At 44.7% G+C, this 57671-nt stretch carries 46 protein-coding genes (1 of these 46 cut by a window edge); 25 read left to right on the top strand and 21 right to left on the bottom strand.

Annotated elements, in window-relative coordinates:
- Nucleotides 1–242 precede the first annotated feature (242 nt).
- The 3 genes from R1T43_RS00760 to R1T43_RS00770 all read left to right on the top strand — a co-directional run bounded on the left by R1T43_RS00760 (nt 243) and on the right by R1T43_RS00770 (nt 6471).
- Nucleotides 243–3179 carry a TonB-dependent receptor gene (locus R1T43_RS00760; RefSeq protein ID WP_410548988.1) on the top strand — a complete coding sequence of 979 codons (2937 nt, stop codon included), beginning with the start codon at nt 243–245 and terminating at the stop codon, nt 3177–3179.
- 147 nt (nt 3180–3326) lie between these two features.
- On the top strand, nt 3327–4970 hold the full coding sequence (locus R1T43_RS00765; protein ID WP_317351794.1) for a tryptophan halogenase family protein: 1644 nt from the start codon (nt 3327–3329) through the stop codon (nt 4968–4970).
- Nucleotides 4948–6471: a tryptophan halogenase family protein gene (locus tag R1T43_RS00770; protein ID WP_317351797.1), complete on the top strand. Its 1524-nt coding sequence runs from the start codon at nt 4948–4950 to the stop codon at nt 6469–6471. Before R1T43_RS00765 ends, R1T43_RS00770 begins: the two co-directional genes overlap by 23 nt.
- Before the next feature lie 40 nt (nt 6472–6511).
- Here R1T43_RS00770 and R1T43_RS00775 read toward each other — a convergent pair whose 3' ends face one another.
- Nucleotides 6512–6955 (bottom strand): SRPBCC family protein, encoded by a 444-nt coding sequence (locus tag R1T43_RS00775; protein WP_317351800.1) that lies wholly within the window; start codon nt 6953–6955, stop codon nt 6512–6514.
- A gap of 294 nt (nt 6956–7249) precedes the next feature.
- Between R1T43_RS00775 and R1T43_RS00780 the strand changes: the two genes are divergently transcribed.
- A complete protein-coding gene (locus tag R1T43_RS00780) occupies nt 7250–7684 on the top strand; it encodes a hypothetical protein (RefSeq protein ID WP_317351802.1) in 435 nt (144 codons plus the stop codon).
- Nucleotides 7685–7803: 119 nt separating this feature from the next.
- On the opposite strand, the gene R1T43_RS00785 is transcribed toward R1T43_RS00780, so the two are convergent.
- Entirely contained in the window at nt 7804–8667 is an 864-nt protein-coding gene (locus tag R1T43_RS00785) for a YicC/YloC family endoribonuclease (protein ID WP_317351804.1), read from the bottom strand.
- 288 nt (nt 8668–8955) lie between these two features.
- On the opposite strand from R1T43_RS00785, the gene rph reads away from it, so the two are divergent.
- From rph to tusA, 3 genes are read left to right on the top strand one after another with little or no spacing between them, the layout of a single operon-like run.
- Nucleotides 8956–9669, top strand: a complete 714-nt coding sequence (gene rph / locus R1T43_RS00790; protein WP_013786776.1) for a ribonuclease PH — start codon at nt 8956–8958, stop codon at nt 9667–9669.
- A 9-nt stretch (nt 9670–9678) separates the two neighbouring features.
- Complete coding sequence (gene pyrE, locus R1T43_RS00795) at nt 9679–10320, top strand: orotate phosphoribosyltransferase (RefSeq protein ID WP_211070316.1); 642 nt, start codon at nt 9679–9681, stop codon at nt 10318–10320.
- A 2-nt stretch (nt 10321–10322) separates the two neighbouring features.
- Nucleotides 10323–10580, top strand: coding sequence for a sulfurtransferase TusA (gene tusA / locus R1T43_RS00800; protein WP_317351811.1), 258 nt, complete (start codon nt 10323–10325; stop codon nt 10578–10580).
- 15 nt (nt 10581–10595) lie between these two features.
- Here tusA and R1T43_RS00805 read toward each other — a convergent pair whose 3' ends face one another.
- From R1T43_RS00805 to R1T43_RS00835, 7 genes are all read right to left on the bottom strand, one after another.
- Nucleotides 10596–11408, bottom strand: a complete 813-nt coding sequence (locus R1T43_RS00805) for a DUF1206 domain-containing protein (protein WP_317351813.1) — start codon at nt 11406–11408, stop codon at nt 10596–10598.
- Nucleotides 11409–11545: 137 nt separating this feature from the next.
- A complete protein-coding gene (locus R1T43_RS00810) occupies nt 11546–11728 on the bottom strand; it encodes a hypothetical protein (protein ID WP_211070314.1) in 183 nt (60 codons plus the stop codon).
- A gap of 54 nt (nt 11729–11782) precedes the next feature.
- Nucleotides 11783–12244, bottom strand: coding sequence for a hypothetical protein (locus R1T43_RS00815; protein ID WP_317351817.1), 462 nt, complete (start codon nt 12242–12244; stop codon nt 11783–11785).
- 134 nt (nt 12245–12378) lie between these two features.
- A complete protein-coding gene (locus R1T43_RS00820; protein WP_211070312.1) occupies nt 12379–12969 on the bottom strand; it encodes a YqaA family protein in 591 nt (196 codons plus the stop codon).
- 56 nt (nt 12970–13025) lie between these two features.
- Nucleotides 13026–14333 (bottom strand): amidohydrolase family protein, encoded by a 1308-nt coding sequence (locus R1T43_RS00825; protein WP_317351819.1) that lies wholly within the window; start codon nt 14331–14333, stop codon nt 13026–13028.
- A gap of 143 nt (nt 14334–14476) precedes the next feature.
- Nucleotides 14477–15043: a DUF1285 domain-containing protein gene (locus R1T43_RS00830; protein ID WP_317351822.1), complete on the bottom strand. Its 567-nt coding sequence runs from the start codon at nt 15041–15043 to the stop codon at nt 14477–14479.
- Nucleotides 15030–15890, bottom strand: a complete 861-nt coding sequence (locus R1T43_RS00835) for a DUF3014 domain-containing protein (protein WP_211070309.1) — start codon at nt 15888–15890, stop codon at nt 15030–15032. Before R1T43_RS00835 ends, R1T43_RS00830 begins: the two co-directional genes overlap by 14 nt.
- Before the next feature lie 319 nt (nt 15891–16209).
- Here R1T43_RS00835 and R1T43_RS00840 point away from each other — a divergent pair, with 319 nt between their 5' ends.
- Nucleotides 16210–17472, top strand: coding sequence for a sterol desaturase family protein (locus tag R1T43_RS00840; protein WP_317351827.1), 1263 nt, complete (start codon nt 16210–16212; stop codon nt 17470–17472).
- 88 nt (nt 17473–17560) lie between these two features.
- Entirely contained in the window at nt 17561–17869 is a 309-nt protein-coding gene (locus R1T43_RS00845) for a DUF6482 family protein (protein WP_317351829.1), read from the top strand.
- Nucleotides 17870–18062: 193 nt separating this feature from the next.
- On the opposite strand, the gene R1T43_RS00850 is transcribed toward R1T43_RS00845, so the two are convergent.
- The 4 genes from R1T43_RS00850 to R1T43_RS00865 all read right to left on the bottom strand — a co-directional run bounded on the left by R1T43_RS00850 (nt 18063) and on the right by R1T43_RS00865 (nt 23196).
- Nucleotides 18063–19409 (bottom strand): AarF/ABC1/UbiB kinase family protein, encoded by a 1347-nt coding sequence (locus R1T43_RS00850; RefSeq protein WP_317351832.1) that lies wholly within the window; start codon nt 19407–19409, stop codon nt 18063–18065.
- A gap of 276 nt (nt 19410–19685) precedes the next feature.
- Nucleotides 19686–19958, bottom strand: a complete 273-nt coding sequence (locus R1T43_RS00855; protein WP_211070305.1) for a hypothetical protein — start codon at nt 19956–19958, stop codon at nt 19686–19688.
- Between the two features lie 264 nt (nt 19959–20222).
- On the bottom strand, nt 20223–20786 hold the full coding sequence (locus R1T43_RS00860) for a DUF6702 family protein (protein WP_317351835.1): 564 nt from the start codon (nt 20784–20786) through the stop codon (nt 20223–20225).
- Entirely contained in the window at nt 20776–23196 is a 2421-nt protein-coding gene (locus tag R1T43_RS00865) for a M1 family metallopeptidase (RefSeq protein WP_410549007.1), read from the bottom strand. Before R1T43_RS00865 ends, R1T43_RS00860 begins: the two co-directional genes overlap by 11 nt.
- Nucleotides 23197–23423: 227 nt before the next feature.
- On the opposite strand from R1T43_RS00865, the gene proB reads away from it, so the two are divergent.
- The 4 genes from proB to R1T43_RS00885 are packed head-to-tail and all read left to right on the top strand — an operon-like array spanning nt 23424 to nt 26960.
- The gene (gene proB / locus R1T43_RS00870) at nt 23424–24521 is read left to right on the top strand and encodes a glutamate 5-kinase (protein ID WP_317351838.1); all 1098 of its coding nucleotides are present in this window, start codon (nt 23424–23426) and stop codon (nt 24519–24521) included.
- Nucleotides 24522–24557: 36 nt separating this feature from the next.
- A complete protein-coding gene (locus R1T43_RS00875; RefSeq protein ID WP_317351840.1) occupies nt 24558–25031 on the top strand; it encodes a thioesterase family protein in 474 nt (157 codons plus the stop codon).
- Nucleotides 25021–26061, top strand: a complete 1041-nt coding sequence (locus R1T43_RS00880; RefSeq protein ID WP_317351842.1) for a D-2-hydroxyacid dehydrogenase — start codon at nt 25021–25023, stop codon at nt 26059–26061. Before R1T43_RS00875 ends, R1T43_RS00880 begins: the two co-directional genes overlap by 11 nt.
- Complete coding sequence (locus tag R1T43_RS00885) at nt 26058–26960, top strand: DMT family transporter (RefSeq protein WP_317351845.1); 903 nt, start codon at nt 26058–26060, stop codon at nt 26958–26960. The genes R1T43_RS00880 and R1T43_RS00885 overlap by 4 nt, the downstream gene beginning before the upstream one ends.
- A 49-nt stretch (nt 26961–27009) precedes the next feature.
- On the opposite strand, the gene R1T43_RS00890 is transcribed toward R1T43_RS00885, so the two are convergent.
- Complete coding sequence (locus R1T43_RS00890; RefSeq protein WP_317351848.1) at nt 27010–27282, bottom strand: hypothetical protein; 273 nt, start codon at nt 27280–27282, stop codon at nt 27010–27012.
- A gap of 272 nt (nt 27283–27554) precedes the next feature.
- Here R1T43_RS00890 and R1T43_RS00895 point away from each other — a divergent pair, with 272 nt between their 5' ends.
- On the top strand, nt 27555–28052 hold the full coding sequence (locus R1T43_RS00895) for an RNA polymerase sigma factor (protein ID WP_211070297.1): 498 nt from the start codon (nt 27555–27557) through the stop codon (nt 28050–28052).
- On the top strand, nt 28045–28647 hold the full coding sequence (locus R1T43_RS00900; protein WP_317351851.1) for a hypothetical protein: 603 nt from the start codon (nt 28045–28047) through the stop codon (nt 28645–28647). Before R1T43_RS00895 ends, R1T43_RS00900 begins: the two co-directional genes overlap by 8 nt.
- A 39-nt stretch (nt 28648–28686) precedes the next feature.
- Here the strand turns inward: R1T43_RS00900 and R1T43_RS00905 are convergent, their stop codons facing one another.
- Both R1T43_RS00905 and R1T43_RS00910 read right to left on the bottom strand, forming a co-directional pair.
- Entirely contained in the window at nt 28687–32541 is a 3855-nt protein-coding gene (locus R1T43_RS00905; RefSeq protein WP_317351854.1) for a translocation/assembly module TamB domain-containing protein, read from the bottom strand.
- Nucleotides 32538–34352, bottom strand: a complete 1815-nt coding sequence (locus R1T43_RS00910) for an autotransporter assembly complex family protein (protein ID WP_317351857.1) — start codon at nt 34350–34352, stop codon at nt 32538–32540. Before R1T43_RS00910 ends, R1T43_RS00905 begins: the two co-directional genes overlap by 4 nt.
- Before the next feature lie 333 nt (nt 34353–34685).
- On the opposite strand from R1T43_RS00910, the gene R1T43_RS00915 reads away from it, so the two are divergent.
- Entirely contained in the window at nt 34686–36671 is a 1986-nt protein-coding gene (locus R1T43_RS00915; RefSeq protein WP_317351859.1) for an alpha/beta hydrolase family protein, read from the top strand.
- Nucleotides 36672–36866: 195 nt separating this feature from the next.
- Complete coding sequence (locus tag R1T43_RS00920; RefSeq protein WP_317351861.1) at nt 36867–38114, top strand: multidrug effflux MFS transporter; 1248 nt, start codon at nt 36867–36869, stop codon at nt 38112–38114.
- A 97-nt stretch (nt 38115–38211) separates the two neighbouring features.
- Here the strand turns inward: R1T43_RS00920 and ilvC are convergent, their stop codons facing one another.
- Nucleotides 38212–39690, bottom strand: a complete 1479-nt coding sequence (gene ilvC / locus R1T43_RS00925) for a ketol-acid reductoisomerase (protein WP_211070291.1) — start codon at nt 39688–39690, stop codon at nt 38212–38214.
- Between the two features lie 154 nt (nt 39691–39844).
- Between ilvC and ilvY the strand changes: the two genes are divergently transcribed.
- Nucleotides 39845–40711: an HTH-type transcriptional activator IlvY gene (gene ilvY, locus R1T43_RS00930; protein ID WP_317351866.1), complete on the top strand. Its 867-nt coding sequence runs from the start codon at nt 39845–39847 to the stop codon at nt 40709–40711.
- A gap of 212 nt (nt 40712–40923) precedes the next feature.
- On the opposite strand, the gene R1T43_RS00935 is transcribed toward ilvY, so the two are convergent.
- Nucleotides 40924–42438, bottom strand: coding sequence for a YifB family Mg chelatase-like AAA ATPase (locus R1T43_RS00935; RefSeq protein ID WP_317351868.1), 1515 nt, complete (start codon nt 42436–42438; stop codon nt 40924–40926).
- 90 nt (nt 42439–42528) lie between these two features.
- On the bottom strand, nt 42529–43143 hold the full coding sequence (locus tag R1T43_RS00940) for a trimeric intracellular cation channel family protein (RefSeq protein ID WP_211070288.1): 615 nt from the start codon (nt 43141–43143) through the stop codon (nt 42529–42531).
- A gap of 447 nt (nt 43144–43590) precedes the next feature.
- Here R1T43_RS00940 and R1T43_RS00945 point away from each other — a divergent pair, with 447 nt between their 5' ends.
- From R1T43_RS00945 to ilvA, 3 genes are read left to right on the top strand one after another with little or no spacing between them, the layout of a single operon-like run.
- Nucleotides 43591–44523, top strand: coding sequence for a branched-chain amino acid transaminase (locus tag R1T43_RS00945; protein ID WP_211070287.1), 933 nt, complete (start codon nt 43591–43593; stop codon nt 44521–44523).
- Between the two features lie 34 nt (nt 44524–44557).
- On the top strand, nt 44558–46408 hold the full coding sequence (gene ilvD / locus R1T43_RS00950) for a dihydroxy-acid dehydratase (protein ID WP_317351872.1): 1851 nt from the start codon (nt 44558–44560) through the stop codon (nt 46406–46408).
- Nucleotides 46405–47946, top strand: coding sequence for a threonine ammonia-lyase, biosynthetic (ilvA, locus tag R1T43_RS00955; protein ID WP_317351874.1), 1542 nt, complete (start codon nt 46405–46407; stop codon nt 47944–47946). The genes ilvD and ilvA overlap by 4 nt, the downstream gene beginning before the upstream one ends.
- 210 nt (nt 47947–48156) lie before the next feature.
- Here the strand turns inward: ilvA and plsB are convergent, their stop codons facing one another.
- The gene (plsB, locus tag R1T43_RS00960) at nt 48157–50604 is read right to left on the bottom strand and encodes a glycerol-3-phosphate 1-O-acyltransferase PlsB (RefSeq protein WP_317351877.1); all 2448 of its coding nucleotides are present in this window, start codon (nt 50602–50604) and stop codon (nt 48157–48159) included.
- A 145-nt stretch (nt 50605–50749) separates the two neighbouring features.
- Nucleotides 50750–51232 carry a GNAT family N-acetyltransferase gene (locus R1T43_RS00965; protein ID WP_247670645.1) on the bottom strand — a complete coding sequence of 161 codons (483 nt, stop codon included), beginning with the start codon at nt 51230–51232 and terminating at the stop codon, nt 50750–50752.
- A 281-nt stretch (nt 51233–51513) separates the two neighbouring features.
- Here R1T43_RS00965 and R1T43_RS00970 point away from each other — a divergent pair, with 281 nt between their 5' ends.
- The 4 genes from R1T43_RS00970 to ctaD all read left to right on the top strand — a co-directional run.
- Nucleotides 51514–53628 carry a TonB-dependent siderophore receptor gene (locus tag R1T43_RS00970; protein WP_317351881.1) on the top strand — a complete coding sequence of 705 codons (2115 nt, stop codon included), beginning with the start codon at nt 51514–51516 and terminating at the stop codon, nt 53626–53628.
- Nucleotides 53629–53785: 157 nt separating this feature from the next.
- Complete coding sequence (gene lexA / locus R1T43_RS00975) at nt 53786–54412, top strand: transcriptional repressor LexA (protein WP_057795164.1); 627 nt, start codon at nt 53786–53788, stop codon at nt 54410–54412.
- A gap of 634 nt (nt 54413–55046) precedes the next feature.
- Entirely contained in the window at nt 55047–56159 is a 1113-nt protein-coding gene (gene coxB, locus R1T43_RS00980; RefSeq protein WP_247670666.1) for a cytochrome c oxidase subunit II, read from the top strand.
- 9 nt (nt 56160–56168) lie between these two features.
- On the top strand, nt 56169–57671 hold the 5' portion of the coding sequence (gene ctaD, locus R1T43_RS00985) for a cytochrome c oxidase subunit I (protein WP_211070281.1). The gene runs 111 nt beyond the window's last position; 1503 of the gene's 1614 nt are visible here — the first part of the coding sequence; its start codon is at nt 56169–56171; its stop codon lies beyond the right edge, outside the window.

Raw genomic sequence — 57671 nt, forward strand, 5'->3', positions numbered from 1 at the left:
ATTTGAAGGTGATTTTTCATTGTGAACTTTGTGTGAAAAAAATGTTGATCTTTAGTCTAGGATGACTTAGTTTTGAGAAAGCGCTTTCTCTTGCGGGTGTTTCGTTGATAAACCTGAGAAAGCCCTTTCTTGGGAAGCGCTCATCACTCAGCACAACATAAGAGAGAAAGACAGTGACACATAACAAGCTATACAAATCTAAAATCGCTACTAGTCTGTCTTTAATATTGGGAACAGGCCTGATGTTCCCAGTACAAGCACAGGAAGCTAGCGAAAATGACAATATAGAAGTCATTCAAGTATCTGGAATTCGAAGCAGTGTTCAAGAATCGATGGGCATTAAGCGTGATTCGGCGGGTGTTGTTGATGCTATTTCCGCTGAAGACATTGGCAAGTTTCCTGATACAAACTTGGCTGAATCCCTTCAACGTATTACCGGTATATCGATAAGCCGAAATAACGGTGAAGGTAGCCAAATTACGGCACGTGGATTCGGCCCTGATTTCAATATGGTGACGTTAAATGGTAGAACGATGCCAGGCGCAGCGTTACCTAATGGTGGCAGTGTCGCAAACTCTCGCGCATTTAACTTTTCTGATTTAGCCTCTGAAAGCGTACGTGCTGTTGAGGTTTACAAAACCGGCCGCGCGAGTATAGCCACTGGTGGTATTGGTGCCTCGGTAAATATTCGTACTGCAAGACCATTTGATGCCTCTGAAACAGGCATCATGGCGAGTGTTGGCGCCAAGGCATTGCATGACACCACAAATCGCGTGGGTGACGATGTTACTCCAGAGTTGTCTGGCTTTATTAATTATCTAGATGATGACAGAACATTTGGCGTGACCTTTACAGGTTCTTATCAACAGCGCGACAGTGCAGCTCAGGGGGCATTCGTAAACGAATGGCGCGTGAAACCATTCGATGGCACTGTGCCACAATCACCCGATCCAGCTAACCCTGATAGTGGCGACCCTATCGTTTTAAACAATGCACCAGCGATGGGGCAATTATTTGGTATCCCCTCAGATTTACGTTATTACATGGCAGATAGAGAGCGTGAGCGTACCAACGCCCAGCTTACTTTTCAGTATGCGCCAAGCGATAACTTAGTGGCTACTCTTGACTATACGTATTCAAAGCAAGACTTATATGAAGCTCGTGCGGAACAGTCAATTTGGATGGACGACCGCTACTTTACGAACTTAACTTTCGATGATAATACGGTTAAAACCCCCGTACTTATCACGCAAGAGCGAAGAGATTTATTGCCTCGAGATTTAGGCCTAGCGTTACAAGAGCTTAATCAGGTTAACGAAAATAAATCAGTAGGCTTCAACGTTAAATACTTCGCTACCGATGATCTAACGCTGCATTTCGACTTACATAACTCTACAGCAGAAGGTCGCCCAGATTCGCCCTATGGTACATGGACAAACCTTGGTCTTGGCGCCAACGTTGCCCGCGGTCAAGGTGTCGATTTCTCCGGTGACTTCCCTATCATGATGCTAGATTTTGACGATGTTTCTCGTACAAATCTAAACGGAAATGGCGTACTGGACCAAGACGATGTAGGTACATCCATTCTTGATATGAACTTTGCTTCACAAGAAACCGAAATCACCCAAGCTCGCATTGACGGTAGCTACGCTATGGATACCGGAAGTATTAACTTCGGTATTGAATCTCGTGCGATGGAAAGTACATCGCTGCAATCACTTACACGGCATACCATGGGTAACTGGGGTATTGAAAATCCGGGTGAATTACCAGCTGGTTCACTAACGCCGCTCGATTTAGCTAGTGAATTTAGTGATTTCAATACTACGGGGATGTTTTCACAAGGTTTCACCGGAAGTGTGGCTGAAATTGGTGCTTTCGCCGCTGACGAGTATGGTTTCGATTTACTTGCCAACAATCCATTTGCAACAAACCGTACCATTGAAGAAGATATTACTTCGGTTTATTTCGAGTTCGATTTATCCGGTGAGCTCAATGGTATGGAATACAACCTATTGACCGGTATTCGTTACGAAAATACGGATGTTACTTCTATTGCGAATATCAGTTTGCCCAGCGGGATCGCATGGGAAGGTAACAACGACTTTAACGTTCGTTTCGGTAGCGACATGGAAGATGTAGAAGTTGATTCAAGCTACGATCACTTCCTTCCTGCATTAGATTTCGATATTGAAGTAATGGAAAATGTGATTGCACGTTTCTCATATAGCAAAACCATCGCCAGACCGACTTATAACAACTTAAGTGCGGCTTCTACCGTTGGTACGCCAAGTAGCCCAACCCTTCTTAGCGATGGCCCAACGGCAACAGCAAGTTCTGGTAACCCTGCTCTTATACCCCTTGAGTCAGACAACGTAGATTTGTCATTAGAATACTACTTTGATGAAACCAGTTACGTATCGGTAGGTTTTTACGATAAACGCGTTAAAAACTTTATTGGTAACGAGCAGGTTGAAGAAAATATTTTTGGTTTGACGGATGCTACCGCCGGCCCTCGAGCACAAGCCGCTATGGATGAGCTTGAAGCGCGCGGTATTCCTATCAGCGATACCTCGTTATTTAACATGGTCGCGGCAATGGAAAATGGCGTCGACTACGACTCTATGACCGATGAACAGTTTGAAGCAGAATATGACATTATTCCAAATGGTGACGATCCATTGATGACTTTCATCAATTCGAAGCCTGTGAATAACAAAAATGCCAATATTTACGGATTTGAGCTAGCTGCTCAGCATTTCTTCGGCGATACCGGTTTTGGTATTCAAGCGAACTATACAACGGTGACTGGCGACATCGGGTTTGATAATAATGCTAACCCAAGTATTACCCAGTTTGCGCTAGTCGGCTTGAGTGATACCGCCAACCTGATTTTCATGTATGAAATGGACGCACTGCAAGCTCGTATTGCGTACAACTGGCGTGATAAATTCCTAGATACTACATCTCAATATGTGAATGAACCTGGCTATACCGAAGCATACTCACAGATTGATTTTAGTATGTCGTACGAGGTGTCTGACGCATTGACGGTATCGTTTGAAGGAATAAACATTACCGATGAAAACATTCGTCGACACGGAAGAACCAGCGCTATGCTGTGGCAAATAGATGAATTAGGTGCGCGTTATGCAGTAGGTGCTCGTTACACCTTCTAAGTAAATCGTAAGCTAATTTGATAAATGGCCTATTGGGGTGGCATGCGTTGCACCCCAATGGGCTTTTTTGTCATAGTGGATACTGATATAAACACTACGCTTAGTAATAAAGAAACAAACCCTACAAAGAATAAAAAGGGATAAATAGTGTCGAAGCAACCGATTAAGCAGGTAGTCATTGTTGGGGGCGGAACCGCAGGTTGGCTATGTGCTGGCGTATTGGCCGCTAGGCTGGGTCATCGCATCGGTAACAGTGACGAAAGCGCAATTAATATAACGCTAGTGGAGTCGCCTAATATACCGAGTATCGGCGTGGGAGAAGGTTCTTGGCCCTCATTACGAGATACGCTTCAAGAGATAGGCATTAAAGAAGCGGAGTTTCTTACTTGCTGTCACGCATCCTTCAAGCAGGGTTCTACCTTTGCTGGCTGGAGAAACGGCCAACAAGATGATAAATACCAACACCCTTTCACTACACCCACAGGCTATACTGAGCTAGATATTCACCGTTGCTGGCAACATTTTTTCCATAATGAATCGTTTGAGCAAAGTTTCTGCTTACAACCCGATATTTGTCATGCTGGGCTAGCACCAAAGCAAAGCTCCACGCCTGAATATGCTTACGTACTGAATTATGGCTACCACTTTGATGCAACTGCTCTGGCAACCTTGCTCACAAACCATTGTAAAACCTCCCTAGGTGTAAAGCACACGCAAGCGCATATTGCGAAGGTGGTTGCACAGGATAGTGGCGATATTGAAGCGCTGGTAACAGAAAACGGCGATACGATAAAAGGTGATTTGTTTATTGATTGTAGCGGTCAACAAGGGCTATTAATTGACAAACATTACCATGTACCTTGGCTATCTGTGTCATCAGTGCTGCTAAATAACCGGGCAGTCGCAGTACAAGTGCCTTATGGCAGTAATGAGATAGAAGCATCAGCTAATAAAATTGCCTCAACGACAATCGCCACCGCTCAAACCTGCGGATGGACGTGGGATATTGGCTTACAACACCGCCGAGGTGTTGGGTTAGTCTATGCCAGTGACTATGCAAGCGAGAAGAATGCAGAATCTATTTTGCGCGAGTACGTAGCAAAGGGAATACCTAACCGTGAGATAGAAAACCTTAAATTTAGACATTTACAGTTCGACCCAGGCTATCGAAAGCAGTTTTGGGTGAATAACTGTATTGGTATAGGCATGTCTGCAGGCTTTATCGAGCCATTAGAAGCCTCTGCGATTGCGATGGTTGAATTAGGTATTCGCATGCTGTGCGATCAGTTTCCGCAGAACCGACATCATATGAGTCACGTGGCCACGCGTTACAATCAGCGTTTTACCTATCGCTGGGAAAGAGTTATCGACTTTTTAAAACTACACTACGCGTTAAGCGAAAGAACAGAGCCATATTGGTTAGCACAGCGACACGAAACAAGCATTCCTGACTCGTTGAATGCGCTACTGGATTTGTGGCAGTATCAACCCCCTTCTCGCTATGACCTAATTGAAAACGAAGAAATATTCCCTTCGGCAAGTTATCAGTACGTCTTATACGGAATGGGTTTCCACACTAATAGCAGGCTGCTTGATAAAAACAGTGACATGGTTAGTAAGGCGTTCGCGTTAAAGCAGCGCTTACAAGAAGGCAAAAGCCAGCTACTGGCTGGTTTACCAACTAATCGCGATTTACTCACCGCTATCTCTCAGCGTGTAGAGAAAGAAAAAATAACCACTAATAACGAAAAGAAAGAAGGATCTCGCCATGATGTCATTGGATTCCGATAATTCAAACACTTCGGGTACGGGAGCGAAAGCCAGCCCAGTAAAGCGTGTCGTGATCGCTGGTGGTGGCACCGCCGGCTGGATGGCGGCGACAGCGCTTTCAAAATTACTCGGTAAATCACTCTCTATTACGTTGGTGGAGTCAAAAGATATCGGCATTATTGGTGTTGGCGAGGCGACAATTCCCCCTATACGTACGTTCCACAAGCTCCTCGGTATAGACGAAAAAGCCTTCATGCGTGCCACCAATGCCACCTTCAAATTGGGCATAGAGTTCGAAAACTGGCGAGAGCAAAATCATAGTTACATCCATTCATTTGGCGTAACAGGCCGAGAGTGCTGGGCAGGCGAATTTCATCACTTTTGGTTACGAGCAAAAGCCCTTGGCTTTGGTGGTGACTTCGGTGATTACTGCTCCGAATTAAAAGCCGCGAAAGAGGGCAAGTTTGCCTATGGCGAACGTATGCCAATGAACTTCGCCTATCATTTTGACGCTGTGGCCTACGGTCGCTTTTTAAAAGGGCTGGCAGTAAAGGCGGGAGTGACCCATATCGAAGGTGATATTCAGCATGTAAGTAAATGCTCACAAACGGGGTGTATAACAAGTATAAAGTTATCGGATGATAAAGAAATTGCCGGCGACTTATTTATCGATTGTACGGGATTTAAGGGGCTTTTGATAGAAAAGGCGCTTCATACTGGGTATGAAAACTGGAGCCATTGGCTTCCCTGCGACAGTGCTCTAGCAGTCCAAACAGAACCAACCTCCGACCCCGTTCCTTATACAAAAAGTGTTGCACATACTGCGGGCTGGCGCTGGAAAATTCCGCTTCAAAATCGGGTGGGTAATGGTTTAGTGTATTGCAGCAATTATATGAGCGATGACGAAGCTAAAGACACCTTATTGAGTGCTATAGAAGGCGATACCCTTAACGAACCAAGAACTATAAGATTTACACCAGGCAAGCGCCGATTAGGATGGAACAAAAACTGTGTGGCATTGGGGTTAGCCAGCGGTTTTATCGAACCATTGGAGTCCACCAGCATTCACTTGATCATGACCGGCATTGTTCGCTTAATGCGCTTGTTTCCATTTGATGGAATAACCCAATCAACGGTAGATGAATATAACAACAAGTACAACAGTGAAATGGCAGCTATTCTCGATTTTATTGTAATGCACTATAAGGTGACTAACCGAGAAGACAGCCCATTTTGGGAACACTGCAAAAATATGGACATCCCCCCTTCTCTCACCCACAAAATAAACTTATTTAAACAAACCGGAAGAGTGTTTCTAGATGATGGGGATATCTTCCGGGTCGATTCATGGACACAAGTAATGATGGGGCAAGGCTTAGTGCCACAACAGTATCATCGGGTAGCCGATGAAATGTCTGAAACCGAACTTGAGCGCTTTCTAGCAGGCCTGAAGCAGCAAGTGGACAACCAAGTATCAGCATTACCTAGCCATGAGCAATTTTTGAGGCAATATTTAGGATAGCATTGGTCTTTTTAGATACGGGATTAGGTTAAACGAGTCGCTAATTTTTCATATTCCCAATCTGCTTAAGAATACTGCCGAAGGCTTTGCCTCCATTCTTTTGGATTTGCTTATCGAAATACAAGCTACCTAGAATAAACGTTGTAATATGGCCTATCGAGCGCCAAGTAACATGGGTTTTCCCATCTATTTCTTTCAACGTGATTTCACCTAGCTTGTGATCATACGGGAGGGGCTTTGATTTCACTACCTTATAGCCGAGTTTATAGGGAGGGTCGTAAGCAACAATTTCTTCATGCAGATTGGCTCCACCCGCAATAATCTCTCGAACAGCACCTAGCCCATTTTTTTCAAGCTTACCTTCAACAATAAGGTTAGATGCTTCCACACCTTTAAACTGCGCATAGTTTGCATGATCACTTAACTTGGCAAAAACAAAGTCTATCGGTTTGTCGATAACGCGCTCTACATGAATAGAAAACATTCACTGCCCTTTTTATTTAATACATGGCTATATATTTATATGTGTTCTTATTTTTAAATTCGAATATAAAGTAATGCGCGAGTATCACAAATAAACATAATCTATCTTTATCTATAGGTATAAAAATTAAGCTGCCAGATGCTATCTATTTTAAGGGGTTAAAAGAGTTAGCAGTATTGATTTGAAGGTGTAATAAAGACTGATTTAAGATCTTCAGCTTATAGGCCTTGTGTTCAAAGGAATATTATTTAACACTCATTTCTCAATAAAAATAAAAATTAGAAGGATATACAGATGAAATTATTAATTAAATGGAGTTTTATCGTACTGCTTTCTGCTATAGCGGGGATCATCGGTGCTTTGCTAGATGGAGATATTACAAGTGAATTGATAATTGGGATGTTGCTAGGGATCGCTACCTTTGTCTTAATTTATTACCGTATTGATATATTTTTAATGAAACGACAATTAGAGGCTCAAAGAAAGTCCCTCATGCTGGCAGTTAAAATTAAAATGGCACTGCAACTAGTACCAGCTATTGATGCTATGGCCGGCGCGGCATCCTTAAATATAGTTGGTCTATTTGTGAAAAAGTCTGACAATAGTTTGCTTTTCACATACTTATGCACGCTAACTACGGGTCTTGCACTTTCGTTTGTAGTTGGCATGATATTCTTTATTATTAAGCGTAATCTTCAAAACTTCTCGCCTGCGGTAGCCGCAGGCTAATAGTACTTCCTAATTTAATTTAAAGTGAATAGATGACCAGAGCGTAATAGTTGAGTTTACCAATTTTAACTATTGCGCTTCTATCAAAGCTGACCGTTATATAAAGTTAAACGTAATTTCTACTCAATATTCTGGATCTGCTCGCGCATCTGCTCAATCAACACCTTAAGTTCAACAGCCGATTGGGTGATGTCGGTATTAATTGATTTTGACCCTAGTGTGTTCGATTCGCGGTTAAATTCCTGCATCATAAAATCGAGACGTCGACCAACTGCCCCGCCCTTTTTAAGAATATTGCGGGTTTCTATAACATGAGCATTCAAGCGGTCGAGCTCTTCGGCAACATCGACTTTTTGCGCTAGCATAATCATTTCTTGTTCAAAGCGGCCTGCATCTAGCTCAATTTTGGCTTCTTCGAAGCGTGCTTGTACTTTTTCTCGCTGCCACACCATAATTTCAGGCATACGGGCGATTACTTTCTCGGCTTCTACTTCAATGGCGTCTAAACGTTGGGTAATCATGCCTTTTAATGCTTCGCCTTCAGTGGCGCGGGCGCTTATAAAGTCGGTAAGTGCTTGGTCGAACGCGGCCATAACATCACCATGAATAGTGTCCATGTCGGCTTCTTCGGCAGCAATAACACCCGGCCAGCGCAATACGTCTAGCGGGTTTACGCCGGTAGATTGCCCATGAGCCTGTACCCAGTCGGCGGCATTAAGTACTTGTTTAGCCAATTCTTCATTAAGGCTAAGTTTGGTTACAGCAGCATCGTTAGCGGTGAAACGTAAAGCGCACTCTACTTTTCCGCGCGCTAGTTTCTTTCTGAAACGTTCACGAAGCACCGGCTCTAAAGAGCGGAATTGCTCGGGTAAGCGGAAGTAGGTTTCTAGGAAACGTTGGTTAACGGAGCGTATTTCCCATACGGCCGAGCCCCAGTCTTTTTTCGTTTCTACCCGCGCGAATGCGGTCATGCTGTAAATCATAAATGGTCCTTTTATTGCACTTTTTTGCAAATGAAAGCCTGCAAAAACAACCCGCTGTCGCGCATTGTGTCATCATTATCTTAAGGCAGGCTTTCTTGTATTCACTATAGTAGCCTACATTGATAAGACTTCGATATGTTAAAAGGGCGAAAGTTCGTTTTTAACAGCCGCTATTAGTGCGTTATACTTACGCCCCAAACTTAGGCTTGTCTTAACACTTACTCATTATTAAGTGCGTTACTTGCCAGAATTATTTCTTTTATAAGCATTCATCTCGTGGAGAACTCTATGCGTCCAAGCGGCAGAACCGCCAATCAAATTCGCCCAGTTACTATTACTCGTCAGTACACTTGTCACGCTGAAGGCTCAGTGCTGGTGGAGTTCGGCAACACTAAGGTGTTGTGTAACGCTACGGTTGAAGAAGGCGTGCCTCGTTTCATGAAGGGCCAAGGTAAAGGCTGGATCACGGCGGAATACAGCATGCTCCCTCGCGCCACTCACACCCGTAGTGGTCGTGAAGCTGCACGTGGTAAGCAAGGTGGCCGTACGCTAGAAATTCAACGTCTTATTGCTCGCTCGCTTCGTGCGGCCGTAGATTTAAAACTATTGGGCGAGAACACTATTACGCTTGATTGTGATGTTATTCAAGCTGACGGCGGAACACGTACTGCCTCTATTACAGGTGCATGTGTGGCGTTGGTTGATGCGTTAACGTATATGCGCAGTAAAGGTATTTTGAAAGCGAACCCACTGAAGCACATGATTGCGGCATTGTCGGTAGGTATTTACAAAGGTACGCCTATCGCTGACCTTGAGTATACCGAAGATTCAGTTGCTGAAACTGACATGAATATCGTCATGACAGAAACAGGTAAGCTTATTGAAGTACAAGGTACTGCAGAAGGCGAACCGTTTGCGTTTGAAGAGCTTGACGAAATGCTAACTATTGCTAAGCATGGCTTGCGTGAATTGTTCGACATTCAAAAAGCAGCACTGGCGTAAGGGGTTACCATGAAAGCGTTTCAGCGCAGTTTTATTGAATTTGCCATTGAACGTGGTGTACTTAAATTTGGTGAGTTCACCTTAAAGTCTGGCCGTGTAAGCCCATACTTTTTTAACGCGGGGTTATTTAACTCTGGCGGCGACTTAGCAAAGTTGGGGCGCTTTTATGCCGATGCATTAGTGGATGCTGGGGTTGAATTCGACGTACTGTTCGGCCCTGCTTACAAAGGCATTCCTATTGCTACAACGACTGCGGTAGCCTTAGCCGATAGACATCATCGTGATGTGCCTTATTGCTTTAACCGCAAAGAGGCGAAAACTCACGGAGAAGGCGGCAATTTAGTAGGTAGTCCGCTGGAAGGTCGCATTATGTTAGTTGATGATGTGATTACAGCAGGTACGGCTATTCGTGAGTCTATGACTTTGATAGAGCAGCACAAAGCGAGCTTATCTGGTGTGCTTATTGCTCTAGATAGGCAAGAGCGCGGTAAAGGTAAGCTGTCTGCTATTCAAGAAGTAGAACGCGATTTTGGAACTACCGTGATTGCTATTGTTACGTTAGCCGATGTAGTGACTTACTTAACCGAGCAAGACAACATGGCGAGTGAAATTAAGGCGATAAATACGTACCGTGAAACCTATGGTATTTAAGTATGGCATCTGAATTTCAACAAGCTTTTGATGAAGCTACAACGCATTTAGATGCGTTGGGGCTTCGTTGCCCAGAACCCGTGATGATGGTGCGTTTGCAAATACGCAAGTTGGAAGACGGTCAAACGTTGTCGGTTACGGCAGATGACCCTTCAACGGCACGTGATGTACCGAGCTTTTGTCGATTTATGGATCATACTCTGGTGGCATCACAAACCGATGTAATGCCTTATCAATACGTGATCAAAAAGGGGTTGTAGGCTTATAGACCTCGGCTAGGTTCGACGATACCTAGCTTCAAACCCACAATAAATACCAAACATGATAAACCCCACGCCCACGGCAGCTAACATATAAAGCCCAAACGTTTGCTGGGTAAGAGTTTGTAGTGCTTGTTGCAGCCCTCCCGCTTCAGAAGGGTCATTTTTTATCGCCGATATAACAAAGAAACTGCCCACCAGAAGATACACCACACCTCGGGAAAAATAGCCTAGTCTGCCAACCACTTTGGTAGTTTTTCGTTTATGACCCGTTAGCTTTGCTTGTTCAAACTTTTTGAGAAAATCTGTTTTGTAAGCGTGTTTGAACTGCATAAAAGCAAATATAAGTACACCTGCACCAATAGCCGCAACCAAATAGGTTCCCCATTGATACTGCAGAAGTTGATGGCTTACCTGTTCCCCTTTGGAGCCACCGCTACCACTTGAACTACTGCCAGAGTTGCTACCAATAAGCACTTTTGCACCTAAAAATGCAGCACCAAAATAGAATATACCCGATACAAACAAAAACACGCGCATGATAACGTCTTTGGCTTTTGTCATATCTAGCGATTCGGTGTTTAAAATACTTTGAAGCCATCGCCACAAGGCGTAGCTCACTAACCCTGCGATTAAAATACCTAGAAGTACTTGCCCAAATGGCTGGGATTTGAGTGTGACAAACACGTTTTCTTGTGTCGCTTTTTCACGGTCTGCGGCAGTAATTACCGATGAAAGGATAAAGAGACCAAGCATGGAGTACATGATGGTTTTGGCGCTGTAACCTGCGCTAGCAATGGCTGAAAGCCAGTTTGATGTATCGCGCACGTTGCGCTCCTCGTTCGTATAATTGAAAATTGTCTCGAGAGACTTTCAAGAATCGAACCATTAATAGAAGCGACAATAATCTAATCGAGCAGTTTATAGCCGGCGCTCAATACGTATTGTTATTTTTCTGCAATTACCTACTCGTCGTTACCACTAACCGCTTGTAACAGTAGCTGCTGCAATTGCTGTTTGCTACGGGAGCAGTCGCAATGAATATCGGACACATGCAAGTTTTGACCACTTAACATTTTTCGAAGCACCGACGCTTTTACGTTTAACGATATGAAGTCGTTGTTATCCTGAAACGGTTCTACTGTCATGCTGATTTCCCTCGTTTTGAATGGGGTATCTTAACGTTGATAATTGCTGTTGCGCTAATGCAATGCCAGCGTTTGCTGATGCGCAATGGGCATGGCGCCACTTCCTTTTTCAAGTGCAACCTGTATAGCGCAAATAAGCTTACATACCGAGGGCTTACTGGCATGTAAAGGAAGTATGGCGATAAGTTGCTGGTGGCACTCTTGCAAGATTTGATGTGCCTCGTGCTTTTTATCTTCTTTATGCAACAATGATGATAAATACATCGCCATCGTGCCGAAGGCCAAGACATCTTCGTGAATCGATTTATCTATTGTATCGTTGACCGGCTGCAGCGCAGTAAGCACGACCTTAGCGGCTTCGAAGGTTTGATAACCAAGGCTTCTCGCCTCGTTATACTTGCCTGCTTGATGAGCTTGCTGTGTTTGTACCTGCATAGCAATTCTGTGCTCGCGGGCATGTGAAGGGTTTAGCTGCAACCATTTCCTGTAGACCGGGCATAACCGTTGTAAATTCATAATTTGCACCTCCTAAAAACTACATTAGTGCAAATGAGAATTATTATCAAATGTAAAATTGAAAAAATTTATCTGTGTAATTTACAAAGCAGATTAGGGACTCAAGTACACGTTAAGTAATGCCTGAAAAACAGCTAGCCTTTCAACATATTAACCGTAAACCATGTGCCTATTACTAATACGGTGAGCACGGCGATGGCGGCAAATTTATATTTCTTAATAAGTCGTTCGGCTTTGTTTCCGGCAAAATACACCACGGCTGCTAAGCCAAAGTAACGGATGGCCCGCGCAATCACAGTCGCTAATAGAAAAAGGCCGAGGGAGAATTTGGTGGCACCTGCTGCCAACATTGCCACTTGAAAGGGAATGGGAGCAATGCCTAATGTCATCACAAACCAAAACCCTTGGTTTTGCATTTGTTGTTTAACATTGTCGAATTGTTGTTGGCTGAAAAAGGTATCTATTACCCACTGGCCTAGCAAATCGAATAAATAGTATCCCATCGCATAGCCGAATAATGCGCCTACCACGCAGCCTAAGGTTGCCATAAAGGCTATTAGCCATAGCTTATCGCGGCGCGCTTGCATTAAGGGCACCATAACTGCTTCAAGAGGCACTGGCACAATGGTCGACTCTAAAAAAGACGCAAACGTGATACCCGTAAGCATGTGTTTTGAGTCTACGAGTTGCTTAGTTTTCTTCTTTACCTTTTTACCCAGTGCCATCTTTTGCTTTGTACTACCCTGAAATTAATGAGGCCCTGATACTCAAGGCCTTAACATTATTGTTTGTAAATTTTGCCGTCTTTCATCACAAACGACACACTTTCTAATAGCGATATGTTTTCTAACGGGTTACCTACTACGGCCACCAAGTCAGCCAGTTTTCCAGCTTCTAATGTACCTAAAGTATCGCTAACACCCAGCAATGCCGCGCTATTAGCGGTGGCGCTTAAAATCGCATCAGCTTCAGACATACCGGCTTCAACCATTAAGCTGAATTCTTGCGCGTTGTCGCCATGTGCAGAAACCCCACTGTCTGTACCAAAAGCAATTTTTACGCCTGCTTTATGGGCTTTTTCAAAGGTGTTTTGAATAAGCGGGCCAATTGCCGCCGCTTTTGGACGTACTAACTCAGGAAAGTAGCCGTCTATCTTGGCTTTGTCGGCAACAAATTTACCCGCCAAAATCGTTGGCACATAGTAAGTCCCTTTTTGTTTCATTAGGTCACGTACTTCGTCATCCATATAGGTGCCATGTTCAATGGAATCTACACCCGCGATGATAGCGCGTTTCATGCCCTCTTTGCCGTGGGCGTGAACCGCTACCGTCATACCGTAATCTTTTGCCGTCTCAACAATAGCTTCTAGTTCATCGGTCATGAACTGTGGATTCTGACCGCTTTTCGCTACGCTTAATACCCCGCCGGTGGCAGTAATTTTAATTAAATCTGCGCCGTCTTGATAACGGGACCGAACGGCTTCACGGGCTTCTACTTCGCCGTTAACCACGCCTTGTTTAGGGCCAACGTCAGGGCGCAGCAAGTGAGATAACCCGTTGCTAGGGTCGGCATGCCCGCCGGTGGTTGCTATTGACTTTCCTACCGTGAATATACGCGGGCCGGTGGCGTAACCTTTGCTGATCGCATTTCGAAGAGATACAGTTTCATGATAGCCATCCCCTAAATTACGCACCGTAGTAAATCCCGCATCTAACGTAATTTCAGCGTAGTTAGCAGCTTTAAGCGCATAGTCAGCCTCATTTAACGAAAAACGCTCTAAATAGGTTTGAGGGCCGCCATGCTGTGAAGATAGATGAACATGCATATCCATTAAACCAGGCATGACTGTGGCGTGCTTTAAATCGATAACCGTGTCGGATGCTGAAGGTGTTTTATAGCCAGATTCTACCGACGCAATTTTATTGCCATCGATAATAATGGTCACTTCGCTTTTAAGTTTATCCGAGGTACCCGTAAAAGCTTTTCCTGCGTGCACTAAGGTGGCGGAAAGTGCAGGCGCTGAAAGAGCTACTGTGCCTAGCGTTGCTAATCCTAAGGAAATAGCGAATGAAGTCAGTGTCTTTTTCATGGTGGTTCTTCTTATGATGTGTGAATAGACGAAGAACCAATGTAGAACACCAGTAAGGCTAACGCAAAACTTTGCGCTATTTTACTAATTCTATTTCAGCGAAGACTAGCTCTAAAGTATAACTCCGAAGCCTTTGACCACTATTAGGTGGGCACGGCGCCAATAACGAAAGGAATAGTGTTCGAGGTAACCACAAATTGCGTTTCATCACCTTTTTGTTGCTCGGCCGCGTGCTCAAGCAGTTGGTAATAAACGTTCTGATGCAAACGCGCCCACAAGTTGCGCCTAACTAAAACATAGGGAATGGGTGTAGCGTCAGTATCTTGTAAGTCGGCGGGGGGCTTTCGCAAGCTAAGTTGTTTCTCCGAGGTTAGAGAAACTACATCGCCAGTTTGCGTGGTAAGCTCCAAGCTATCGTTATCAAAACGCCATTCGGTAACCAAAAAGGGAACATCTTCTACGGTAATCCCCACCTTCTCAACAGGGGTAACCAGAAAGTAATTGTTCTCTTCTTTTTTAAGCACGGAAGCAAATAGCTTCACTAAGCTTGCTCGACCTATGGGGCTACCTTCGTAAAACCAACGGCCATCTAGTGCGATAGTTAAATTGATATCGCCGCAAAAAGGAGGGTTCCACTTTTCCACTGGCGGCAGGGGGCGCGCCTTGTCAGACGTGCCCTTTAATTGCTGTTGAAATCTAGTTAGATCCATTTTCTTCAAGCAACACTTTAATTTCACGCAACTTCGCTTTAATACGGCGCATATTATCTGGGCCTGTACGAAGCAACTGCTTTTGCGGCTCGTTTAGGTTTTCTAAGCGAGGATCGATGTATTTATAGGTGACTGAATCGGTGTAAACTTCAACCGGTACTGGTACTTCAGGTGTATCGAGTAACTGATCGATAGCATCTAGTACAACTTCATTGAAGTTTTTATTCGAGTCGCCAATTTCAGCGTATTTATCTTGAATATCGCCTTTGTAAATATCGTACATACCAAGTAAAGCTTCGCTTTCAAAAGACTCAAGCATGTTTACATAAGGTGTATAACGTTTGTAGCTCGCGGCATCAATCCACTGCTTACCTGCCTGCGAATAAACGCGAAACGTTTGTTCAGGCGGCGCTAGCAACTGATGATTGGGCGCCATTTCATCATTCGCTAGGTTAGTCACCGACACTACAAAACGTTGCAATAAACCTTCATTCACAATCATGCGGTTAACGCTGTCGTCAGTGGCGGTAGAAATATCCACTAGTGATGATTTAATGGCTGGGTCGCTTACATCTAATGGTTCAGGATCTGGCTCTACCGGCTCCGGCATTGGCGGGACTTCATCAGGCTCTTCAAGCTCTAAAGGTGGCGGAGCTGGCTTCGTTTCAAAAACGTCGGGTACTTCTTCAACCGGCGCTTCTACGTCTGGTTGAACAACCTCTGGTTCAGGAGCGACGGGCTCATCTTCTTTCGAAGGCCAAAACACAAGAGCCAAGATGACTACAATTATTATCCCGATAATAAGAAAATGGGGACCTAACGTACGCTTTTCTGACGATTCGCTCATAATATCTCCGCTGCAATAACTGATCTAATAATAATACTATCAGAGATAACACCCAATATTTGGATATCACGCAAGAGAATTGTTCTCTGATGAAGGTAATTTCCTTATTTAGAACACTTTTTAACGTAATTGGTTCGCAATTCGATCGTAATTTATAGCAATTTCTTAGCGATAGTATCCCGTGATAAGAAACGCTAGAAAGGGAAACTTTGGTGTCATTGTTCTATATATTCTTTAAATTTGCTGTGAAATGTAAAATAACTTGCTTATTTACTACATTTTATTAACAATTCAAGTGAATTTAAAAAGCGTAGATATTATGACTGTTATCCTTTTTGCCATCCCTTTGTTCATTCTTCTTATCGCCATTGAAATACTTGTCGATAAACGGAAAAAAACAGGTCACTATCGTGCGAACGATGCGATTACCAGTTTAAGCATGGGCGTATTATCGCGAATAATGGCAATTGGGCATCAACTTATACCGCTTACTTTTTACATATTGGTGTTTAATGCTTTTGCGCTTACCGAGCTGAGTTATTCACCTTGGGTATGGATAGCTGCATTTATATTGTACGATTTTTTCTATTACTGGAATCACCGTATGGGCCATGAAATGAGTATTTTATGGGCTGCCCATGTGGTGCATCACTCCAGTGAAGACTACAACCTTACTACCGCATTACGACAAACCAGTGGTGCTATTTTCAGCTGGGTTTTCTATTTGCCTTTAGCGCTTATGGGTTTTGCCCCAGAGATGATAATTACGGTTGGTGCGCTTAACTTGGTATATCAATTTTGGGTTCATACTCAGCATATTGATAAATTAGGTTGGATGGAAAAATGGTTTGTTACGCCTTCGAATCATCGTGTTCATCACGCCCAAAACCGCGTTTATATCGACAAGAATTATGGTGGCGTGTTCATCATATGGGACCGTTTATTCAATACCTTTATTCCAGAGCTAGAAAGTGACAAACCGGTATTTGGCATTCGCGGTGCACTGAAAAGTTTTAATCCTTTTTGGGCGAATGCACAGCTATATAGTCAACTAGCCAAAGACAGTTTTTACACCTCACGTTGGCAAGATAAACTTCGAGTGTGGTTTGGTCGCACGGGGTGGCGTCCGAAAGATGTAGCCGAACGCTTTCCCTTCGAAAAAGCACCACTGTCCTCGTTCAAAAAATTTCACCCGGCATTGGCAGCCCCCGTTACTTATTACAGCGTGGCGCAGCACGTTGTTTTACTGAGTATCACCGTATACTTATTACTTTTTATTGAAGCCTTAAGTGGTACTCACCAGTTAATATTGGTGGCGACAATAGTCGTAATGAGTATCCAAAATGGGTTTATTTTAGCCGGCTCAAAGTTAGCATTAGCGCTAGAGGGGCCTCGACTACTGATATTTCCACTAATGTGGCTAGGGAGTGGGCTTATTATTCCTGCGGCGATATTGAGTGGCGCGTGCTTGGTCAGTATGATCATGCTCGTTAGAGCTGTGCGCTCTAGTGTGACACTTAGCAATATGGCTGAAAGCGTGCCTTCAGAGGATACCGATACTCAAGTATCAATATCATCGTAATGAACCTGTTTATCCCCAACAACGTAAAAAGCGGCATAAAAATTATCAAAATACTCATCGGTTGATTTACATGCGCTGAGGGGCGGTTATGCACAAGTTTCTATTTACCCAGATTGAAGGTAAGCCTTTAAACATCGATTATCTTGAAGTTCAGTCGTATGAAATGAACGTTTATTTGGTCTACCTAACCGTAGGAGACAAAAGCGGCATGGTGTATGACAAGCAAGACCGGCCTATGCGCTTTTTCAGTACCGGCCAAATTCGAGAAGTGTTTTCTCACTGTAGCGTGCAGCAAGCCGTTATGAAACACGACTCCCCCTATGACGAAATGATTGGTAACCCACCTAAAAGCGCAGAACAAATGGCGTTGCCATTTAGCATGCAGTTACCTTATTAGCCATTTATGTTGCTAGCGTTATAGCTGCCCCATGATACGTGGACTGCTGCCAAGGCGAGGCTCTTAATCTCAGAAGCATACTCAGAAGCATACTCAGAAGCATACTCAGAAGCATACTCAGAAGCATACTCAGAAGCATACTCAGAAGCATACTCAGAAGCATACTCAGAAGCTTAGTCTCAGTGGCCTAATCTCAAGGCTTTAGCCAAGGCTCTGCTGCGGCGCGCATATTAACTTGTGTATCTAATCGCTTAGCCAACATATAAAGCCCCCCTAACTTGCGATGAATAAACAGAGCATCAACTGGCGGTGTGTGCCAAAAATCATGCTGCATGGTTAATGCTACGCCTTTATCATGCAGTCTTGGCAACAGATCACTATTGCCGAAATCATAGGGGCCGTCTTCTCTAATAGCTTCACACGCTTCCATTCCTAATGCGACAACAAGGTCCTGCTGTGCATCACTGTGTTCTTGGTTTATTAAGCCAATCTGTAGGGCTGCGTGTTGCATGTCTTGTTTATTGCCGCTGGCCGCACTTTGAAGCAGTGCTTGGTAGCCCATCGCAATATCATCGGGTACTTCTCGCGTGGCCCCGAAATCCAGCAATACCCATTGCTGAGTATCTTCTTTATATCGATAGTTGGCTAAGTTCGGGTCGCTTTGAAGCAGCCTAAAGCCAAATATCTCGTTAAAAAATAATTGGAATAAGGATGTCATTAACCTGTTGCGAGTTTCTTGGGGAGCGTTCATCGCCGCATCAAGAGGGCTAGCTTCGATGAAGTCCATTGTTAGCACAGAGTCGGTTGTTAACTGTGAATGAACACTGGGAATAACAAATTGGTGGGAGAACTCAGTATCATTATGCTGCGCTACCGCGTCTTTGTAGCGCGTTAGCATACTGGCTTCCCGGTGATAGTCGGCCTCTTGATGAAGTTGAACTTTAGCTTCTTCTAACAGCGGGCCAATATCTAACGAACTTGGTACTAAACCTGTGAGTTTAATGAGGGTTGCTACGTTATCCACATCGCTACTGATACTTTTACGTACACCAGGATACTGTACCTTTGCTGCCAGCATTTTCCCGTCCATAGTAATCACTTTGTGTACCTGACCGATGGAAGCGGCGGCAACCGGCGCATAAGAAAAATACAGTAAATCATCATGCCAACTCTCGCCCCATTGGGCGTTTAGCGTGGCATCTAATTGGGCTTTTGGCATAGGGTCGGCATCTTCCCTCAGCCTTGCTAATATAGTCGCGAGTTCTGGCGGTAAAAAGTCGCCAGTGTCCATAGAGATAAGCTGGCCTAGCTTCATGGCGGCACCACGCATGGTGGCGAGTTGATCGGCAATATTCGAAATGTTTTTCGGTGTTAACAACAATGCGCTAAGCGCGGGGCGTTCGCCTTTTATCCATTGGCTGGCACCATTGGTAACAACATTACCCGCAATTTTACCTGCCAAAGCACCTAAGCGCCCTACTCTCCCAATACGTGAAGACGGTACTGCTCGCGCTTTTCGTTCATCGGTATTTTTTGCCATGAAGTAACCTTGAAAGCCTTTAATCTTTTATGAAGCCCAACGTTTGAAGCCCAACCTTTGAAGTTCAGTCTGTGAGGCCTGAACGTTAATACTATTTATACGCCAATGTGTCGTTGGTCGATTACTTCTTAATTTTTTGTAAATTGCTTAGTTATCTGGCGCCGAAGTAAGGCTTCTTACAAAGCTGTAGCTAGGCTACTGATGATAAAACTACCGGTGCTCACACTATCAGCACTCAAATTGCCAATGCTCAAGATAGGCGTTCAATATAGAAGCTCAGACTATCTGAGCTACCATTTGTAGTATAAGGCCAACTACGCTACCTACTGCAAACCCTACCCAACCATTTTTTGTCATATAACGAAATAACGCTGCGCCAAAGATGCCACACCATAGCATGGCAGAGTAAACCGCTATCATGCCCTCACCCGTACCGCTGTTAGGCAAAAACATCATCACAATAAAGGTAAGCGCCATGGCGCCGCTAAGCAGCACCCACATAATATTCTTGTTGTTGGAAAACGCATTGGTGGTGGTATTGTCGCTCATGGAAAATCCCCATGGTGTAAGTTAAAAGCATGCCCATCTTCGTGCCCTTTTTATAAAAATCGACATACATCGCTTGATACAAAACGACAGATACAAACTGATCGATTTAAAAGCACGGTACTAGGTTAACTTAGGCCAGATTGACGCAAATGGGAATAAGACTTCAGGGGGATACAAAAAAGCACTGCGAAATAGCAGTGCTTTAAATCAGTAACAGAAAGTTGAATAAAGATTAAGTGACGGGTTCATCATGCGATTAGTGCATTAATGATGGTCGCCGTTAAACTCCACTTCCAGCAAGGTCACGTTATCGGTAAAAGTAAGGGTTTTTAAAGGCCCATTTCCTTCTACATTTAACGTATTAACTTGCGTTGGCCACAAATCACGTAACGCATCGTGACGAATCATCAAACCATCTAACGCTGGCGGTTGAGCGGTTTCTTGGTACACCCAAAAGTGATTACCATCTAACTCAAAACCTACTAAACCTAAATCTAATGATTTTTCCTCACCGTTTAACAACGCAAAGTGGTTGCTTACGTAATCAGCGAACGCTTGCTGGGTTTCCTCTTCTTCCATAATATCGGCGTGCTTATCAAACAGTACTTTTACAGCGTGCTCGGCATCGTGCAGGTTAAAGCGATGCATGACCTCAATGTTTTGCGTTCGAGGGTTGAACAACACGGTAGTAATAGCGGCTTTAACTTGATGCGCGTTAGCCCAAGTACTGAATAAGCCAGTACATAAGAAAACGGCCACAAGCAGCGCCGTTAGGCCCTGCTTATGGTTTTTTGCAGATAACTGAAAAGGCATAACCTTAGTTGTCATCTTCGTCTTCGTCATCGTCGGTCTTTAGCTCGGTTTTTACATCGTTCATTAGATCGCGATACTCGTAAGTGTTACGAGGCTTAGACTTGTACGCTTCAATACGTGAAGGAATGATTTGACGCGGATAGTGGTTGTTTTCAACATCTACGTCAGCCGTTTCCCAATGTGGGTCAACCGTTACGCTTACTAGCTCTTTGCCTTTTTCAGTGACAATAAGTTTGCTTACCGCTTTCGGTGTACGACGCCAAATTTCAGCAGGAATACGCATTTCTTCGGTTGTACCGTCTTCAAATGCTAGCTCAAGAATGATCGGCATAACTAAGCCACCCTTGTTGCTAAAGTCGAGTACGTAGTAGTTTTTGTCTTCACGAACCGCGCGTTCAAACGCTTTGCGTTCCCAAGGCTCAAGTTTCTTTAAGAAACTACGGTACTTGTTGCGTTCTTTATTGGTTACCGTGTAACGGTCGTTTTCGTCGTAAAAATCTTTGATATCATCGAAACGGTCTACCCAAAGCTCTTTCCCTTCTTCTTTGTTACGAATGTCGGTAAGTGACTTAGGCTTATCAAGTTCGGCTTCACGCTCACGGGCGAAGTCGATATCAGGATCTTCAGTGTTCAAACGAAGTTTGTAAACGCTATCTAGGCTGATATCAACGTGGTCAGTAGTGTAAAACCAACCGCGCCAGAACCAATCTAAATCAACACCAGAAGCTTCTTCCATGGTGCGGAAAAAATCAGAAGGTGTAGGGCGTTTAAACATCCAACGTTGTGCATATTCTTTAAAGGCGAAGTCGAACAAATCACGGCCAAGAATGGTTTCACGAAGAATGTTCAACGCTACGGCTGGCTTAGTGTAAGCATTAGGACCTAATTTAAGTACCGAATCAGACTGGGTCATAATTGGTACTTGGGTTTCAGACTTCATATAACTAACAATGTCACGTGGCTCAACGCCCCATGGAATAGTAGGATCCCATTCACGTCCTGCAACACCGTCTAGGAAGCTGTTTAAACCTTCATCCATCCACGTCCACTGACGCTCATCAGAGTTAACCGTCATTGGGAAGTAAATATGACCCACTTCATGAATAACCACGCCAATAAGGAAGCGTTTTTCAGATAAAGAGTAAGTACGTGAGCCATCGTCACGAAGCTCAGTACGTGGACCATTGAAAGTGATCATTGGGTATTCCATACCGCCAACTGGGCCATTCACAGACTGAGCAACTGGGTACGGGTAATCGAAACTAAAGCGGCTATAAACATCCATAGTATGAATGATAGATTCGGTAGAGTACTTCTCCCAAAGCTCACCACCCTCTTTCGGATAGAAAGACATCGCCATGACTAATGGCTGAACGTCGCCGCCTTGGTGGTAACCACGAGCATCCCACATAAATTTACGCGATGAAGCCCAAGCGAAATCACGCACGTTGTCAGCTTTAAAACGCCATGTTTTTTGCTTGTTGGTGCCTGCTTTTTCGTTCTCTAGCGCTTCTTCAGCGGTAACAACGAATACAATGCGATCGGCATCTTCAGCTTCTTTCAAACGATTACGCTGGGTTTTTGTCAACACGTCATCAGCGTTTTGTAATTTACCGGTAGAAGAAACGATATGATCAGCTGGCACCGTAATATCTACTTCGTAGTTACCGAACTCTAACGTGAACTCACCACGGCCAATGAACTCTTTGTTTGTCCATGCTTCGTAATCGGTATAAGCCGCTAGACGAGGAAACCATTGGGCTAGTAAGAAAATATCGTTACCGCCTTCACGTTCATCATCAGGGAAATGTTCGTAACCCGCACGAGCAGAAACCGCATCTTCTTCAACGATATTAAACGCAAAATCGATATCGAAAGTGACGTTATTTTTAGGTTGAAGCGGTTGCGCTAAATCTACACGCATAAGTGTACCAACGATAACGTGATGTAGGTCGTTACCTGCGCTGTCTTGCACCCGTGAAATGGTGTAACCCAATTCGTTATCGTCAACAAACTGTTGGCGACGAAGCGCTGCCATGCTCAACTGTGCAGGTTTACCACCACTTGCAGATTGTGTTGCTGGCCCACGATTACCAATGCCACCAAAAGTGGTGGTAAGGGCAGACATAGAATCGTCGCGGAACTTATTCTGATCCAATTGGATCCATAAATACTTCAACGTATCTGGTGCATTGTTGTGATAGGTAATAGTTTCACTGGCTTCGATACGGCGTGTATCTTCAATCAGCTTAACGTCAATTTTGTAGTCTACTTGTTGTTGCCAGTATTGATGACCTGGCTCACCCGCTGCATTTCGATATACATTGGGGGTAGGAAGAGATTCATCTAGCTGACGGAACTTATCTTCAAAATCGCCTTTTGTTTGATTTATTGCTGCGTTGGCGAATGGAAGATAAATCAGCATAGACAACACTGGCGCAAGCCAGAAAAGATGTCGTTGGTGCTTATTCATGGAGTTTCCCAGTTATTTTTATAATAAAATAAGCGAACTAGTATATAAGCCATTTTGCTTTTATCCCAGTTTTTGACCGTAAACTCACCCTATTTTAACGCAAAAAACTGTAACATAACGTTTGTTTAAAAAGCGAAGTGTCGTATTCTTAACCCCCTGTTTTCTTGCATCATCTTCTTATGAACAGTCTCAATTGGCAGCGTGCCGTAATTAAAGTAGGTAGCGCCCTCATTGCGCCAAATGGCGATGCGTGTAGCGCCCGATTTTTATTAGCACTGGCGCGCTTTATCACGATAAGCCGCGAATCTGGCAAAGAAATTATTTTGGTTTCCTCGGGCAGCGTGGCTGCGGGTCGAAGCAAAGTGAAAATACGTCACAATGCGTCTATTGCTGAAAAACAAGCGATGGCGGCCATTGGTCAAACTCAAATGATGGCAAACTGGCAACGGTTTTTCGACTTTCCTTGTGCGCAGGTTTTACTTACCGCTGACGATCTTCGCGATCGTACTCGTTATGTGAATATCAAAAATACCTTAAGAGAATTGCTAAATCATGATGCGCTTCCCATCGTTAACGAAAACGATACCGTGGCGGTGAACGAGCTAAAAGTGGGTGATAACGACAATCTTGGCGCGTATACCGCGCTAGTGGCTCAAGCAGATACTCTTATTATTTGTTCCGATATTGATGGGTTGTACACTGCCGACCCCCGTAAAGATCCAGACGCCACATTAATCAGTGAAGTGCACAATATTGATGAATCGATTTACAAACTAGCAGGTGGTGCGGGTACCTCAATGGGTACAGGCGGTATGCGAACGAAAATTGAAGCAGCAGATAAGTGCACCAGTAGCGGTATTCAAACTATTATTGTTAACGGCAGGAAAGGGGCGTCTTTCGATGCCATGTTAAACGGTTCTATTCCTGGCACCTTGTTTCACGCTAGTAACTCGCCTAAAAAAGCCCGCCGGTTGTGGTTAACGCATACGCTTAAAACCTGTGGCCGTATTCATGTCGATGAAGGCGCAAAAGCAGCCTTGGTGGATCGCGGGGCGTCTTTGTTACCTTCAGGCATGACGAGCATAGAAGGTAATTTTAACCAAGGAGAGGCGGTAGAAATTTGCTATGACAACCAAGTTGTCGCAAAAGGCTTGGCGCTTTATAACGCGCGAGACTTAATGCTGATAAAAGGGAAAAAGTCGCAGCATATTGCGGATGTGTTAGGTTATGAAACAACCGACGTAGTTGTACATCGCGACGACTTGGTATTGCTATAGTTTCCACACTCTTAACTTTTTGGGATAACGCCACGCATGACAGACATTACACCATCGCTCAACGATTACCCTTATCACCTTGAAATTGCTACTCGCTGGCAAGATAACGACGCTTACGGTCACATTAATAATGTGATGTATTACAGCTTTTTTGATACCGCCGTAAATCGCTTTTTAATTGACGAGGGCGGCCTTAATATTCAAGAAAGTAGCGCTGTCGCTTATGTAGTCAGTAGCCAGTGCCAATATATAGCGCCAGCGGCTTATCCAGAAACGATTTACGTTGGGTTAAGGGTGATAAAGTTAGGCCGAAGTTCGGTTACTTACGGTTTGTCGATTTATGCCGGTGAGGCTAAACGCCGCGTGGCGCACGGTCAGTTTGTGCATGTATTTGTGGACAGACTCTCTGATAAAGCAGTGCCTATTCCCGTTAATATTAAAACCGCCCTTGAGTCTATTTGCGAGTCTATCGGCGAGGCAGACAATCAAGGAAATGCCGGTGGCCAATAGTCAAGCCGCCCAAGCAGGCACTAAAAGCACGGGAAAACATACTCATAAAAAGCTAACAGGGGTTTTTCTTGATGCTGAAACCTTTAGTGCAGATTTACTGAATTCAGACACAATCGATACGTCATTGCTCAATAACGTAAATATTGAGCTAACTTGCTATGACAACACCCTTCCAGAAGAGGTGGTTGGCAGAATAGCGAATGCCGATATCGTGCTTACCAACAAGGTAGTATTAGATAGCGAGGCCCTGCAACACGCCAAGGCGCTAAAGTATGTGGGCGTCATGGCCACAGGAACTAACAACGTAGATACTCATTACTGCCAATCGCACAATATTTACGTGCAGAATGTGGAAGGCTATGGCACCGACAGCGTTGCCCAACATACCTTAATGTTGCTGCTTAATTTAGCCACCGCCTTTCCCCAGTATCATAACGATGTTGAACAAGGTAAATGGGCAACATCGCCGCACTTTTGCTTAACCGAACACCCTATTGTAGAGCTTGCCGGTAAGCATGCGGTTATTGTTGGTCATGGAGAGTTGGGCAAGCGAGTTGAAGCGCTATTTATCGCAATGGGGATGAAGGTGAGTATTGCCGCGCGGCCTGGTGGGTTTTTAACAGAGGAGCGCATTGCTAACAAGCGCGACCCACGACCTTCACTGGAATCATTGTTACCTGGCGCTGATGTAGTCAGCTTACATTGCCCACTCACTGATGACAATTATCACCTTTTCAACGAAGCTCGGTTGTCGTTAATGAAACCCACTAGCTTTCTTATTAATACTGCCAGAGGTGGGTTAGTTGATGAAGACGCATTGGTGGCTGCGCTTAAGCGCGGGCAGATAGGCGGCGCGGCGGTTGATGTTATATCTCAAGAGCCACCTGGGCCGAATCATCCCTTATTAATGGGCGCTATACCCAACCTTATCGTTACCCCTCATACGGCGTGGATGGCTAATGAATCTCGTCAGCGCCTTTTTGACATTGCGATGAATCACTTAATTGATTTTGTTGAAACTCAAATATGAACAATGGTGTGCTATTTGCCATATGTACGCTTATTTGGGGTTCAACGTGGATAGCGATTACTTATCAGATAGGGCATACCGCTGAGACCTTAGCCGTTGCGTGGCGTTATACCTTAGCGGCGCTGTGTTTAGGGCTATTTTGCGTAGTACGCGGGCTGCCGTTTAAGCTACCGCTACACATTCACATTAAAATGGCTGGAGTAGGTTTCTTTCTATATTGCCTCAACTATACCCTGCTTTATATGGCGCAGGCGCATATTATCAGCGCGTTACTCGCCCTGATGAGCTCCAGCATTATTTATTTTAATGTGGTGCTTCGCAGGTGGTGGTTAAAGCAGCCTATTCGTTTAGAAGTGGTGGTGGGTGCTACGTTTGGGCTGGCCGGCATCGTGTGTATGTTTGTACCTGAGTTCTCCAAAGTATCCATGGATGCAGCATTAGCGGCGGGTCTTTCTATCGCGTTTGTTTCTTTTTTCAGTGCATCAATTGGTAACGTTATTTCAGAGCGGATCCTCACTTCAGGCACGCCGGTTATTCAAATGAATTTTTACGCCATGAGTTATGCCATGGTAATGCTTTACATTACCGCGTGGGTCACAAACGACACTTTGGTTGTTCCAACGGCGCCCGAGTTTTATATTTCGCTGCTTTATTTGGCGCTTTTCGGCTCGGTGTTGGCGTTTGGTTCTTATATGAAGCTGCTGAAGCAAATAGGCGCCGACAAAGCCGCTTATGTGGTACTGGTTTACCCCATTGTGGCCCTGGTTATCTCCACCTTTTTTGAAGGTTATACGTGGAGTTGGCTGTCTGTACTTGGCGTAGTCGTGGTGTTGGTGGGCAACGCCATTGCTATGGGAAAAGTGCCCATATTCATGCGACGCCCACCCCTAAGTAACTAATCATGAAATAGCTAAGTATGAACTAGCTAGGCATACTTTAAATGCATTTCTAAAGCGCATTAATTTTTTGATTCAGTTCATACGCCGGCTGAGTCACTATGGCTTCCAGTGTTTCGACTCGCTCTACTAAGGCGGCAATTTGCTTATCTTTCTTCTCTATAAGCTGTTGTTGCTGTGTGGCTTTGCTAGCAATGAAAGGATTGCTGCAGGTGCCACTCATCCAGTCGTTGAGGCGCCATTGAAATTTAGCATCTAAGTAACTTGCGCCTAGAGCGATGATGGTGATAAAGCCAATAAGTAAAAAAATGCTTAAGGTAGACATAGTGTGCTCCAAGGTAAAAGTGTGCGTCCGGTTTTGTACCTAATTTTGTACCCAATAGTGGTGTTTCGATAACACCCTTCATGCTTACTAGTCTTTAGGTTTCAAAAAAAATTACAAAGAAATGTAATTTTTTTCTTTCACCCTAGACTACACAAAATAAGCACTGGTGATTTCTGTCATCACATGCATGTAAGAAAAGTAAATGGGTGGCTCTTAACGTAATAGTCGGTAATACAGTGCAGTGAATAATAAGAAATACTGAGGACGTGAGATTGGGGCAAGGATTTGAAGATGTGTTTGCACAGTACGGTAGTCTATTAAGCCGTGTAGCAAACAGTTACGAGGCTAACCATGCCTTACAGCAGGAACTGCTACAAGAAATAGCCATTGCTGTGTGGCAGGGGCTTGTGCGCTTTAAAGGCGATAGCAGTGTAAAAACTTATATTCTAAAAATTGCCCATAACCGCGCCGTTACTCACGTGGCAAATCAGATGAAGCGCGTCGATACTGATGAGTACAACGATGACGTTGTTATTGAGCAAATGTCACAAGTCTCCCCTGAAACGGCCACCAGCCAGCAACAATCACTAACACGATTACTCGTTAAAGTACGTGCACTAGCAGTACAGCCGCGACAAGTACTTACCCTTTCCTTAGAAGGCTTATCTTATGATGAAATTGCTGATATATGCGGCCTAACCAAATCTCATGTAGGGGTTATTTTAAAGCGGGCTAAAGCAAGTGTATTGGAAGGAAACTCTGATGAATGACAATAACAAAAGCGCTGATAATGGCAGTAATAGTGACAATGACCTCAGCGCGTTATGGCAAGCCCAACCCGTGTCGAATGTAGATTTGGATGAGGTGAAAAAAACGTTTAAAAGCCAAACAAGAAAGCAGCGTCTTTATTTTTTAATCGATTGCTTGTCGCTAGTGCCAGGTATTTGGATTTTTATACATTACTGGGGCGAGCTTCCAGTAACTGCTCGTGTCTTATATTTTGGCCTAATGGTCTTCGTTATCCCTTTACTTGGTTATCAGCTTTGGCTTAGAAGAGTGGCTGCGTTTGGCAGTAATGCGCAAACCAACAATCATGTACAGCAGTTGAAAAAACAGTTTAAAAACAATGCCCGTATTGCCTTTATTAATAAACATTCTGCCTGGATAGCCGTACCTATTGTTATTGCGTTCAATACCATCTTTACCTTGGCTAAGGCTGCTGAAGAAAGGGAGTATGGGGTGGTAGTGCTGGTAACGGTAATTACCGCTGGTATTATGGCGGTGTGGTATGTTTGGGCGCATCGCAGGCAAAAGCAATTTGAACAAAAATTAACGGCATTAAATGATATGAGTGACGGCGGCTAGTCATTTTTGAAGACCTGCCGCCCCGCTAATATGAGTTAGCTATTTTGTCGCTTTCTCGGCCTTTGGAGTAGCAGCTTCACCGTTACTGGTATCGCTGCTTTCGTTGTTGTTTTCATCGCCACCATTATCTTCAACAGAATCTTCATTATTATCATCGTCTTTTTCTTCTCCTAAGAAGAATTCATAGTATAAATCTAAGGCGAATTCAGACTGATCTTCAATGGTGGTTTGTACCGCTTCTAAAAATAAACGAGGCAACAAACGGTATCGCAATGCTAAGTCGGGCGGTTCTTGCCTACGGCGAAGAGTGCTGCTTGAGTCATTGTTACTCAACCCCACATCCACGTTATATTCAGCCGTTAACCTGTCGTTAATCTGACCGGTTACCGACAGCTTATTTTCGTTGGTGCTTAAGCTGAAATCATCAATGCCTAATGCTTTACCTACTTGGCCAGTTAAGGTTTTGGTATTCGAAAGGCCAAAACCTACCAGTAAAGCCGCGTAGTTAGGATCTTCGCTTTCAGCATCTGGGCCAGACCCTGTTAGCAAGTACGAAAGTACGTTTTGCTGATCCATTGCAGGCTCTGAGAATAAATTAATGCTAGGGGAATCGGCGGCGCCGTCTATTCTAATGCCGGCAATCACATCATCGTCAGTTTTGTCTGGGTCGCGAATGGCTTCAATCAGCAGCATGGGTTGATCGATAGGGCCATTAAACTGCACTTCGCCCGTTTGAATAACCAGTTGCTGGCCGTAAGCGTTATAACGGCCGTTAAGTATTTGAAGGTCGCCAAAGCCCACTAAAGCAGGTTGGTTATTCACCTTTACACCGCCATGCAAGCTTGCAGTTAAACCAAAGGCCTCTAACTGTACTTCGCCAGTTTTGCCTTTATCGATATTGACCATCACAGACGCATGGACAATATCAAGGGGTTCTTCTTTAGGCGGTTCACCGCGAAGGTGAACATCTTTAGACGGTGATACCGCGCTTTCAGGTAATGATTCAACTTCTATGCGTGCCCAAGGTATATTCACGCTGCCTGATACATCAACCTTGTCAGCGGTAGCCGCTACTTTCAAATCTGGCGATACCCGCAAACGCATGTTTGGTTGGCGTACCTCAAATTTATCGCCTTTCAAATTAATGTTCGCGCTTGGCACATCTGACCAATTGAGATCGCCGTTTAGCGACCCTTTACCACCGCCCAGCACAAACGAACCGTCGAAGTTAGCTTGCTGGCCATTCAACGTAATCGATTGGGTCCAGTTTTCCAGAGACACTGGCGTGTCTTGAATATCAATAGCACCATTTTCTATCTGCAATTTACCGGATAGCTCAGGCGAATCTACAAAACCCGCCAAGGTGACGTTCCCATTCATAATGCCCGTGAGGGTGCGAATAGCAGGAGATAAGGGTTTCAGCGGCGCCACGTCTATATTAACGACCTCAAGATTACCGCTAATTGGTTTGCGCTCCTCAAAAGGCGACGTACTAACATTAAGGGTGGCATTACCTAAATCTTCACTGGCAATAAGCGACTTAGCTTTAAGTTCACCTTGCTTGAAAGTGCCGGTGGTTTCCACAGAGTTAACGCTTATAGCGAGTGGTCGTTCTTTTCCTAATTGCCATGTGGCTGGTGATAAAGACGCCGTAAAAGTCGCATCAATGGGGTCGGCCTGGGAATATTGGCCTTGGGTTTTCACCGATAAGGTTGCCGGTGCTGCTGCCGCTATCATATCTGGCGCAAGCTCGTGCGCCCACAAGCCAACAGGCAATGCCTTAGCCCATACATTCCACTTTGCTTTATTTTCTTGGTAGTTCAAGCTAGTGATACAAAGTTCACCCTCTTCCCGAGAGTGCCAGCAGTGTTCGCCCACATTGGCGCTAAGCGGTGCCGTGCCGACATTGAGAGAAAATGGTGATGACAACGCCCACTGCATATTGGCGAGTTTTAATTTGCTCTGTTCTACCTGACCCGCCCAAACATTGTCTTGCCACTTACCTGCAACGCTAAGGGCAACGCTATGCTCAGGCAAGGTTACATCTAGGTCGACCTTATGGCTTGTGTATGAGCCATCAATAACAAGTTTGCCATTGACTTCGCCTTGTTGGGCTGCCGCGTTTGAAAGCGCAGGCGACACCGCAATATTTGAAAAATTAAGTGCGCCTTTGGCAACGGGGTTAATCCATGGGCCTGTGGCTTTTATATTGCCAGATATCGCCCCAGCTACTTCAGGGTAAAGGTCGGCAATTTCCGCTACATCAAGACCAATATCAGCGTTGATATAGCGTTTGTTTAACAGTTGTCCTACCACATCAATTTTATTTTCGGCTTGCTCTACGGCTAGCGAAGCAACCAGCAAGTCGCTGGGGCCGGAATAAACGAAAGCGCCCGCTACCGAAAAGGGTTTGTTTTGCAAAACGCCTTTTAAGTCTAAATCTCGAATACTGACTTGCGGGCCTTTTTCTGTATATTGCATCACGCTGGTAAAGCCACCTTCTAACTGCTCAGGCGCGTATTCAGAAAACTGAACACCAGAGACATTGGTAAACGTAGTGTTTCCTTCCCAAGAAATCGCCTCATCTAAGTACAAGGTACCGGTATTACTGATACTGCCTTCTAATGCTTCGATTTTGGCTTCGTTCACGTAGATGTTGTGTTCTTTTAGCACCACATTTAGCGCTACAGGCACCTTGCCTACATCGGGTAAAGTGGCAGCTGCCCCGCCATCTAAAATGTAATCACCCATGGTGCCGTTAAGGGTTAGTGCGCCATCGTGTAAGGTGCCAGACTCCATAGTGGGTAAGGGCTGTTCTTTCCATGATGCGCTAAAGGAAATGGGCAGGTTGTCACTAAGTACATCGGCAGACAGGTTTACTTTGGCATTCATCACACCGTCAGTTTGTAGGTCAGCTTCAAGTGCAGCCAGCGAACCTGATGCTCGAAAGTCTACTTGCTGCTGGCTGTCGTCTATAAGGCCGCTACCGTTCAGTGAGACTGATAACGGATAGGCACCATCAAGGGTGACCGCAATGTCGCCATTAAGCTTGCCTTGTGGATGAACTACGTTCAAATTGGCCAACGATATATTAGCATTGGCAAACTCAAAATCCTTAAACGCGAATACTGATAAGGTTTGGGCTGAATCACCTTGATGTAGTGTGCCATTGGTCAGTGAAAACTCTCCAATTCTTATTGGAATAGGCGATGAAACCGTGGGCAATTCTGGGGCGGTGTATGAAAGCGAATAAGATTTTGGTAGTGATCTGTTCGTGGCGCTATTGTCAGCACTACTTTCAGGGCTAGCATCATCCTTGTTCACGTTAGCCGAAGAGGCTGTTGTCTGAGTAGATGCTTCAACTTGATGAAGGGTAACGGCTAAATCTTCAAGCGATAACGACGATATCGTCAGCTTATCGTTGCCCAAGAACTCATCTAAGTTTAACTTCCCTAGTTCAACCGTCTGACTCGGCATGTTAAGGGTAAAACGCTCAACCTTGGCTTGGTTTACCTCTATAGGTAAAGGCAGCGTAAAGTTTCCTGTTTCTTCGGCTGATTCTGTTTTTGGTGACGCTTGTAATTGTTCAACAAGAATACCGCTGGCATTGACTTCGTTAACGCAGACTCTAGGCTCAAAGATACAGCGCCACGTAACATCAAGATACGCATACTCAGCGTGCACCCGCCACTGCGCATTTTCCCACTTTACCTGTGAAATAGTGAGGTTGTCGGCAAGACCACCCTCAATGCTTTCAATACTCAGCCCGCCTACTAAGTTATTGGCAATTAGGCGTATGGTCGGCCCGCCCAGTGGGCTAATTAATAATCCGTAAACAAACACCACAATAAGTACAGGCGTTAGTAGAATGGTTGAAATCGTGCGCTTTCTCATAACTCTGGCCCCAACATAAGATGCAGTTGCCATGTCTTTTCATCTGGTGCAAAGCCGCGAGCCACATACACGCGTACGGGGCCTATTGGGGATAGCCAATGAAAACCCGACCCCACGCTGTAAGTTAATGTGGTATCTAAATCATTGGTGGCCGTACCCGCATCGGTAAAGGCGGCAATACGCCAATTTTGTGCAATGCGATAGGCATACTCCACGCTGGCAGTGGCTAAGTATTTACCACCAATGGCATCAGTTACGGTGTCACCGGTTTCAGGGTCGATAACATCATCAGTAGGCGAAATTTCTCGGTAATCGAACCCGCGAACACTTTGGTCGCCACCGGCATAAAACCGCAGTGATGTTGGTACTTGTGAAAAATCATTGGTTTTGATTGCGCCAAGCTCGCCTCGAATAGCGATCCGATGCACGTCAGAAAAGGTACGAATGACCATGCCTTCCATCACAGATTTCACAATATTAATATCTGAGCCAAGATTATCTCGCCCCACTTGGGATAAAAATTGAAAATAATTCCCATTATTAATATTAAGGTCGTTATCTTTGGTTATGTAAGTAATAGAGTAGCCGGGCAAAATAAGTGATGTAGTGTTGTTGTCAGTGTCGCCTTGATCATAGGTTTCTTGTAAGTATGTGATAGAGCCATCATGCTGCCAAGGTGAATGATCTTCCTGAAAGTAGCGGTGGGCAGCAAGTGACAAGGTTTCACTTTCAATCGAAGTGTTGCTGTATTCAATGAATTGATAACCGGCTTCAAAACTAACGTAGTCTCTGGTGATGTTCTGCATCGGGATACGATAGTCGGCAGTAACGGATTGTTCTGGTTGAGAGATAAAGATATCGGATGATACAGAGTGACCACGATCATTTACCCAAGGGCGTTCCCAGCCTAAAGTAACGCGTGGACCCGTATCGGTGGCAGCGCCAACCGATACGTTAAACGCATCCTTTGGGCGGTGTGACAGCGATACTTCAATCGGTACATTTAGTCCCTCTGCATCGCTTACCACTGGCCGCGCAATTACCCTATCAAAGTATCCCGATTGATTTAACGAACGGTTGAAATCTGACAATCTTGCTGATGAATAAGGCTTGCCTTCCTCAAACGGGGTGAGCCGTTCGATAATTGACTTCGCTTTGTCTTCTCCAACAAACTTTAGTTTACCAAAATTATAACGGGGGCCACTTTGGGCAATAAGAAGAATGTTAGCTTCTTTTTCCTCTCTGACTAAATCTAACCGCGTGGCTTGCCAATAAAAATCAAAGTAACCATGAGACAAGGCATAATTAAACATCGATGACTTAAACGACTCGTAAACGGGTTGATTAAGTACATCCCCTTCTTTAAGCGAAAACCCATTAAAGCGGCTTCTAAAGTCGCTATCTTCTCGTCCTACACCAATAATTTCTCGGGTGACCTTTGATACAAGAAGCGGCTCGTTAAGTGAAACTGTCACAACGACCTCATCGCCTTCAGTGACTTTTACTGTTGCATCACTATTGTAATAGCCAAAGGGCTGCACGGCTGTGGCTACCGTCGCGATAACTTCGTCCTGCCAGAATGGGTCATTCAATAGCTCGGTTTCTACATCTAAATTGTTCAAGTGTAGGCGAATATTGTCTTTAAGCGTGTCTTGCTTTACCCCATTAACTTTGTAGGTAATCGCTTGAGCAGAAGAGATAAAAAAGACAAATAGGCACAGCGATAAAAACCGAAGAGCGTACCCTTGGTGGCGCCAGGTTTTAATACCCGCTAGCGGCGTTTTTAAAGAAGAGAGAAAGCACGATGGCATTGAAAAATGCGATTCCTTGTAGCAAAAAAAAGAGACGGCGCAGCTTCAGCCTTTACAAAAAAGGGGCGCTAATATGATACGAGATAACTAACACAGCATCGACGATGCTGATAATACCACACCCCTTTGTATACTGCGTATTTAGTAAAAAAGCACAACTAAAGTACAGGTTAATGTCACGTTCTTTTTAGTGTAGTGTTTGGTTTGAATGTAACCAATTATTACAATTAAACTTTCTTTTTAAACTATAAATCGTTGTATAGTGTTACAAACTTCGAGCTAATCACAGGATGAATAGTTCAATAAGGGTTGTTAATAAGCAAAGGAAAATATATGCGCTGTCGGTTTTTCTCGTGTATCCATTCAGTTACCTCTTTAGTTGTTCTGTTTTTCTTAAGCTCAATAAGCGTTAGTGCGCTAAGTGATGAAAATGCCGCAGAACCAGTAGAACGTGTTTCAGCCCCCCTGCCTTACACCGTATTTAGTGCCCTACCGGCTTATCGAAGGCCCGCATTGTCGCCTAAAGGCGATAAAATTGCGTTTGTGAAGAACGTTAATGAGCCAGATGAACTATCGGTTTTAGCCACGTTTGACCTGACCACAGGTAAGTTTCACTACCTTATTCACTCCGATAACGAAAAAGTTAAGATAAATTGGTATCGGTGGGTTAACGATGAGCGAATCGTGGTTAGTGCTCGTTATGAAAGCCGTCGTGGCAATACGCGGGTCTATGATACTCGCCTACTGGCTATGAACTTCGATGCGCAGGGCGAAAAACCTAAACACCTTTTAGACTGGCGAAGACTGAAACGAAGAGCTGCAGATCCTAATCGTGTGCCACAATTTCAAGATAATGTGATTGATTGGCTACCTGATGATCCTGAACACATCTTAATGGCCATTGACGTAGAAGTTTTTGCCCTTCCTTCTGTATTCAAAGTGAATGTCTATACGGGCAGTACTACAAGATTAGAGCGTGGGAAGCGCAGTATTAGAGATTGGGTCGTTGATAGACAGCATAATGTTCGAGTGGGTATCACACTAGATTATGACAGTGGTGAGCGCCACGTATTACTTAAAGAAGATGATAGTTGGCGTACCTTGTTTAGTTACAATGCCATGAGTGAAAAAGGTGAAATGCCTCTAGGCTTTGGCCTCGATCCAAACATTCTTTATTATCGCGGCTACAAGGGAGACTACAAAGCCTTGTTTACGTTAAACCTTGAGACCAATGAGCATACAGAAATTTTCTCTGATGAAGGTTATGACGTAGATGGCAGTTTAATCTACTCCCCTGTTACCAACGATGCTATTGGAATTCGTCACTATGGTAGACACTACTGGGACGAGCGTTATGTCGCACTGCAAAATGGCTTAGACGAAGCGCTGGTCGACTATTCCAATACACTCGTTAGCTTTAGCCGTGATGAGAAAAAATATATTGTGTATTCTGAGTCAGACACAATGCCAGGCGCTTATTTCATTGGTGACCGCGAAAAAGGTTCATTAGACTTCCTGTTTCAGCAGTACCCTAAAATTGAAGAGGGCATGCTGACTGAGCACAACCTGATTACTTACACTGCCCGTGATGATATTGAAATTGAGGCTTACTTAACCTTGCCGAATGGAGAAGGGCCGTTTCCTACGATTATTCACCCTCATGGTGGACCCGGTGCGCGAGATTTTAGTGGTTTCGATTACTGGACCTCGTACTTTACCAATAAGGGCTACGCGGTGCTTCGCCCTAACTTTAGAGGCTCGGAAGGTTATGGCTTCGACTTCGCGCAAAGCCAGATGAAAAGCTGGGGGCTGTCGATGCAAGATGACATCACAGACGCAGCAAACTGGATGGTTGAGCAAGGTTATGCCACCAAAGACAATATGTGTATTGTTGGCGCGAGCTACGGCGGCTATGCAGCGTTAATGGCGGCAGTGAAAACGCCAGATTTATTTCAATGTGCAGTAAGCTTTGCCGGTGTGAGTTCATTAAAGCATATCGTTATCCACGCCAGACGCTTTGTAAATTCAGACTTGGTGAAAGACCAGATTGGTGATGACTTCGACGATTTGGAATCACGCTCACCTTATTACAATGCAGAAGGGATAAAAACGCCGATTCTACTGGTGCATGGTGAAGAAGACCGCATCGTTAGACCATTACAAAGTCGTTATATGGCTGACGAACTCGAAGATTTAGATAAAACATTTAAATATGTCGAGCTAGAGTCGGGCGATCATTACTTGTCTATACAGGGCAATCGACATCGCTTCTTTGCTGAAATGGATGCATTTTTAGATAAGTATTTGAAAACGGAATAAACCTTTCTTCAAGCTGTACTCTCAAAATAGCCAGAGCCGCCAAGTTCCACGACCAAATAGCGTGAAACTGGCGGCTTTTTGTTCATCTTTACGTTACAATCTGCCCATTCAGCGTGCAATTATGATGCACTAACGCGTCAATCATCACACTGAGCAACACAAGTACTATCCCCTTCTTCGTTAAATAGAGAAATTATGTCCCATTCAAGCGAGACCGCGCCTAATGCTGGCCAGCCTCAAGGAAAGCCCCCTTTAGGGTTAATTGAATTTGTAGCACTGATGGCGACCATGACATCCCTTGTCGCGTTAAGCATTGACGCTATGCTGCCTGCACTACTGCAAATAGGCGATACGTTAAACGTAGACGAGCCACATCATACCCATCTTATTGTGACCGTTTTCTTTATGGGAATGGCCTTTGGGCAGATGTTCTTTGGTCCATTTGCAGATAGTCGTGGTAGAAGGCTTACCATTTTAATTGGGTTGTTTGTTTTTGCGATTGGTACTTTCGTGTGCATGTCGGCGACTAATTTAGAAACCATGTTGGTAGGGCGTGTAATACAAGCCTTTGGTGTGTCTGGGCCTCGTATTGCTGCTATGGCAATTATTCGTGACCTGTACGTGGGTGATGCGATGGCCCGGGTGATGTCATTTATTATGATGGTGTTTATCCTCGTGCCTATGATAGCGCCCATGGTGGGCCAGGCAGTCATGAGCTTTTTTGGGTGGTTTCATATCTTCACCCTATTTTTAATTGTGGCAACATTAGCCGGTACATGGTTTTTCAGCAGGCAAGGCGAGACTTTACCCCGACATAAACGCAGACCGTTTTCATTTAAGCAGTTTTACTTGTCATCAAAATTTATTCTTACCCATGCAACGGTAATGGGGTATACCTTCGCCATGGCGGGTATTTTTGGTTCGTTTCTGGCGTATTTAAGTGCCTCACAAACCATTTTTCAGGTGTATTACGGTGTGGGCGATATGTTTCCTTACATATTTGCAGTACTGGCATTCTCGATTGGTTTAGCGTCTTATTTCAACGGCACCATGGTGATGAAATTCGGCATGCGCCGTTTGTGTCGGTTTGCGCTAAAAGGGGTTAACGGATTTGCCATTGTCTATTTGGCTTTATTGTTTGCTTATGATGGGTTACCGCCGCTTGTACTCACTGTCATTACTATGTTTATTGGTTTCTTTTTTGTGGGCATTTTATTTGGCAACTTAAACGCACTTGCCATGCAGCCATTAGGTGATATGGCAGGGCTTGGTGCTGCTATTATTGGTTCTCTTTCTAGTCTTTTTTCTGTGCCGATTGCGCTGTTCGTAGATAGCTTTTTAGATGGCAATTTATACCCGATAGGCGTGGGCTTTTTTGTCTTCTTTGTGTTGGCTTACTTTGCGGTGAGATATGCAGAGCGAGTTCGCGAATGCGGGGAATAGGTAAAAACAAATAGGCATAAAAAAGCCCGACCAAATTGGTCGGGCAAGAGGGCTTATATAAAGCACCTAACGACAGAAACTGTCCTAACCTCTGTTTTTACACAACTATGGCTTTCATGTCAGTCATGTAGCCACGCAGGGTCTTACCTACTTGCTCAACACCGTGAGTGCGGATAGCTTCGTTAATATCAACAAGGCGCTTGTTTTCAACCTGATTAGAGGTTTCTGACAATCCCTTACCAATAACTGAAGTATCGATAGTAGGCATAAATTTCTCACGCAAAATTGGAATTGCTGCATTCGCAAACAAGTAGTTTCCATATTCTGCTGTGTCTGAAATTACCACGTTCATTTCATACAAACGCTTACGAGCGATGGTATTCGAGATAAGTGGTGTTTCATGCAGTGATTCGTAGTAAGCCGACTCAGGTAAGATACCTGCTTCAACCATTACGTCGAAGGCCACTTCTACACCGCACTTGATCATGGCAACTAAAAGGATGCCGTGGTCAAAGAATTCTTGCTCGCTGATTTCACCTTCATAGACAGGTGCGTTTTCAAAACCAGTTTCACCGGTTTCTTCGCGCCATCTAAGTAGATTCGCATCGCCGTTTGCCCAATCTTCCATCATAGTGCGAGAGAACTCACCGCTAATGATGTCGTCTTGATGCTTTTCAAACAGTGGGCGAAGCATGTCAGTTAATTGCTCTGACAAATCGTACGCTTTTACTTTAGCTGGATTTGATAGGCGGTCCATCATGTTGGTTACGCCACCAATCTTAAGTGCTTCAGTGACTGCTTCTAAGCCGAACTGAATAAGTGCACCAGCATACGCTGCGTCTATGCCATCAGCGGTCATTTTCTCAAAAGCAAGTACTGCTGCAACTTGTTGCATACCACATAGAATGGTTTGCTCGCCCATAAGGTCTGATTTAACTTCAGCTACAAACGAAGACTCAAGTACACCTGCACGATCGCCACCTGTTGCACTCGCTAATGCTTTAGCGGTATCCCAACCCTTGTTTTCAGGGTCGTTCTCAGGGTGAACAGCAATCAATGTTGGTACACCGAAACCACGCTTATATTCTTCACGTACTTCTGTACCTGGGCACTTAGGTGCACACATCACAACCGTAATATCGCTACGGATTTGTTGGCCTTCTTCAACAATGTTGAAGCCATGTGAGTATCCAAGTGTTGCGCCTTTTTGCATTAACGGCATTACCGCTTCTACAACGCTTGCATGCTGCTTGTCAGGCGTTAGGTTGTACACCAAATCAGCACTAGGAATTAATTCCTGATATGTGCCAACGGTAAAACCATTGCTAGTAGCACGTTTGTAAGAGTCGCGTTGCTCTTCAATGGCTGCTTGACGCAGCGCATAAGAAACATCTAACCCAGAGTCACGCATGTTCAAGCCTTGGTTAAGACCTTGAGCACCGCAGCCTACAATGACAATTTTCTTGCCTTTTAAGAACTGACAACCGTCAGCGAATTCTTCGCGTGCCATGAAGCGGCAGCGGCCAAGCTGATCTAGCTGCTGGCGTAGCGATAGGGTATTGAAATAATTAGCCATAAAAATTCCGAACAACATTCATTTTCGTCATTATCAACAACCAACCGTGGCGTTGACGACCTCGTCTATGACGACTTGCTACGGAGATTAAGGGATTTCTTTTGTTTTGGAAAATGATATATTTGCAAGATAATATTGCAATAAGTGAAACACTATGGATTTTCGTAGCCTTCAACTGTTTACGCATCTCGCCACAAGCCTACATTTTGGTGATACTGCGCAAGCTATGTATGTGTCGCCTTCTACGCTAAGCCGCGTAATACAAAGGCTAGAAGATGAATTGGGTTGTACCCTGTTTAAACGAGACAACCGTAAAGTGGCACTCACCCATAGTGGGCACAAACTGCTGTCTTTCTCTACACAGGCGTTAAAAGATTGGCAACAACTGAAGGTAGACTTGCGAGAAGACAGTAATTCATTGCAAGGTGAGATAAGTTTATTTTGCTCTGTAACAGCCAGTCAAAGTCATTTACCTGCCATATTGCGTCAGTTTAGGGCACAGCATCCTGGGGTAGATATTCGCTTAATTACCGGCGACCCCGCATTAGCCATAGATAAGGTAAAGCAGAAAGAGTGCGACTTATCGATAGCTATCTATACGCCGGATTTACCTACAGACTTACATTTCTCCCCTTTGGATAACGTGCCTTTGGTACTTATTGCGCCCCGTGACTGGCGATTAACTCAATTGACTCAGGTAGATTGGACCAAACATCAGGTGATCATGCCAGAGCATGGGCCAACCAGACGCATCGCTTACCACTGGTTTGCAGAGCATGGGATTAGGCCAAATGTTTATGCTTCCGTGGGGGGCAATGAAGCCATTGTTAGCATGGTGGCTTTGGCGTGTGGTGTTGGTTTTGTGCCCAAAGTGGTGCTCGATCATTCCAGTATGGCAAGCTTGGTAACGCAAATTCCGGTAGATGATATTGAACCCTATGGATTAGGCCTATGCTGCTTGCAGGATAAGCAAAACGAGCCACTTATAAACGCATTTTTACAGTTAGAAATGGCGCCCTAAACTGTTCAATGATGAACTGTTTAGCCATACAAGCGGCGTTAAGCTTGGAAGTTAAAGCTAGTCTTTAGGTATTAAAAATTTGGCATCAAGCTTTACACTTTCGGGCTACTTGCGGTTAGGTTATCACCTAATATGCTACTGACTACTGACTACTGACTACTGACTACTGACTACTGACTACTGACTACTGACTACTGACTACTGACTACTGACTACTGACTACTGAGCTGCTTAATTAAGGTGTCCAGTGCACGGTAACCTAGTGCTTCGGCTAAGTGAGCGCGGGTAACCGTAGGCGCTTCAGATAAATCTGCTAACGTCCTCGCGACTTTAAGGGTGCGGTGGAACACCCGCATCGACAAATTCAATTGCTTAGCCGCCGCTTGTAAAAAACGTAAGTCCGTGTCGGTTAATTGGCATAAATCAGCAAGCTCACCTGCATTTAACTGTGCATTGGGCTTACCTTGCCGAAGAAGCTGTACTTCCCTTGCCCGTAATACCCTATTCCTAGCCTCTATCATGGAATCAGACGCAGAGTTTACCGGTGGCGATAAGTCGTAACTGGCAAGCCTTGGTACTTCCACTTGTATGTCTATTCTGTCTAACAAGGGGCCAGACAACCGATTTAAGTAACTTAACTGCTGTTGTGGGGTTAGGCGGTTGTCGTCTATATCGCCGGTAGGGCTGGGGTTCATCGCCGCAATTAATTGAAAGTTAGCAGGGTATGTAGCGCTCGCCATCGCACGGGATATATGAACATCCCCCGTTTCTAAAGGCTCTCTAAGTACATCTAATGCGCGGCGGCCAAATTCGGGTAACTCATCTAAAAATAATACGCCATTGTGGGCTAACGATATTTCGCCAGGTACAGGTTGCGAGCCACCGCCGGTAAGCGCTACTGCAGAGCTAGTATGGTGTGGGCTACGCATATGTCGCTTTAAAAACCGCTCTACATTCAAATTTTCCCCTTTTACCGAGTGAATAGAAGCCACTTCTAAGGCTTCTTGTTCAGTCATCGGGGGTAATAATGCAAGTAACCGACTGGCCAGTAAGCTTTTGCCTGTACCTTGTGGGCCCACCATAAGCAAGTTATGGCTGCCTGCTGCGGCAATGGTTAATGCGCGTTTGGCTTGGGTTTGGCCAATAATATCATCCCAGCCCATACTGCTAGATGAAGAGGCACAAGGGCTAAAGGGCTGACCTTTATTTAGCTTTTTGTTGTTTGCTAAATGCTCGTAAACAGACAGAAGATCAAAGGCTGGGTAACGCGTAGCGTAAGAGACTAACGAGGCCTCAACATCGTTAACCCCCGGAAAAACAAGTGGCGTGTCGTCGTCGGCTGCAGCAATTAAAACAGGAATAAGCCCGCTTACTGGCTTAATCTCACCGTTTAAGCCAAGCTCGCCCACAAAGGCAATGTTAAGCACACTGGTATCGGGAAGATAACCTGACGCCACCAAAATACCTACGGCAATGGGTAAATCGAAGCGGCCGCCGTATTTAGGAATATCAGCAGGGGCCAAGTTAACGGTAATGCGCTTTGCCGGAAAATCGAAACCACTATTAATAAGTGCACTACGCACCCGCTCTCGAGCTTCTTTTACACTGGTTTCCGCCATACCTACTAACTGGAACGCCGGCAGACCATTAGCCAAGTGAATTTCTACCGACACCTCGGGGGCTGCTACGCCCTGCCCCGCAAAGGTTTTAACTACTGCCATGCTCATAAATTGTTGCTCTAGAAGAAAGTATCTAAAGAGAAATACTTTAAGTGAGCGTGGTAAAAGCTGAAACTGTACTTAGGGCAAGAAGAAGGACTAATTTTCGTTATAGAAGACCGGCATTTCCCAGTGCCAACGCATGGCGCCTAACCGCATTAATACTGTGGTCGCAAGTGCAACTGCACCGCACCATTGGGCCTCCAAGCCTAAGTACATGGCGAGTCCGTAGGCCATCCCGCCAACAATACAGGTCGTGGCGTAGAGTTCACCGCCCAGTACCAAAGGCACTTCTCTGCATATAACATCACGCAATAAACCACCAAAAACCCCTGTAATGGTGCCCATAGCAATGGCTACTGCAATACCTGTGTCATTGGCTAAGGCTTTTTCAATACCCACTACATTAAATAGCGCTAATCCAAAGGCGTCAGCAATAAGCAAATAGTGATAAGGGAAGCGCGGGCTAACTCGTAACCAAATGATAGGAATGAAGGCAGCAATAAGTGTAGTGTAAAGATAATCGTTATCGGCAATCCAGAATACGGGAACATCCAGCATCATATCGCGCAGTGTTCCACCTCCTATAGCAGTGGCACTTGCCAATACAATAACGCCAAACCCGTCCATCCGTTTTTGGTACGCCATTAAGGTGCCAGAAATAGCACACACAGCTACCCCTGCTAAATTTAACCAGTGAAACCAGTCTACCATTGTATTGCGATACCCTTTTTTATCTTATGAAAACTGCGTTTGAACCGCAAAATACTTGATTTCGGCAGCGGTTTCATGCTATTTCTTTGCGCACATTAATCGTGTAACGGCCAATTCACGTTTAATTGGGGTGAAAAAGCCATAGCCCTATCGTACAACCATTCATTTTAGCATTCATCCAAGGAACTGGGTGTTGCTCGTCAATTAAATCTGTAAATTCAATAGCATAAGCTTATTGATTTTATCTGATGTCCTTTGTTTTCACGACAAGCGACAGTGTTTCAATGTCAGTGATAACGCACAGATGCGTAAATTTATGTGTCCGCGCGTCGCGTATTGCATCCAGCGTATTGGGCGCTCGCGCACTGTCATGTATCATTCGTCTCGGTATTAATATTTCCGCAAAACGCGGTTCGGGCTTTACGCTCAATTTTTGAAGGATTACTCATGGCTAAGCAACCTGCCGAACATATTTGGTTTAATGGCGAATTGAAACATTGGAAAGACGCGACTTGTCACGTAATGACGCATGCTATTCATTATGGTTCGTCTGTATTTGAAGGTGTACGTGCATACGACACTCCCGATCAAGGTACTTGTGTTTTTCGTTTAAACGACCACAACCGTCGCTTGTTCGATTCAGCGAAAATCTACCGTATGACTATTCCATACACGTTAGATCAAATTAACCAAGCTACCCTTGATATCATTCGTGAGAACAAATTGAAATCAGCGTACATTCGCCCTATCGCGTTTTACGGTGATATTGGTATGGGACTTCAAGTGCCTTTCGGTACGGAAGCTGAAGTTGCCATTGCTGCCTTTGAGTGGGGGGCTTACTTAGGTGAAGAAGCCCTTAAAAATGGTGTAGATGCTGGTATTTCTTCTTGGAACCGCTTAGCCGCTAACACTATGCCTACTGGAGCTAAAGCCGGTGGTAACTACTTATCTTCACAGCTTATTTCGATGGAAGCCCGTCGTCATGGTTACGGTGAAGGTATTGCCCTTGATACTAACGGTTACATCAGCGAAGGTGCGGGCGAAAACATTTTTGTTATTCGCGACGGCATTGTGATTACTACGCCTAAAACTGCAGCCATTCTTCCAGGTATCACTCGTGATACGTGTATGACGCTACTTAGAGATAAAGGCTACGAAGTTCGCGAAGAAAATATTCCTCGTGAAGCTATGTATCTAGCTGATGAAGTCTTCATGTGTGGTACAGCGGCAGAAGTAACGCCAGTACGCAGTGTAGATGGCATTGAAGTAGGTGCGGGCGGCCGTGGCCCAATCACCAAAGAAGTACAAGATATGTTCTTCGGTCTTTTCAACGGTACTACCGAAGACAAATGGAACTGGTTAACACCGGTTTACAAGTAATTAATTTAGCTATTTATTAAACGGGAAGGATTTTATGCCCAAGTTACGATCTGCAACGACTACGCAAGGTAGAAATATGGCCGGCGCACGCGCTTTATGGCGTGCAACGGGAATGAAGGATTCTGATTTCGGTAAACCTATTATTGCTATTGCTAACTCTTTCACGCAGTTTGTGCCGGGGCATGTGCATCTAAAAGACATGGGTCAATTAGTCGCACGAAGCGTTGAAGCAGCCGGTGGTGTAGCAAAAGAATTTAATACTATCGCGGTAGATGATGGTATTGCTATGGGCCACAGCGGAATGCTTTACAGCTTGCCTTCCCGTGAAATTATTGCTGATGCAGTAGAATACATGGTGAACGCGCACTGCGCCGACGCCATTGTATGTATATCTAACTGCGACAAAATTACCCCAGGAATGTTAATGGCGTCATTGCGCTTAAACGTTCCTGTTGTGTTTGTATCAGGTGGGCCAATGGAAGCGGGTAAAACCAAGCTTTCTGATCAAATCATCAAACTCGATTTAGTAGATGCCATGGTGGCCGCTGCTGATGACAAAGTAAGTGATTCTGATACCGACGAAATTGAACGTTCTGCATGTCCTACCTGTGGTTCATGCTCAGGTATGTTTACTGCAAACTCAATGAACTGCTTAACTGAAGCGCTAGGTCTATCGCTTCCGGGTAATGGTTCAATGCTAGCGACCCACGCAGACCGTGAAGGTTTGTTCAAAAAAGCAGGCTCGCAAATTGTAGAGCTGTGTAAACGTTATTATGGCGATGATGATGAAAGCGTATTGCCACGTAACATTGCTAACTTCAATGCTTTTGAAAATGCCATGAGCTTAGATATTGCCATGGGCGGTTCAACTAACACGATTTTGCATTTGTTAGCAGCAGCAATGGAAGGTGAAATTCCTTTCACCATGAACGATATTGATAGGTTGTCACGTAAGGTTCCGCACCTATGTAAAGTGGCTCCTTCTACCCCGAAATACCATATGGAAGATGTGCACCGCGCTGGTGGCGTATTAGGTATTTTGAATGAATTAAATAAAGGTGGCTTACTGCATGGTGATGCAAACCATGTCTTGGGTAAGTCGCTTACAGAAGTAATTGCCGATTGGGATATCACTAACCCAGAGAATACCGATGCAATTAAATTTTTCCGCGCAGGCCCTGCTGGTATTCGTACTACCCAAGCGTTCAGCCAAAGCTGTCGTTGGGATGAAGCAGATGCAGATCGTGAAAACGGTTGTATTCGCTCGGTTGAAAACGCCTTTAGCCAAGAAGGTGGCCTAGCCGTATTATACGGTAATGTGGCAGAAGATGGCTGTATTGTTAAAACCGCTGGTGTTGATGAGTCTATTTTGAAGTTCACCGGTACTGCACGTATTTATGAAAGCCAAGATGATGCCGTAGCCGGTATTTTGGCTGACGATGTGAAAGCAGGCGATGTGGTATTCATTCGTTACGAAGGCCCACGCGGCGGACCGGGTATGCAAGAAATGCTATACCCCACGTCATACTTGAAGTCGAAAGGCTTAGGTAAATCGTGTGCATTGGTTACCGATGGCCGTTTCTCTGGTGGTACAAGTGGTCTGTCGATTGGTCACTGCTCACCAGAAGCTGCCAGTGGCGGTGGTATTGGTTTAGTTGAGCACGGCGATAAGATTGAAATTGATATTCCAAATCGTAGCATCAACATCGCTATTGGCGACGAAGAGCTAGCAGAGCGCCGCGCGAAAATGGAAGCCAGCGATAAGCCTTGGCGCCCTAAAGATCGCGTTCGTGAAGTATCAACATCATTGAAAACCTTTGCTGCATTGGCCACCAGTGCGGATAAAGGTGCAGTACGCGATGTATCGAAACTGGAAAATCTATGACCGTTAGCGATCACGACTATTTAAAGAAAATTCTATTAGCCCCTGTTTACGACGTAGCCGTAAGCAGTGAGCTTTCTTACATGTCGTTGTTGTCTGCCGAATTAGGCAATGAAATATTCTTAAAGCGTGAAGACCAGCAGCCGGTAAAGTCATTTAAGTTGCGTGGCGCATACAACCGTATAAGTTCGTTAAGCGAAGCTCAGCTTAGTGCAGGTGTTATCGGTGCTTCAGCCGGTAATCACGCACAAGGTTTGGCGTACAGCGCTAGGCGCAAGGGCATTCAGGCAACTATAGTAATGCCTGAAACGACCCCTGACATTAAAGTGGATGCAGTACGTCGTTTTGGCGGCGACCATGTAAACGTTGTCCTGCATGGCACGAGTTTCGATCAAGCCAGTGGCCACGCGAAAGCGCTTTGTGCAGAACATGGTTACACCTTTGTGCCGCCCTTCGATGACCCTGATGTAATCGCGGGTCAAGGAACCGTTGCACGGGAACTACTAGAGCAAAACCCTAACCTGGATATTTTGTTTGTTGCGGTAGGCGGTGGCGGTTTAGCGGCCGGTATTGCGGTTTACTTAAAGCAATTAAAGCCAGAGATTAAAATTGTTGCCGTTGAATCGGAAGAGTCTGCCTGTTTTGCCTTGGCGCAAAAAGAAGGTGCACCTGCTGCACTTGAAAACGTAGGCATTTTTGCCGATGGCGTTGCCGTTAAAGTCATGGGGCAAGAAACCTTTAGGCTGTGTAATCGCCTAATTGATGAAACCATGACGGTAACCAACGATGAAATATGCGGTGCCATTAAAGATATTTTTGATGACACCCGTGTTATTGCTGAGCCTGCTGGGGCGCTGTCTGTAGCGGCTATTCGAAAGTATGCCAAGCAGCACGACCTTACCGGTAAGAAGCTGGGCGGCATTTTATGCGGCGCGAATATTAACTTTCATACTTTGCGTTATGTGTCTGAACGCTGTGAACTGGGCGAGCAAAAAGAAGCCGTATTCGCGGTGAAAATACCTGAGCGCAAAGGGGCATTCAAGCAGTTTTGTGAATGTGTTGGCGCAAAAGCGATTACTGAATTTAACTATCGTTATGCTAATGACGACGAAGCTCATATTTTCGTTGGGGTTAAATTAAAAGGCGGTCAGCAAGAGTTCCTAAGCCTGCAAAGCGACTTAGAAGCTAAAGGCTACCAATGCTTTAACTTAACCAATAACGAATTAGCCAAACTACACGTTCGTCACATGGTAGGGGGAAGACCTCCGGCGATATTGAACGAGCAAGTGTTCAGTTTTGAATTTCCAGAGCGCCCTGGCGCATTGCTAACCTTCTTAAACACCGTGGGTGAATCGTGGAACATTACCTTGTTCCATTACCGTAACCACGGTGCGGCAGAAGGCTTAGTGTTGGTTGGGTTTGATATTGCTCCAGAAAGCCGAGATGCTTTCAACGAACATGTTATCGAGCTTGGCTATAAAGTAGATGAAGTAACGCAAGACCCTGCTTATAAGTTCTTCTTGTCACAACCATCTAAGTAAAGAGCAAACCGTTTTCGCTTTACCTCGCTTCATGTTAAGCATGGCTTACCCTGGGGCGAGGTAAAGCGTATTCTAAATCAATAAAAAAGCCGAAGCGTTGTATTTCAACGTTTCGGCTTTTTTGTGGTATCGATAACAATCTTTTCAGTGTGCAGCACTGTTGTAACTAGTAATTAATAACTAGTTGCAAACACACGGACGGAGTATAGGCTAGTTATGCAATACCACGTTCTCTAGATGCTGGGTCATTTCAGGCCATACTAGCGCCATCACGTCTTCCCGAAGCGCTTCACATTCTTCAGAGTATTTCAGGCTGCCATCTTCTGTAGAGTCTAACCAATGATTGTCTTTCAATGCGCTAATAAAACTAGAAAGCACGTTCTTATCGTAAAACTCAGGTGAGCTTAGCCCATAAAGGGTAGATAAGCGTTCTGCCACTTGGCGGCTAGTGCGTTCAAGTGCGCCGCGACTAATCACTTTCTCTTTATCTAAAATAGTCAGTACTACCGCATAACGTTGCAAAGTTTCTTGCATACAACGGCTTAGCAACCATGCTGAATGAAACTGCTTTTGCTGGGCATCAGGTGGAAGTAAATCAACCTCTTTAATACGTAGAAGGCCTTGGTCCACTAACGCATCAATAAGCGCATCGGTATGAGCAAGGGCTTCATCTTGAGATAAATGCAAAAATAGCTCGCGCTGCAACAACGGGTATAGCGCAGCAATTAACTGGAAAACTGACGCTTTACTTGTGCCTTTATGCGCAAATACACAGGCCATGATCAAGCCAGGCAACGCAAATAAGTGCAAAATATTGTTGCGATAATAGGTGAGATAAACCGCAGACTTAGGTTTAGGGCTGATTAATCGACCATAGTCGTCTTCATCAATCTCAAACTTGCCAAGCTTCAAGGTATCGTCAAACAATTCTTTCGCGCTGGCATCAGGTATGGTGGCATCGGCACTGAAAGGTACGTTTTTAAATAAACTGATAAAGTCGCCCATGGCTTGTTTAAGCTCAGACTCACTCATAGTTTGTGTTTTTGATGACAGTAAACACAGCGATGTTAACGCCATGCCATTTACCGCAGCTGCGCGATTAATACGTGTCATGACATTGTTGGCCAATTCGTTTACCGCCGGCGTTAGCCAAGCGGGTTTTTTCTCTGGCTCGGCATCACGGCAATCGCGCCAGTTTGGCACATGGGTTTCTAAAAATTGATTTAGCTGGATAGGCTCACCAAAGTTTACATAACCATGACCGTAGTTCTTAAGCTTGCGAATAGCCGAGAACACTTGCCAGTTAGATTCTTTTTGCTTCTTAGTGCCTTTAAGTTCGTTTAGGTAGCTTTTCACTTCCATCACGTTTTCGTAGCCAATATAGACGGGTACCAAGCTAACAGGCCTATTCACACCTTTAAGCATGGCTTGAATGGTCATGGCTAGCATGCCTGTTTTAGGTGGAATAAGACGACCAGTGCGGCTTCGGCCACCTTCAGGGTAATATTTTACCGAATAGCCTTTATTAAAAAGTAGCTCTAAATATTCGCGGAAAACGGCGGTATACAACTTATTACCGGCAAAACTACGGCGCAAGAAGAAGGCACCGCCTCGGCGGAAAATCTTACCTACCGGCCAGAAATTTAAGTTAATACCTGCGGCAATGTGTGGGGTTACCATACCTTCATGATAAATCACGTAAGTCAGCAGTAGATAATCCATGTGACTGCGATGACAAGGCACGTAAACAATTTCATGGCCGTTTGCGGCTAATTCTCTAATACGTTCAGAGTGACCAACACTTATGCCGTTATAAATTTTGTTCCAAATACGAGTAAGTAGTCGGTCGCCAAAGCGTATCAGCCCTTCGCGATAATCGGCGGCTATTTCGGTAACGTATGATTGCGCTCTATCTTTAGATGCATCATGGGTAATTTTTTTACTACGAGATTCTTCTGCCATAGCGCGACGCACGGCATCAGAGCCTAGTACACTGTTGTTCAACTCTTGGCGCTCTAACAATGTAGGGCCTGTCATACTTTGGCGTTTACGCTGAAAGTGAGTACTCGCTACTCGCACTAATTTGTGTGCAATACTTTTGTCACTGCCATGTTGGTTTGACATGGCGCGCGCCGATACCGCTTTTGAGTAATTGATAAAATTATCGCGGCCCAAGAACATCACAATGAAGAGTTTTCTCAGCCAACTTGGCGCTGCATTATCGGCAATAAGGTCAGCAAGTCCTGGTGTTCCTCGCCCTGGGGCTCGTCCCCACGTTACAAATACCGGCACCACTTGAAGATCTAGCTGATGATGATCTCTGTGTAAATGAAACAGGTCAGTAAATACGTCTTCAATACCGGTATCGTTTGCTTGTGAGCGAAAAATCGGCTGTGTTTTACGTAAGAACAAGGTAGAAGGGTATTCTCTGCCCGCTAATGTTAGCGTATCAGTCGGGCTCGGTAGGCCTAGTGCTTCTGTTGACATTCTAAGCGCTAATTGATCGGTTACCGAGTTTGCTGGAAGCAAGTAAACGATGGGCTTCGACTTATCAATGCCAAGCTCAGTCTCTACGTTTACGGGAATGCTGTGGGCTTTAACCAGCAACTTAACAGGATAATGAAATAGCGACAAAAGGGCTTTTCGCATCCACGACATGAATTCTGTAATCCTATGAAATTAAAACGGGAGAAGTGTACCACATCTCGTGCAATGTCATGCAGAGGCCGTGGGGCTGTTTGGAAGAGTCATTAGTATAAATTGTCGCCATAGCATATTGATTGAGCGTGTTTTTACTCACATATCACTTGGTGGCAGTACCTTTGTAATGCATAGCCACATCGCAGCGTTCATAAGCACAACCAAATTTTTGCATGATTTCTTCACAATGAACAAAGCCATTTTTCTCATAAAGATGAATGGCGGCCTCACACTTCTTATTCGTTAAAAGAAATAACGTATTAAAAGCAATAGCAGGGGCGTTATTCAATACATATTGCAACAAGCCTTCGCCTACTTTTAATCCTCTTGCTTCACTGACCACACCCATCTTAGTAAGTTCGAATACCCCATCCCCTTTTTTCATTAATGCGCATGTACCTACAATGCCAAAATCGGGATGTTCAGCAAACCAAATGTATCCACCCTTGTCGATAATATTACACTGAGGATTGCCAATAACGGCCTCATCAACGCTCTCTAAACGAAACATCTTGGTGATCCACTCTCTATTTATGCGGTCAAAATGAGGGGCTAGCTCGGGGGTATAGTCGAGGAAATGCAACATGAGGAATTAAATACTCTGATTAAAGATAAATAGAAGAAAGGTTACTTTATGCCTTAATGCCAAACTTGTCACCTCGGCGCAAACCTAATTAAAGGTGCTGCTCTTATTCATTATTGCTATCTAAACAGACTGTCTAGTTAAGCTGACGCTTTCATTTATAACAAAAGTTTAATTTTTATTAATACACCTTTTAATTATAAATAAATCTGACTAGAATCCGCTATAAATAAGAATATCTATCATTTTCAATACTGTTTGAATTATCACTTGAGGAGACTTGCTTGAAACTTGGTAAAGCAACTATTTCTACTGCTGTTTTATTGGCGCTTTATGGCACACCTGTTTTTGCACAAGACACTATGTCTGAGTCAGATGAAAGCGTTGAGCGTATTACCGTACGCGGCGCATTCTTCGGCCAACAAGTCGCCACAGCGGTTAAAACCCCTACATTATTAGTTAACGTGCCACAGTCAGTATCGGTAGTAAGTGCACAGCAAATTTCAGAACAAGCACTGTTTAGTATTGCCGATGTTATGCAATACACGCCAGGTGTGAGCATTGGGCTGGGTGAAGACCATCGCGATCAGGTGACTATTCGTGGTCAGAACACTACTGCCGATTTCTTTGTTGATGGGCTTCGCGATGACGTTCAATACTTCCGCCCCCTATATAATTTAGAACGCGTTGAAATATTGCGTGGTGCCAACGCGCTTTTATTTGGTCGTGGCGGCGGCGGTGGTGTCGTTAACCGTGTGACTAAAGTGGCCAGTAGCGCAGAAGACTTCACCACACTGTCAGCAGGTATAGATACCTTTGGCGCTGGCTCTATTAGTGTAGATACCAATAAAGCCATAGATGCGAACAATGCTTTTCGTTTTAATGGTGTGTTTGACAGTATTGATAATCATCGTGATTTTAAAGATGGTGAACGTTACGCCATTAACCCTACCTACACATGGATGGCTTCCGACGACACCACGGTTGTAGCATCTTACGAATACGTAAACGATGACCGGTTAGTAGATAGAGGTATCCCTTCATTAGATGGTGCGCCGCTAGAAGGCTATGACGATACCTACTTTGGTGATCCCGACTTCAACAATACCACGCTTGAAGCGCATATTGCCCGTGTGCGTGTTGATCACGCACTATCGCAACATTGGAACTTAAACGGTACCGTTCAGTTTGCTGACTATGATAAAGCTTATCAAAACTTGTACCCCGTTAATTTTGATGCTGATGCAGGTACGGTTACCTTAGACGGGTATCGTGATACCACTACTCGTGAGAATGCGTTGGTTCAATTAAACCTTATTGGGCAGTTTGCCACGGGTGATATTAACCATACCTTACTGACGGGAATGGAGTACGGCAGTCAAGATACAGAAAACGCGCGCCGTGATGCGTTTTTTGCCGATAGCCAAGACGACCAAGTATCCTTCGTGTTTAGCGATCCACTCGTTATTCCTTCAATGACGCTAACAGACCCGGTAAGAGATCGTGCATCAGAAGTCACCTTTACTTCAGCTTTCGTACAAGATGAAATTAAGCTTAACGATAATTGGATTGTGGTGGCCGGTCTTCGCTACGACAATTTTGATATCGATGTGGTAGATAGCATTGAAGTAGCAAACGGTGCTGACGACGGTAACGATGGTTTTCTATCAAGCTCTGATTCACAAGTGTCGCCTCGCGCTGGTGTAATTTACAAGCCAGCGGAATCAGTATCGATTTACGCCAGTTACAGTAAATCGTTCTTGCCTCGTTCTGGTGATCAATTCCTTTCGCTCTCGCTTTCAAGCCAAGCGCTGGAAGCAGAAGAGTTTGAAAATAAGGAAATTGGTGTTAAATGGAATCTCACTGACTCGCTAAGCGTGACAGCAGCGGCATTTGAAGTTGAACGTGAAAACGGTACAGCGCAAGATCCTAACAATCCAGAAGCGTCTATTTTAACCGGTACCGAAACCAAAGGTTTTGAAGTGCAGGTGGTGGGCAAACTTTCAGAGCGTTGGGCAATCAATGCTGGTTATAGCAACCTCGATGGTGAAGAAATGGGCCGAATTGTAGATGGCACATTGGCGAACCGTGATTTAGCACAGCTTCCAGAGCATATGCTGACGTTATGGAACCAGTACGAAGTAAACGACAAGTGGCGTGTTGCATTAGGCGTGATTTATCAATCAGAGCAATACGCGTCATTAAATAACACCGTTGAATTACCTGATTTCGTTCGTGTAGACGCTGCACTTTATTACGATTACAGCGAAGATGTTAAAATTCAGCTTAACGTGGAAAATTTATTCGACGAAGATTATTTCCCGTCAGCGCATAATGACAATAATATTGCTACCGGCGAGCCGCTTAATGCCCGTGTAAGCTTGCAATATAAGTTCTAACTACTACAAATAGTAGTGATATACAAAGCGGCCTTCATGGCCGCTTTTTTCGTTAAGGCTAGCGCTAATTAAAAATCATGCTTAGTCAAGCTTTGTGCTTGTCATTTCCTTTTAGGTGTATATACTTACAGGAACTGTATAGACAGACAGGTCTTTTATGCGCCCACTCACAGCAAGACAAACAGAAGTTCTCGAGCTTATAAAAACAACCATGCTCGAAACTGGCATGCCGCCTACCCGTGCAGAAATTGCCCGTCATTTAGGTTTTCGCTCTGCGAATGCCGCTGAAGAACATTTAAAAGCATTGGCCCGAAAAGGGGTCATTGAAATTCTTCCAGGTACTTCCCGTGGTATTAAATTAAATATCCCCCTTGAAGATGAAGCTCCTGAAGAAGAAGGGCTACCTCTTATTGGCCGAGTAGCTGCGGGCGAGCCTATTTTAGCGCAAGAGCATATTGAATCTCACTATAAGGTCGACCCTGCTCTGTTTCAGCCTCACGCTGACTTCTTACTTCGTGTAAGCGGTATGAGTATGAAAGACATAGGTATACTTGATGGTGACTTGTTAGCCGTGCACCGCACTACGGATGTCCATAATGGGCAAGTGGTAGTAGCACGTGTTGATGAAGACGTTACCGTTAAACGCCTTGAAAAGCGTGGTCGCGAAGTATTACTTCATGCTGAAAATGATGAATTCTCTCCTATTAAGGTCGACTTAGCTTCAGAGCCTTTTTCCATTGAAGGGATTGCCGTTGGTGTTATTCGAAATGCTGACTGGATGTAACCTTTTAGCTATTTAATAAAGAAAGCGGCTTATAGGCCGCTTTTTTGTATGTTTAATATACCTTGCTTGTACAATAATCTTGTTTAAGCCTAAGAAATACCTTAAAAGCCAGCAGATCTGGCTCCCACATTTTATCTTCTATTTATGTCACCCTTTTTGGTACTAGCGAATACTATTTCAGTCATCTATTCTGTTTGAAAAACATTCACTATTAAGTGACTACCTTTTGATTATAAGAAACTTATAGCCATCTTCTATTTGCCTATCTCGTTCAAAATGAGCGTTTCAAACGGGCACACTAATTACCCGTATAGCGTCCATACGCTGTGACGTGAGTCATTTCTCTTACATACAACTTTTGGTTAAAAATTGAACGCTGTAATTGTTTTTTCTTAGAAAAGACTAGACTTGTGCGTTTTATTGAGCAATTCTTATACTGTATTTAACAAAATAATAACAATAGCTGTAACTTTGCTTTACAACTAAGGCTAGGTCTTTCAGTTAAAAGTTGGATTTCGGGTATCAGTTGCCAGAAGCGCAGCGCAACCAGTGCGTAATGCTTCTGTTATAACGGAGGTGTTGAGTGAAACGAGTAACGACACAAGCGGCAAAGTGGCTCTGCGGGCTTCCACTTTTGCTTACCTCGCCACTACTGTTTGCTGATGTAGCAACGGGCGAAGGCTCTTCCATAAATTTGCGCCGAGGCGCAACCGACATAAGTGGTCAAGTATACGACCTCCATATGTTGATGTTCTTTATTTGTATCGCAATTGCCGTTGCGGTTTTTGGGGTTATGTTTGCCTCAATGTACTTACACCGTAAATCCAGAGGGGCGAAACCCGCTCACTTCCACGAAAATGTAAAAGTGGAAATTGCATGGACCGTAGTCCCTTTCATTATTCTTATTCTAATGGCTATTCCTGCGGCCAAAACCCTTATTGCGATGGAAGATACCAGTGAGCCCGATCTTACTGTTGTCGTAACTGGATCTCAGTGGAAGTGGCATTACCGATATATGGACAGAGACGTTGAGTTCTATTCGTTAATGGCAACTCAGCGAGAACAAATTGAAAACAAATTCGAGAAAGGCGCGAATTATTTGCTTGAGGTCGACCGTCCACTGGTGATCCCCACAGGGCAAAAAGTGCGCTTTCTTATTACCTCAGATGACGTTATTCACTCGTGGTGGGTACCAGATTTTGCGGTGAAAAAAGATGCTAACCCCGGATTTATCAATGAGTCTTGGGCAAAGGTAAACGAGCCTGGTATTTATCGTGGGCAGTGCGCCGAGCTTTGCGGAAAAGATCATGGCTTCATGCCAGTTGTGGTCATCGCTAAAGAGCCTGCCGAATTTGATGCGTGGATGGATGAACAAGAAGAAGCCGCTCGCCAAGCGAAAGAAGAAGAGCAACGTTTACTGTCAATGAATATGTCGATGGATGAACTTATGGATGAAGGCAAGCGGGTTTATAACGCCACCTGTGCAGCTTGCCATATGCCTAACGGCGAAGGGTTACCTGGCGTTTTTCCTGCGCTTAAAGGCAGTGAGATGGTTCTTGAAGACCAAACTGCCCATATCGATATTGTGTTAAACGGTAAAACCGGAACGGCCATGCAGGCGTTCGGAAAAATGTTAAGCCTGAAAGACATTGCGGCTGTGGTGACCTACGAGCGAAATGCGTGGGGTAATAACACGGGCGATATGGTGCAGGCCAAAGATGTTAATGCCGTCGTTAATGGGAACTAGGAGTGCGTAATGAGTAAAGCAACTGATGTCATTGCGCCGGATACCTCGGCGCATCACGAAGATCATGACCATCATAGTCATATTCCAAAAGGAATAACCCGATGGTTGTTTACCACTAACCACAAAGATATAGGCACCTTGTATTTATGGTTCGCCTTTATCATGTTTTTAATTGGTGGCGCCATGGCAATGGTGATCCGCGCTGAGCTATTTCAGCCTGGATTACAAATTGTTGAGCCAAACTTCTTTAACCAAATGACCACGGTGCACGGCCTTATCATGGTATTTGGTGCGGTAATGCCAGCCTTTACGGGGCTCGCAAACTGGCTAATTCCTATGATGATAGGTGCACCAGATATGGCTCTGCCGCGAATGAATAACTGGAGTTTCTGGATATTACCCGGTGCCTTTCTGATATTACTTAGCTCGCTCTTTTTAGAGGGGGGCGGCCCAGCATTTGGGTGGACCTTCTATGCACCGCTTTCTACCACCTACAGCGGCGACTCGACGGCGTTGTTTGTGTTCTCGGTACATATTATGGGTATCTCATCCATTATGGGGGCGATTAACGTCATTGTGACCATTTTCAATATGCGTGCCCCTGGCATGACGTGGATGAAAATGCCTTTATTCGTATGGACTTGGCTCATCACTGCTTTCTTACTTATTGCAGTAATGCCGGTCTTGGCGGGGGCTGTCACCATGGTGCTGACAGATAAGTTCTTCGGCACCAGCTTCTTTGATGCGGCAGGTGGTGGTGACCCCGTTATGTTCCAGCATATCTTCTGGTTCTTTGGGCATCCCGAGGTGTACATAATGATATTGCCAGCCTTTGGTATTATCTCTCAAATTGTCCCTACATTTTCTAGGAAGAAGCTGTTCGGCTATGCCTCAATGGTGTACGCCACAGGCTCTATTGCGCTGCTGTCTTTTGTGGTGTGGGCTCACCATATGTTTACCACCGGTATGCCGGTGTATATGGAAATGTTCTTCATGTTTGCCACCATGCTTATTTCGGTGCCAACAGGCGTGAAAGTGTTCAACTGGGTGGCGACCATGTGGCGCGGCTCTCTTACCTTTGAAATGCCCATGATGTTTGCCATTGCGTTTATCGTATTGTTTACCATTGGGGGCCTGTCAGGATTAATGCTGGCCATCGTGCCCGTCGATTTCCAATACCACGATACCTATTTCGTGGTCGCACACTTCCATTACGTTCTGGTCACCGGTGCCATCTTCTCGATTATGGCTGCGGTGTACTATTGGTTACCCAAGTGGACAGGAAAAATGTACCACACGGGGCTCGCAAAATGGCATTTCTGGTGCTCACTTGTGTCGGTAAATGTGTTGTTCTTCCCTATGCACTTTGTGGGGCTAGCTGGTATGCCACGTCGTATTCCTGACTACGCCTTACAATTTGCTGACTTTAACAAATGGATAAGCCTTGGCGGCTTTGCCTTTGGGTTGTCGCAGCTCATCTTCTTAGCATTGTTAATTAAGGCCTGTAAGAAG

The sequence above is a fragment of the Alteromonas sp. CI.11.F.A3 genome, assembly GCF_032925565.1.
Classification (GTDB): Bacteria; Pseudomonadota; Gammaproteobacteria; order Enterobacterales; family Alteromonadaceae; genus Alteromonas.

What these genes read in the sequence shown, in the direction of transcription:
- R1T43_RS00860 (WP_317351835.1), bottom strand. Translation starts at nt 20,786, where the DNA reads ATGACAACTAAGGTTATGCCTTTTCAGTTATCTGCAAAAAACCATAAG.
- R1T43_RS00900 (WP_317351851.1), top strand. Translation starts at nt 28,045, where the DNA reads ATGAATGACAATAACAAAAGCGCTGATAATGGCAGTAATAGTGACAAT.
- R1T43_RS00940 (WP_211070288.1), bottom strand. Translation starts at nt 43,143, where the DNA reads ATGGTAGACTGGTTTCACTGGTTAAATTTAGCAGGGGTAGCTGTGTGT.
- R1T43_RS00885 (WP_317351845.1), top strand. Translation starts at nt 26,058, where the DNA reads ATGAACAATGGTGTGCTATTTGCCATATGTACGCTTATTTGGGGTTCA.
- ilvC (WP_211070291.1), bottom strand. Translation starts at nt 39,690, where the DNA reads ATGGCTAATTATTTCAATACCCTATCGCTACGCCAGCAGCTAGATCAG.
- R1T43_RS00855 (WP_211070305.1), bottom strand. Translation starts at nt 19,958, where the DNA reads ATGAGCGACAATACCACCACCAATGCGTTTTCCAACAACAAGAATATT.
- rph (WP_013786776.1), top strand. Translation starts at nt 8,956, where the DNA reads ATGCGTCCAAGCGGCAGAACCGCCAATCAAATTCGCCCAGTTACTATT.
- R1T43_RS00905 (WP_317351854.1), bottom strand. Translation starts at nt 32,541, where the DNA reads ATGAGAAAGCGCACGATTTCAACCATTCTACTAACGCCTGTACTTATT.
- R1T43_RS00935 (WP_317351868.1), bottom strand. Translation starts at nt 42,438, where the DNA reads ATGAGCATGGCAGTAGTTAAAACCTTTGCGGGGCAGGGCGTAGCAGCC.
- R1T43_RS00835 (WP_211070309.1), bottom strand. Translation starts at nt 15,890, where the DNA reads ATGAGCGAATCGTCAGAAAAGCGTACGTTAGGTCCCCATTTTCTTATT.
- R1T43_RS00830 (WP_317351822.1), bottom strand. Translation starts at nt 15,043, where the DNA reads ATGGATCTAACTAGATTTCAACAGCAATTAAAGGGCACGTCTGACAAG.
- R1T43_RS00850 (WP_317351832.1), bottom strand. Translation starts at nt 19,409, where the DNA reads ATGGCAAAAAATACCGATGAACGAAAAGCGCGAGCAGTACCGTCTTCA.
- pyrE (WP_211070316.1), top strand. Translation starts at nt 9,679, where the DNA reads ATGAAAGCGTTTCAGCGCAGTTTTATTGAATTTGCCATTGAACGTGGT.
- lexA (WP_057795164.1), top strand. Translation starts at nt 53,786, where the DNA reads ATGCGCCCACTCACAGCAAGACAAACAGAAGTTCTCGAGCTTATAAAA.
- proB (WP_317351838.1), top strand. Translation starts at nt 23,424, where the DNA reads ATGAACAGTCTCAATTGGCAGCGTGCCGTAATTAAAGTAGGTAGCGCC.
- R1T43_RS00875 (WP_317351840.1), top strand. Translation starts at nt 24,558, where the DNA reads ATGACAGACATTACACCATCGCTCAACGATTACCCTTATCACCTTGAA.
- R1T43_RS00910 (WP_317351857.1), bottom strand. Translation starts at nt 34,352, where the DNA reads ATGCCATCGTGCTTTCTCTCTTCTTTAAAAACGCCGCTAGCGGGTATT.
- R1T43_RS00945 (WP_211070287.1), top strand. Translation starts at nt 43,591, where the DNA reads ATGGCTAAGCAACCTGCCGAACATATTTGGTTTAATGGCGAATTGAAA.
- R1T43_RS00840 (WP_317351827.1), top strand. Translation starts at nt 16,210, where the DNA reads ATGACTGTTATCCTTTTTGCCATCCCTTTGTTCATTCTTCTTATCGCC.
- R1T43_RS00780 (WP_317351802.1), top strand. Translation starts at nt 7,250, where the DNA reads ATGAAATTATTAATTAAATGGAGTTTTATCGTACTGCTTTCTGCTATA.
- R1T43_RS00785 (WP_317351804.1), bottom strand. Translation starts at nt 8,667, where the DNA reads ATGATTTACAGCATGACCGCATTCGCGCGGGTAGAAACGAAAAAAGAC.
- R1T43_RS00760 (WP_410548988.1), top strand. Translation starts at nt 243, where the DNA reads ATGTTCCCAGTACAAGCACAGGAAGCTAGCGAAAATGACAATATAGAA.
- R1T43_RS00770 (WP_317351797.1), top strand. Translation starts at nt 4,948, where the DNA reads ATGATGTCATTGGATTCCGATAATTCAAACACTTCGGGTACGGGAGCG.
- tusA (WP_317351811.1), top strand. Translation starts at nt 10,323, where the DNA reads ATGGCATCTGAATTTCAACAAGCTTTTGATGAAGCTACAACGCATTTA.
- R1T43_RS00825 (WP_317351819.1), bottom strand. Translation starts at nt 14,333, where the DNA reads ATGAAAAAGACACTGACTTCATTCGCTATTTCCTTAGGATTAGCAACG.
- R1T43_RS00810 (WP_211070314.1), bottom strand. Translation starts at nt 11,728, where the DNA reads ATGACAGTAGAACCGTTTCAGGATAACAACGACTTCATATCGTTAAAC.
- R1T43_RS00815 (WP_317351817.1), bottom strand. Translation starts at nt 12,244, where the DNA reads ATGAATTTACAACGGTTATGCCCGGTCTACAGGAAATGGTTGCAGCTA.
- R1T43_RS00845 (WP_317351829.1), top strand. Translation starts at nt 17,561, where the DNA reads ATGCACAAGTTTCTATTTACCCAGATTGAAGGTAAGCCTTTAAACATC.
- R1T43_RS00865 (WP_410549007.1), bottom strand. Translation starts at nt 23,196, where the DNA reads ATGCTGATTTATCTTCCATTCGCCAACGCAGCAATAAATCAAACAAAA.
- R1T43_RS00775 (WP_317351800.1), bottom strand. Translation starts at nt 6,955, where the DNA reads ATGTTTTCTATTCATGTAGAGCGCGTTATCGACAAACCGATAGACTTT.
- R1T43_RS00890 (WP_317351848.1), bottom strand. Translation starts at nt 27,282, where the DNA reads ATGTCTACCTTAAGCATTTTTTTACTTATTGGCTTTATCACCATCATC.
- R1T43_RS00920 (WP_317351861.1), top strand. Translation starts at nt 36,867, where the DNA reads ATGTCCCATTCAAGCGAGACCGCGCCTAATGCTGGCCAGCCTCAAGGA.
- R1T43_RS00915 (WP_317351859.1), top strand. Translation starts at nt 34,686, where the DNA reads ATGCGCTGTCGGTTTTTCTCGTGTATCCATTCAGTTACCTCTTTAGTT.
- ilvA (WP_317351874.1), top strand. Translation starts at nt 46,405, where the DNA reads ATGACCGTTAGCGATCACGACTATTTAAAGAAAATTCTATTAGCCCCT.
- plsB (WP_317351877.1), bottom strand. Translation starts at nt 50,604, where the DNA reads ATGTCGTGGATGCGAAAAGCCCTTTTGTCGCTATTTCATTATCCTGTT.
- ilvY (WP_317351866.1), top strand. Translation starts at nt 39,845, where the DNA reads ATGGATTTTCGTAGCCTTCAACTGTTTACGCATCTCGCCACAAGCCTA.
- ilvD (WP_317351872.1), top strand. Translation starts at nt 44,558, where the DNA reads ATGCCCAAGTTACGATCTGCAACGACTACGCAAGGTAGAAATATGGCC.
- R1T43_RS00820 (WP_211070312.1), bottom strand. Translation starts at nt 12,969, where the DNA reads ATGGCACTGGGTAAAAAGGTAAAGAAGAAAACTAAGCAACTCGTAGAC.
- R1T43_RS00965 (WP_247670645.1), bottom strand. Translation starts at nt 51,232, where the DNA reads ATGTTGCATTTCCTCGACTATACCCCCGAGCTAGCCCCTCATTTTGAC.